Annotated in this window: 43 protein-coding genes and 1 pseudogene; 18 read left to right on the top strand and 26 right to left on the bottom strand. The window is 61.2% G+C overall.

Going from position 1 to position 43,919, the window contains the following annotated elements:
• The 7 genes and pseudogenes from ABJN75_RS19675 to ABJN75_RS19645 form a co-directional block, all read left to right on the top strand.
• Nucleotides 1–338 (top strand): annotated as a pseudogene (locus ABJN75_RS19675) (MFS transporter); the annotation flags it as partial.
• 19 nt (nt 339–357) lie between these two features.
• Nucleotides 358–4,104, top strand: coding sequence for a nitrate reductase subunit alpha (locus ABJN75_RS19670; protein ID WP_348441293.1), 3,747 nt, complete (start codon nt 358–360; stop codon nt 4,102–4,104).
• The gene (narH, locus tag ABJN75_RS19665) at nt 4,101–5,624 is read left to right on the top strand and encodes a nitrate reductase subunit beta (protein ID WP_348441292.1); all 1,524 of its coding nucleotides are present in this window, start codon (nt 4,101–4,103) and stop codon (nt 5,622–5,624) included. The genes ABJN75_RS19670 and narH overlap by 4 nt, the downstream gene beginning before the upstream one ends.
• Entirely contained in the window at nt 5,621–6,313 is a 693-nt protein-coding gene (gene narJ, locus ABJN75_RS19660) for a nitrate reductase molybdenum cofactor assembly chaperone (protein ID WP_348441291.1), read from the top strand. Before narH ends, narJ begins: the two co-directional genes overlap by 4 nt.
• 18 nt (nt 6,314–6,331) lie before the next feature.
• Nucleotides 6,332–7,033: a respiratory nitrate reductase subunit gamma gene (gene narI, locus ABJN75_RS19655; RefSeq protein ID WP_348441290.1), complete on the top strand. Its 702-nt coding sequence runs from the start codon at nt 6,332–6,334 to the stop codon at nt 7,031–7,033.
• Complete coding sequence (locus tag ABJN75_RS19650) at nt 7,030–7,827, top strand: peptidylprolyl isomerase (RefSeq protein WP_348441289.1); 798 nt, start codon at nt 7,030–7,032, stop codon at nt 7,825–7,827. Before narI ends, ABJN75_RS19650 begins: the two co-directional genes overlap by 4 nt.
• A gap of 104 nt (nt 7,828–7,931) precedes the next feature.
• Nucleotides 7,932–8,444 carry a DUF2478 domain-containing protein gene (locus tag ABJN75_RS19645; RefSeq protein WP_348441287.1) on the top strand — a complete coding sequence of 171 codons (513 nt, stop codon included), beginning with the start codon at nt 7,932–7,934 and terminating at the stop codon, nt 8,442–8,444.
• A 27-nt stretch (nt 8,445–8,471) separates the two neighbouring features.
• Here ABJN75_RS19645 and ABJN75_RS19640 read toward each other — a convergent pair whose 3' ends face one another.
• The 10 genes from ABJN75_RS19640 to ABJN75_RS19595 all read right to left on the bottom strand — a co-directional run bounded on the left by ABJN75_RS19640 (nt 8,472) and on the right by ABJN75_RS19595 (nt 19,683).
• Entirely contained in the window at nt 8,472–9,419 is a 948-nt protein-coding gene (locus ABJN75_RS19640; RefSeq protein ID WP_348441285.1) for a hexose kinase, read from the bottom strand.
• Between the two features lie 64 nt (nt 9,420–9,483).
• Nucleotides 9,484–11,871: a phosphoenolpyruvate synthase gene (ppsA, locus tag ABJN75_RS19635; RefSeq protein ID WP_348441284.1), complete on the bottom strand. Its 2,388-nt coding sequence runs from the start codon at nt 11,869–11,871 to the stop codon at nt 9,484–9,486.
• Nucleotides 11,872–12,044: 173 nt separating this feature from the next.
• Nucleotides 12,045–12,968 (bottom strand): HAD hydrolase-like protein, encoded by a 924-nt coding sequence (locus ABJN75_RS19630; RefSeq protein ID WP_348441283.1) that lies wholly within the window; start codon nt 12,966–12,968, stop codon nt 12,045–12,047.
• A complete protein-coding gene (gene phnE / locus ABJN75_RS19625; protein WP_348441282.1) occupies nt 12,965–13,783 on the bottom strand; it encodes a phosphonate ABC transporter, permease protein PhnE in 819 nt (272 codons plus the stop codon). The genes ABJN75_RS19630 and phnE (ABJN75_RS19625) overlap by 4 nt, the downstream gene beginning before the upstream one ends.
• Complete coding sequence (phnE, locus tag ABJN75_RS19620; RefSeq protein ID WP_348441281.1) at nt 13,783–14,598, bottom strand: phosphonate ABC transporter, permease protein PhnE; 816 nt, start codon at nt 14,596–14,598, stop codon at nt 13,783–13,785. Before phnE (ABJN75_RS19620) ends, phnE (ABJN75_RS19625) begins: the two co-directional genes overlap by 1 nt.
• Nucleotides 14,595–15,398, bottom strand: a complete 804-nt coding sequence (gene phnC / locus ABJN75_RS19615; protein WP_348441280.1) for a phosphonate ABC transporter ATP-binding protein — start codon at nt 15,396–15,398, stop codon at nt 14,595–14,597. The genes phnE (ABJN75_RS19620) and phnC overlap by 4 nt, the downstream gene beginning before the upstream one ends.
• A 103-nt stretch (nt 15,399–15,501) precedes the next feature.
• Nucleotides 15,502–16,479, bottom strand: coding sequence for a phosphate/phosphite/phosphonate ABC transporter substrate-binding protein (phnD, locus tag ABJN75_RS19610; RefSeq protein WP_348441279.1), 978 nt, complete (start codon nt 16,477–16,479; stop codon nt 15,502–15,504).
• 266 nt (nt 16,480–16,745) lie between these two features.
• On the bottom strand, nt 16,746–17,504 hold the full coding sequence (locus ABJN75_RS19605; RefSeq protein ID WP_348441296.1) for an ATP-binding cassette domain-containing protein: 759 nt from the start codon (nt 17,502–17,504) through the stop codon (nt 16,746–16,748).
• Between the two features lie 31 nt (nt 17,505–17,535).
• Entirely contained in the window at nt 17,536–18,657 is a 1,122-nt protein-coding gene (locus ABJN75_RS19600; RefSeq protein ID WP_348441278.1) for an ABC transporter permease, read from the bottom strand.
• Nucleotides 18,658–18,735: 78 nt separating this feature from the next.
• Entirely contained in the window at nt 18,736–19,683 is a 948-nt protein-coding gene (locus ABJN75_RS19595) for a sugar ABC transporter substrate-binding protein (protein WP_348441295.1), read from the bottom strand.
• Between the two features lie 194 nt (nt 19,684–19,877).
• On the opposite strand from ABJN75_RS19595, the gene ABJN75_RS19590 reads away from it, so the two are divergent.
• A complete protein-coding gene (locus ABJN75_RS19590; protein ID WP_348441277.1) occupies nt 19,878–20,876 on the top strand; it encodes a LacI family DNA-binding transcriptional regulator in 999 nt (332 codons plus the stop codon).
• A gap of 39 nt (nt 20,877–20,915) precedes the next feature.
• Here the strand turns inward: ABJN75_RS19590 and ABJN75_RS19585 are convergent, their stop codons facing one another.
• A complete protein-coding gene (locus ABJN75_RS19585) occupies nt 20,916–21,671 on the bottom strand; it encodes a hypothetical protein (RefSeq protein ID WP_348441276.1) in 756 nt (251 codons plus the stop codon).
• Between the two features lie 200 nt (nt 21,672–21,871).
• Between ABJN75_RS19585 and ABJN75_RS19580 the strand changes: the two genes are divergently transcribed.
• Nucleotides 21,872–22,780 carry a cation diffusion facilitator family transporter gene (locus ABJN75_RS19580; RefSeq protein ID WP_348441275.1) on the top strand — a complete coding sequence of 303 codons (909 nt, stop codon included), beginning with the start codon at nt 21,872–21,874 and terminating at the stop codon, nt 22,778–22,780.
• Nucleotides 22,781–22,891: 111 nt separating this feature from the next.
• On the opposite strand, the gene ABJN75_RS19575 is transcribed toward ABJN75_RS19580, so the two are convergent.
• The 10 genes from ABJN75_RS19575 to ABJN75_RS19530 all read right to left on the bottom strand — a co-directional run bounded on the left by ABJN75_RS19575 (nt 22,892) and on the right by ABJN75_RS19530 (nt 30,926).
• On the bottom strand, nt 22,892–23,296 hold the full coding sequence (locus tag ABJN75_RS19575) for an OsmC family protein (RefSeq protein WP_348441294.1): 405 nt from the start codon (nt 23,294–23,296) through the stop codon (nt 22,892–22,894).
• Nucleotides 23,296–24,207, bottom strand: coding sequence for an MBL fold metallo-hydrolase (locus ABJN75_RS19570; protein ID WP_348441274.1), 912 nt, complete (start codon nt 24,205–24,207; stop codon nt 23,296–23,298). The genes ABJN75_RS19575 and ABJN75_RS19570 overlap by 1 nt, the downstream gene beginning before the upstream one ends.
• Nucleotides 24,204–24,440 carry a thioredoxin family protein gene (locus ABJN75_RS19565; RefSeq protein WP_348441273.1) on the bottom strand — a complete coding sequence of 79 codons (237 nt, stop codon included), beginning with the start codon at nt 24,438–24,440 and terminating at the stop codon, nt 24,204–24,206. Before ABJN75_RS19565 ends, ABJN75_RS19570 begins: the two co-directional genes overlap by 4 nt.
• Nucleotides 24,441–24,452: 12 nt before the next feature.
• On the bottom strand, nt 24,453–25,511 hold the full coding sequence (locus tag ABJN75_RS19560; RefSeq protein WP_348441272.1) for a permease: 1,059 nt from the start codon (nt 25,509–25,511) through the stop codon (nt 24,453–24,455).
• Nucleotides 25,508–25,795, bottom strand: coding sequence for a metalloregulator ArsR/SmtB family transcription factor (locus ABJN75_RS19555; protein ID WP_348441271.1), 288 nt, complete (start codon nt 25,793–25,795; stop codon nt 25,508–25,510). The genes ABJN75_RS19560 and ABJN75_RS19555 overlap by 4 nt, the downstream gene beginning before the upstream one ends.
• Before the next feature lie 229 nt (nt 25,796–26,024).
• Nucleotides 26,025–26,933, bottom strand: a complete 909-nt coding sequence (locus ABJN75_RS19550; protein WP_348441270.1) for a CHAD domain-containing protein — start codon at nt 26,931–26,933, stop codon at nt 26,025–26,027.
• Nucleotides 26,930–27,406, bottom strand: coding sequence for a CYTH domain-containing protein (locus tag ABJN75_RS19545; protein WP_348441269.1), 477 nt, complete (start codon nt 27,404–27,406; stop codon nt 26,930–26,932). The genes ABJN75_RS19550 and ABJN75_RS19545 overlap by 4 nt, the downstream gene beginning before the upstream one ends.
• Nucleotides 27,407–27,475: 69 nt before the next feature.
• Complete coding sequence (locus tag ABJN75_RS19540; RefSeq protein WP_348441268.1) at nt 27,476–28,633, bottom strand: Gfo/Idh/MocA family oxidoreductase; 1,158 nt, start codon at nt 28,631–28,633, stop codon at nt 27,476–27,478.
• A 278-nt stretch (nt 28,634–28,911) separates the two neighbouring features.
• The gene (locus ABJN75_RS19535; RefSeq protein WP_348441267.1) at nt 28,912–29,802 is read right to left on the bottom strand and encodes a TIM barrel protein; all 891 of its coding nucleotides are present in this window, start codon (nt 29,800–29,802) and stop codon (nt 28,912–28,914) included.
• Nucleotides 29,803–29,813: 11 nt separating this feature from the next.
• Complete coding sequence (locus ABJN75_RS19530; protein ID WP_348441266.1) at nt 29,814–30,926, bottom strand: Gfo/Idh/MocA family oxidoreductase; 1,113 nt, start codon at nt 30,924–30,926, stop codon at nt 29,814–29,816.
• A gap of 137 nt (nt 30,927–31,063) precedes the next feature.
• Here ABJN75_RS19530 and iolD point away from each other — a divergent pair, with 137 nt between their 5' ends.
• From iolD to iolG, 6 genes are read left to right on the top strand one after another with little or no spacing between them, the layout of a single operon-like run.
• Nucleotides 31,064–32,929, top strand: a complete 1,866-nt coding sequence (iolD, locus tag ABJN75_RS19525; protein ID WP_348441265.1) for a 3D-(3,5/4)-trihydroxycyclohexane-1,2-dione acylhydrolase (decyclizing) — start codon at nt 31,064–31,066, stop codon at nt 32,927–32,929.
• Nucleotide 32,930: 1 nt separating this feature from the next.
• The gene (locus tag ABJN75_RS19520; protein ID WP_348441264.1) at nt 32,931–33,770 is read left to right on the top strand and encodes a phytanoyl-CoA dioxygenase family protein; all 840 of its coding nucleotides are present in this window, start codon (nt 32,931–32,933) and stop codon (nt 33,768–33,770) included.
• Nucleotides 33,767–34,747 (top strand): 5-dehydro-2-deoxygluconokinase, encoded by a 981-nt coding sequence (gene iolC / locus ABJN75_RS19515; protein ID WP_348441263.1) that lies wholly within the window; start codon nt 33,767–33,769, stop codon nt 34,745–34,747. The genes ABJN75_RS19520 and iolC overlap by 4 nt, the downstream gene beginning before the upstream one ends.
• A gap of 29 nt (nt 34,748–34,776) precedes the next feature.
• Nucleotides 34,777–35,619, top strand: coding sequence for a 5-deoxy-glucuronate isomerase (locus ABJN75_RS19510; protein WP_348441262.1), 843 nt, complete (start codon nt 34,777–34,779; stop codon nt 35,617–35,619).
• Nucleotides 35,616–36,458, top strand: a complete 843-nt coding sequence (locus tag ABJN75_RS19505; protein WP_348441261.1) for a class II fructose-bisphosphate aldolase — start codon at nt 35,616–35,618, stop codon at nt 36,456–36,458. Before ABJN75_RS19510 ends, ABJN75_RS19505 begins: the two co-directional genes overlap by 4 nt.
• A gap of 3 nt (nt 36,459–36,461) precedes the next feature.
• Nucleotides 36,462–37,451 carry an inositol 2-dehydrogenase gene (gene iolG / locus ABJN75_RS19500; protein WP_348441260.1) on the top strand — a complete coding sequence of 330 codons (990 nt, stop codon included), beginning with the start codon at nt 36,462–36,464 and terminating at the stop codon, nt 37,449–37,451.
• Between the two features lie 101 nt (nt 37,452–37,552).
• Here iolG and ABJN75_RS19495 read toward each other — a convergent pair whose 3' ends face one another.
• The 5 genes from ABJN75_RS19495 to ABJN75_RS19475 all read right to left on the bottom strand — a co-directional run bounded on the left by ABJN75_RS19495 (nt 37,553) and on the right by ABJN75_RS19475 (nt 41,312).
• Nucleotides 37,553–38,113 (bottom strand): hypothetical protein, encoded by a 561-nt coding sequence (locus ABJN75_RS19495; protein ID WP_348441259.1) that lies wholly within the window; start codon nt 38,111–38,113, stop codon nt 37,553–37,555.
• A gap of 324 nt (nt 38,114–38,437) precedes the next feature.
• Entirely contained in the window at nt 38,438–38,650 is a 213-nt protein-coding gene (locus tag ABJN75_RS19490) for a hypothetical protein (RefSeq protein ID WP_348441258.1), read from the bottom strand.
• Nucleotides 38,647–39,309, bottom strand: a complete 663-nt coding sequence (locus ABJN75_RS19485; RefSeq protein WP_348441257.1) for an acyl-homoserine-lactone synthase — start codon at nt 39,307–39,309, stop codon at nt 38,647–38,649. Before ABJN75_RS19485 ends, ABJN75_RS19490 begins: the two co-directional genes overlap by 4 nt.
• 43 nt (nt 39,310–39,352) lie before the next feature.
• A complete protein-coding gene (locus ABJN75_RS19480) occupies nt 39,353–40,108 on the bottom strand; it encodes a LuxR family transcriptional regulator (RefSeq protein ID WP_348441256.1) in 756 nt (251 codons plus the stop codon).
• A gap of 250 nt (nt 40,109–40,358) precedes the next feature.
• Nucleotides 40,359–41,312: a LysR family transcriptional regulator gene (locus tag ABJN75_RS19475; RefSeq protein WP_348441255.1), complete on the bottom strand. Its 954-nt coding sequence runs from the start codon at nt 41,310–41,312 to the stop codon at nt 40,359–40,361.
• Nucleotides 41,313–41,472: 160 nt separating this feature from the next.
• On the opposite strand from ABJN75_RS19475, the gene ABJN75_RS19470 reads away from it, so the two are divergent.
• The 3 genes from ABJN75_RS19470 to ABJN75_RS19460 all read left to right on the top strand — a co-directional run bounded on the left by ABJN75_RS19470 (nt 41,473) and on the right by ABJN75_RS19460 (nt 43,793).
• Entirely contained in the window at nt 41,473–42,249 is a 777-nt protein-coding gene (locus tag ABJN75_RS19470; RefSeq protein WP_348441254.1) for a transporter substrate-binding domain-containing protein, read from the top strand.
• Between the two features lie 87 nt (nt 42,250–42,336).
• Nucleotides 42,337–43,128, top strand: a complete 792-nt coding sequence (locus tag ABJN75_RS19465) for a creatininase family protein (RefSeq protein WP_348441253.1) — start codon at nt 42,337–42,339, stop codon at nt 43,126–43,128.
• A 17-nt stretch (nt 43,129–43,145) separates the two neighbouring features.
• Complete coding sequence (locus tag ABJN75_RS19460; RefSeq protein ID WP_348441252.1) at nt 43,146–43,793, top strand: amino acid ABC transporter permease; 648 nt, start codon at nt 43,146–43,148, stop codon at nt 43,791–43,793.
• Nucleotides 43,794–43,919 lie beyond the last annotated feature (126 nt).

The raw sequence follows: 43,919 nt of genomic DNA, 5'->3' as shown, positions 1-43,919 counted from the left end.
GCAACGCCTCCACCTTCCAGATGATCCCGGTGATCATGACGCGGGAAGTCCCGCGCCTGATGAAGGGGTTGTCGAAAGACGAACTGCTCAAGCAGGCCGGACGCGAAAGTGCGGCAATCATCGCCTTCACCTCGGCGATTGCCGCCTACGGCGCCTTCTTCATTCCTAAGGCCTATGGAACCTCGATTTCCATGACCGGCGGACCGGCTGCCGCATTGTGGGGTTTCCTCGTCTTCTACGTGATCTGTGCGGCGCTGACCTGGGCCTATTACACAAGGCGCGGAGGACTTCTGTACGAAGTTGAGCGCACCGTTGCCACCACTCCCGTGACAGCCTGACCTGAAAGGAAAAAACAAGATGAGCCATTTGCTCGACAGACTGAACTTCTTCGCCAGCAAGCGCGTCGATACATTCTCGGACGGTCATGGTGAAACCACTATGGAAAGTCGCGATTGGGAAGACGTCTACCGCAAGCGCTGGCAGCACGACAAAATCGTCCGCTCCACGCATGGGGTGAACTGCACCGGATCCTGCTCCTGGAAGATTTATGTCAAATCCGGTGTCGTCACCTGGGAAACCCAGCAGACGGACTATCCGCGCACCCGGCCGGACCTGCCCAATCACGAACCGCGCGGCTGTGCCCGCGGCGCCAGTTACAGCTGGTATCTGTACTCGGCCAACCGGGTGAAAACGCCGCTGGTGCGTGCACGGCTGATGAAGATGTGGCGCAAGCTGCGCGAGACCCAGTCGGCAATCCAGGCCTGGACGACGATCCAGTCGGATCCTGCCATGCGCGCCGACTATGTCGCCAAGCGCGGCAAGGGCGGCTTCGTCCGCGCTTCCTGGGACGAGGCGACGGAAATCACCGCTGCGGCCAATGCCTATACCGCCAAGAAATATGGCCCGGACCGGGTCTTCGGCTTCTCGCCGATCCCGGCCATGTCGATGGTGTCCTACGCTGCAGGAACGCGGTATCTGAGCCTGATCGGCGGCACCTGCATGTCGTTTTACGACTGGTATTGCGATCTGCCGCCGGCTTCGCCGCAGACCTGGGGCGAGCAGACCGACGTGCCGGAATCTGCTGACTGGTACAATGCGGGTTTCCTCATCCTGTGGGGCTCGAACGTGCCGCAGACGCGCACGCCCGACGCCCATTTCTACACCGAAGCACGTTATCGCGGCACCAAGTCCGCGGTGATCTGCCCGGATTATTCGGAAGCATCGAAATTCTCCGATATCTGGCTCAATGCCAAACAGGGCACCGACGCGGCGCTCGGCATGGCATTCGGCCACGTCATCCTCAGGGAGTTTCACCTCGACCGGCAGGCAGAATATTTCGAGGACTACTGCCGCAAATATTCCGACATGCCGATGCTGGTGCAACTCGACAAGCGCGGCGGCTCCTATATTCCCGGCCGGCAATTGCGCGCGTCGGATTTTGCCAGGAAACTGGGCGAAGCGAACAATCCGGAATGGAAGACCGTCGGCATCGATGAAGCCACCGGCGACATCGTGGTTCCCAATGGCTCGATCGGCTTCCGCTGGGGCGAGCATGGCAAATGGAACCTTGAGGAAAAGGCCGGCAGCGCGCCCGTCAAGCTGCGCATGAGCCAGATCCTCGATACCGATCATGACGCGGTCGTGGGCGTCGAGTTCCCGTATTTCGGCGGGGCTGCGACCAACGGCTTCGAGGTCTGCGATCACCCCGACGTGCTGACCCGCAACGTGCCGGCCAGAAAGATCAAGCTGGCCAATGGCAAGACCGCCATGGTCGCAACCGTGTTTGACCTGTTCTGCGCCAACTATAGCCTCGACCGGGGTCTGGGCGGCGCCAATGTGGCTACTTCCTACGATGAGGATGTGCCATTCACTCCGGCCTGGGCCGAGAAGATCACCGGCGTTCGCCGCGACAAGATCATCCAAGTGGCGCGCGAATTCGCCGACAATGCCGAGAAAACCAATGGCAAGTCGATGGTCATCATCGGTGCGGCAATGAACCATTGGTACCACATGGACATGAACTACCGCGCTGTCATCAACATGCTGGTGATGTGCGGTTGCATCGGCAAGTCCGGTGGCGGCTGGGCGCATTATGTGGGCCAGGAAAAGCTGCGGCCGCAAACCGGCTGGACACCGCTGGCGTTTGCGCTCGATTGGGCGCGCCCGCCACGGCACATGAACTCCACCTCGGCCTGGTATGCCCATACCAACCAATGGCGTTACGAAACCGTGACGGCGGAAGAAATCCTGTCACCAACAGCGCCAGAAGGCGACTGGAAGACGCTGAGCCTGATCGACTACAACATTCGAGCCGAGCGCATGGGATGGCTGCCATCGGCACCTCAGCTCAAGACCAATCCGCTCGAAGTTGGCCGTGCGATCAAGGCTACCGGCAAGGACGTGTCCTCTTATGTCGCCGAAAAGCTGAAATCGGGCGAACTGGAAATGTCGTGCGAGGATCCGGACGCTCCGGAAAACTGGCCGCGCAACCTGTTTGTCTGGCGCTCCAACCTGCTCGGATCGTCAGGCAAGGGACATGAGTATTTCCTCAAGCACCTGCTCGGCACCGATCATGGCGTCCAGGGCAAGGACCTTGGCGAGGAAGGCCGCCAGAAGCCGATCGAGGCCAAGTGGCATGATCAGGCGCCCGAAGGCAAACTCGACCTGCTTGTGACCATCGACTTCCGCATGTCGACGACCGCGGTCTATGCCGACATCGTTCTGCCGACGGCGAGCTGGTACGAAAAGGACGACATGAACACGTCCGACATGCACCCGTTCATCCATCCGCTGCAGGCGGCGGTCGACCCGGCCTACGAAAGCAAGACGGACTGGGAAATCTTCAAGGCAATCGCCGGGAAGTTCTCGGAAGTCTCGCCTGAAATTCTCGGTGTCGAAACCGATGTGGTGCAACTGGCGCTGCATCACGACACGCCGTCGGAACTGGCGCAGCCCGAGGTTCTCGACTGGAAGCTCGGCGAGTGCGATCTCATTCCGGGCAAGACAGCGCCGGGCTATATCGCTGTGGAACGCGACTATCCCAATGTCTACAAGCGTTTCACCTCGCTTGGACCGCTTATGGACAAGGTCGGTAACGGCGGCAAGGGCATTACCTGGGACACCAAGACCGAGGTGCACCATCTCCAGGCGCTCAATGGCGTGGTCACGGAGGAGGGGGTCAGCAAGGGGCTCGCCAGGATCGACACCGCCATCGACGCCTGCGAAGTCATCCTGATGCTGGCGCCTGAAACCAATGGCGAAGTTGCGGTCAAGGCCTGGGATGCACTGGGCAAGCACACCGGGATCGATCACCGGCATCTGGCCGAAGCCAAGGAAGACGAAAAGATCCGCTTCCGCGACATCGCTGCACAGCCACGCAAGATCATCTCGTCGCCGACCTGGTCGGGGATCGAAAGCGAGGAGGTCTGCTACAATGCAGGCTACACCAATGTGCACGAGCTGATCCCCTGGCGCACGGTGACAGGCCGCCAGCAACTCTATCAGGACCACAAGTGGATGCAGGCGTTCGGCGAGTTCTTCGTCACCTGGCGTCCGCCGGTGGACACCAAGACGGTCGGTGCGGATATCAATATTTCCGAACGCGACGGCCAGCCGCATGTGGTGCTCAACTTCATCACGCCGCACCAGAAATGGGGCATTCACTCGACCTATTCGGACAACCTGATGATGCTGACGCTCAACCGCGGCGGCCCGGTGGTGTGGATTTCCGAGATCGATGCCCGCAAGGCCGGGCTGGTCGATAATGACTGGGTCGAAGTCTACAACTCGAACGGTGTCCTGACCGCGCGTGCGGTGGTCAGCCAGCGCATCAAGGAAGGCACGCTGTTCATGTATCACGCGCAGGAAAAGATCGTGAACACGCCGGGATCGCAGATCACCGGCAAGCGCGGCGGCATCCACAATTCGGTGACCCGCACCACGCTCAAGCCGACCCACATGATCGGCGGCTACGCACAGCTCTCCTACGGCTTCAACTACTACGGAACCGTGGGATCCAATCGCGATGAGTTCGTCATCGTTCGCAAAATGACAAAGGTCGACTGGCTGGATCGCCCGGCCGCCCAAGTGGAGGCAGCAGAATGAAAGTCCGCGCGCAAATCGGCATGGTGCTCAATCTCGATAAATGTATCGGGTGCCACACCTGCTCTGTCACCTGCAAGAATGTCTGGACCAGCCGCGAAGGCGTCGAGTACGCCTGGTTCAACAATGTCGAGACCAAGCCCGGCATCGGCTATCCGAAGGACTGGGAAAACCAGAAGCGCTGGAACGGCGGCTGGACCCGGACCAAATCCGGCAAGCTGCAGCCCAAGCAGGGCGGCAAATGGCGGATCCTGGCCAATATCTTCGCCAATCCGGATCTGCCGGAAATCGACGACTTCTACGAGCCGTTCGATTTCGACCACGACCATCTCAAATCGGCGCCGGAGATGGAGGCATTTCCGACCGCCAGGCCGCGTTCGAAGATCTCCGGCGAGCGCATGGAAAAGATCGAATGGGGTCCGAACTGGGAAGAAATTCTCGGTGGCGAGTTTTCCAAGCGCAGCCAGGACTACAATTTCGAGGGCATCGAGAAGGAAATCTACGGCGAGTACGAAAACACCTTCATGATGTATCTGCCACGGCTGTGCGAGCATTGCCTCAACCCCGCCTGCGTTGCCTCGTGTCCTTCAGGCGCGATCTACAAGCGCGAGGACGACGGCGTCGTGCTGATCGACCAGGAAAAATGCCGCGGCTGGCGCATGTGCGTGTCGGGCTGCCCCTACAAGAAGATCTATTACAACTGGGAAAGCGGAAAATCCGAAAAGTGCACGCTGTGTTACCCGCGTCTGGAATCTGGTCAGCCGACAGTGTGTTCGGAAACCTGCGTCGGCCGTATCCGCTATCTCGGCGTCATGCTTTATGATGCCGACAAGATCGCGGAAGCTGCTGCGACCGAAGACGAGATGGATCTTTATGACGCCCAGCTTGGGGTCTTCCTTGATCCCAATGATCCCGAGGTGATTGCCGCCGCGCGCAAGGAGGGCGTTCCCGAAGACTGGATCAAGGGTGCTCAGAATTCGCCGATCTGGAAAATGGCGATGGAATGGAAGATCGCCTTTCCGCTGCATCCCGAATACCGCACCCTGCCGATGGTTTGGTACGTGCCGCCGCTCTCGCCGATCCAGAATGCGGCGGAAGCCGGCGCCATCGGCACCATCGACAACATGCCGGATGTTCGCTCGCTGAGGATCCCGGTGCGCTATCTCGCCAACATGCTGACGGCCGGCGACGAGCCGCCGGTGGTTGCAGCGCTCGAGCGGATGATGGCGATGCGCGCCTACATGCGCTCGAAGACAGTGGATGGCGTGGTCAATCTCGGCGTTGCCAATCGCGTCGGGCTCACGCCGCTCCAGATCGACGAAATGTACCAGTTGATGGCGATTGCCAATTACGAGGACCGTTTCGTCATCCCGACAACACACCGCGAAATGGTCGAGGATGCCTACGACCTGAAGACCGGTTGCGGCTTCACTGACGGAAACGGCTGCTCGACGGGCATATCCGACGGCAAGCTTTTCGGCGGCGGCAAGAGCTTCCGCTCACCTACGGAGTTCCTCTCATGATCCGGACATTCAAAGCCTTGTCGGCCTTGCTGACGTATCCTTCCACCGAACTGCAGGAGGCCATCCCGGCGATCCGGGATGTGCTTGCGGATGAAGCCATTGTTTCAGTCGCGGCGCTTGAATCCATCGAGCCGTTGCTGCTTGAATTTGAACAGGGTGACATTTTCGACCTGCAGGAGCGTTACGTGCTGTTGTTCGATCGCTCGCGCACGCTGTCGCTCAACCTGTTCGAGCATATTCACGGCGAGGGCCGCGACCGGGGCGGGGCGATGGTCGATCTGCTCGAGACCTACCGCGCCAAGGGCTTCGAGCTCGTGGCCACCGAACTGCCCGACCATCTGCCGGTGCTGCTCGAGTTCATTTCGACGCTCCCGCTAGGTGAGGCGCGGGCGCTGCTCGTTGACGCCGGCCATATCATCGCGGCACTGGCCGAACGGCTGACCCGTCGCGAGACGCCCTATGCAGCGGTGCTCGTCGCGCTATCGGAGATCGCACAGGCCTCGATAGAGACCGAAGAAGCCCAGGCGCTGATCGCCGAGAAGGACGATGATCCTGAAGATCTCGACGCGCTCGACGCGGTCTATGAGGAGGCGATGGTCACCTTCGGACCGGATCCGAACGCCGGCTGCCCGATCAGTCGCGATATTCTTGCCCGTATGGACGCCCCGTTGCGTCCTGCCAACGCCTGACGCGAGAGGACGCTCGTCATGACCTATTTTATTTTTGGAGTTCTTCCGTACATCGCGCTGACCGTGCTTGTCATTGGTTCGATCGCGCGGTATGAGCGCGACCCCTTTACGTGGAAATCCTCGTCAAGCCAGTTGTTGCGCCGCAAACAGCTGGTGTGGGGCTCGATCCTGTTCCATGTTGGAATTTTGATCGTTTTCTTCGGCCATCTGGTCGGCATGCTTACGCCGGTGGAACTTTTCCATGTGCTGGGTATCAGCTATGCCTTCAAGCAGTTGCTGGCGATCGTCGTCGGCGGCATTGCCGGGGCTATGGCGATTGTCGGCGGTGCAATGCTGTTGCACCGGCGGCTGTTTGACGAGCGCGTGCGGGCGCACTCGACATTTGCAGACACCGGCATTCTGGTGCTTCTTTTCGCGCAAATCATCATAGGTATGGGCACCATCCTTGTCTCGATTCAGCATCTGGATGGTGGCGAAATGGTCAAGTTCATGGATTGGGCGCGGGCGATTTTCACGATGCGCAAGGATGCATGGTACATCGTGGCCGATGTGCACTGGATCTACAAGCTGCATATCCTGCTCGGGCTCATGATCTTCATCCTGTTCCCGTTCACCCGTCTGGTGCACATGCTCTCGGTGCCGGTGCGCTATGTCCTGCGTCCGGGCTACCAGATCGTCCGCACCCGCAAGCACAAGGCAAATCTGGGGCAAAGGCCATGAAACAGACCTTCACCAATATCTCCGTCAATGGCGAACCGATCTCGCCGGAACTGATTGCCACGGAAGCGCAGAACCATCCGGCGCCGAAGGGCAAACCGGGCATGGCCTGGATGGCGGCGGCGCGGGCGCTGGCGGTTCGTACAATGATCCTGCAGGAGGCGCAGCGGCGCGGGATCGTGGCCGCGCCAATGGAGCTTGCGCCGGGTCTTTGGGAAACCGAGGATGAAGCCGTGATCCGCCAGATTCTCGACGAGGCGGTAGAGGCCGAGCCACCGACACAGCAGGAAGTCCGTGCGGCCTATGAGTCCAATCCGGAACGCCACCGCGCACCGGCACTCTATGAAGCGGCGCATATCCTGTTCGCCGCCCGGCCTGACGATGTCGTGGCGCGCAAGGTGGCGAAAGACCAGGCCAACGCCGTGCTCGCCAAGATCAAGCTCGAACCAAAAGCATTCGACGCGCTGGCGCGGGACCATTCCGCCTGTTCCTCACGCGCCAATGGCGGCAGGCTGGGGCAGATTTCGGCAGGCGACACCGTGGCCGAATTCGAGGCGGCGCTGGATATGCTCGCCCAGGGCGAAATTGCGCCTGAACCGGTGGAAAGCCGCTACGGCTTTCACATCATCCGGCTCGACGCCAGGGCTGATGGCGAGATCCTGCCGTTCGAGGCGGTGGAGACGGCGTTGCGCTCGGCCTTGGAAAAGGCCGCCTGGGTTCGCGCCAGCCGCGCCTTTGTCGACAAGCTGGCCGAACAGGCCGAGGTGACCGGCATCACGCTCAAGAAGGCGGCGTGATGTCAAACGGCATGTCCCTTCGCGGCGTTCACCCGTCGCGCGGGGACTTTGATTTCCACCGGGGACGGGCATAATCCCCTCCCGGACATGAAGGAGCAATCACCATGGCGTTGGCCTTTGTCAAAACCACCGAGCGCGGCTTGACCGACCGGCTGCTGTGGGAGTTCGCGGATCACCTGCAGGCGGACGGGTTCAACCTTGCCGGTGTGGTGCAAACCAATGCCGACCGGCCCGGCTCGCATCATTGCGACATGGATGTGCGGGTGCTGCCGGGCGGTCCGGTGATCCGCATCAACCAGGTGCTGGGCGAGGAATCGCGCGGGTGCCGGCTCAATCCGGCGGCGCTCGAGGAAGCGGTGGCGCTGGTCGAGACGGCACTTGATCCGGCACCGGACCTTCTGATCATCAACAAGTTCGGCAAGCACGAAACCGAGGGCAGGGGCTTCCGGCCGCTGATCGGCGAGGCGCTGGCGCGCGACATCCCGGTCCTGCTCGGGGTCAATGGCCTCAACAGCCAGGCTTTCGAGGAATTCGCCGGCGGCTACGCCGAGGAACTCGCCGCCGACGCCAATGGTCTTGCAGGCTGGTTTGACCGACTACGCCAACAGGCAGCCTGAGCGGATCAGAAGCGCCATACCTGAACCTTAGATATCGTCGGTCACCACCTTTTCCAAAATCTCATCCGCCGTTGCCTTTGAGCACAGCTCCGTCGCAGGCGTCAGCACAGCCGATCCGGCGGCGGCGACGCCCTGACGGACGGCATCGCGAAAGCTGCCTCCGGTGGAGAGCATCATGGCTATGGCCGCCACCATGCTGTCGCCGGCGCCGATGGCGCTCAAGGTGTCGAGCTTGGGCGGCTGGCAGAAGAACCGCTCGTCGGCGGATACACCGGCGGTTCCTCTGGCGCCCATCGACATCACCAGATGGTCGGCAACGCCATTTAGGATCAGCTGTTGGCCGTAATCGGCCAGTTCCGCCGGGTTTGCGAAGCTTTGGCCGGAAACCTCGGTGGCTTCCGCGCCATCCATGCGGAGCAGTGCGAAGGGCGGACCGGAATTCGTTGCCGCGGCTTCAAGTGCCGGGCCGGAAGTGTCGAGGATCAGTTGCGCGCCGTGCTTCACCGCCAGCCGGTTGATGGTCGAGGCGATGTCTGCCGGAACACCGGGCGGCAGGCTGCCGGACATGACGATGAGGCTGTGTGCGGTCAGATGCGGCCCGATCAGCGCCAGCAAGGCGTCAGTCTGCCCGGGCGGCCAGGCAGGGCTGGGCAGCTGGAAGCGGTACTGCTTGCCGCTGGTTTTTTCAATCACCGCGAAGGATTGCCGGGTGTTGCCGGACACCGCAAAGGCCACGACATCGGTGCCTTCGGCGACCAGCATCGACTGCAAGGTGCTGCCGGTGTCGCCGCCCAGCGCCATAAAGGCTCTTGACCGTCCGCCCAGCCGCAGGATGGCGCGGCTGACATTGACGCCGCCGCCGCCGGGATCATAGCGCGGCGCTTCGCAGCGCAGTTTCGGGCCGGCAACGACGTGGTCAACCGAAGTTGCCACGTCGAGGGCGGGATTGAGTGTGACGGTCAGGATTTCAGACATGGGCAGACCATCTCACAAGGAGCAGGGCGGTTTCAATCCGGTAGGCTCCGGATTTTTGCGGGTGCTACCCGGCTTTTTCCGCCTCCGCCACGTTTTGCTTGACCGCGACGAAACTGTCGGGCGTCACGGAGATGGTGTCGATGCCCGCCTTGACCAGCAGCTTAGCAAAGCCAGGATCGTTGGAGGGTGCCTGGCCGCAAAGCCCGACCTTGGCGCCGGCTTCGTGGGCGCGCGCGATCAGCGTCTCGATCATCCAGATCACCGCCGGATCGGCCTCGCTGAACAGGTCGGCCAGTTCGCCCGAATCGCGGTCGACGCCCAGGGTCAGCTGGGTCAGATCGTTGGAGCCGATGGAGAAGCCGTCGAAGCGCGTGGCAAATTCCGCGGCACGGATGACATTGGACGGAATTTCGCCCATGACATAGACCTGCAAGCCGTTCTCGCCACGGGCCAGGCCATTGTCGGCCATCACCGCCAACACCTTGTCGGCCTCGTCAGGCGAACGGCAGAACGGGATCATGACCACGACATTGTCAAAGCCCATCTCCTCGCGCAGCATCTTGATCGCCTTGCATTCGAGCGCGAAGCCCTCGCGGTAGTTGTCGGAGTAGTAGCGTGACGCGCCGCGAAAGCCGATCATCGGGTTTTCTTCGCTGGGCTCGAAGGCACGACCGCCGAGCAGTTCGGCATATTCATTGGTCTTGAAATCGCTCATCCGCACGATCACCGGCTTGGGGTAGGCGACGGCGGCGATGCGCGACAGGCCGCGCGCCAGGGTCTCGACGAAATAGTCGCCCTTGTTGGTGTAGCGCCGGGTCAGCTCAGCGATTTCGGCCTTGGCGTCCTCATCCTTCAGCGTGTCGAAATTGACCAGCGCCATGGGATGCACCCGCACGGCGGAATTGACCACGAATTCCATCCGCGCCAGACCAACGCCGTCGGCGGGCAGACGCCACCAGCGGAATGCGGCTGACGGATCGGCAAGATTGAGCATGACACGGGTCTTGGTCTTGGGCACATTGTCGAGATGGACATCCTTGACTTCGTACTCGGCGATGCCCTCATAGACCGCACCTTCCTCACCGCCGGCGCAGGAGATCGTCACTTCCTGCTCGTCGTGCAGGATATCGGTGGCGTTGCCGGTGCCGACGATGGCCGGCAGACCAAGCTCGCGGCTGACAATGGCCGCGTGTGAGGTGCGTCCGCCATGGTCGGTGACAATCGCCGTGGCCCGCTTCATGATCGGCACCCAGTCGGGGTCGGTGGTGGACGTCACCAGGATCGAACCGTCGACGAATTTGTCGATGTCCCTGGCGTTCTCGATCAGGCAGACCCGCCCGGCGCGGACGGCGGCGCCAACGCTCAAGCCGGTCAGCAGGGTCTTGCCGGTCTTCTTGATTGTGTAGGTCTTGAGCGCGGTGACATCGATACGCGACTGCACGGTTTCGGGCCGCGCCTGAACAATATAGAGCTTGCCGGTCTCGCCATCCTTGGCCCATTCCATGTCCATGGCCTGGCCGTAGTGCTTTTCGATGGTGGCGGCCTGGCGGGCGAGATTGAGGATTTCCTCGTCGCTCAACACATAGGATCCGCGTTCGGCCTTCGAGGTCGGAACATTCCTGGTCTCGCCACCTTCGGCGCCGGCGTAGATCATCTTGATCTCCTTGGCGCCACAGGTCTTCTCGACAATCGGCTTGAGGCCGGGTTTGTCGAGCAGCGGCTTGAACACCTCGTATTCGTCCGGCGTGACAGCGCCTTGAACGACGTTTTCGCCCAGTCCCCAGGCAGCATTGATCAGCACCACCTTGTCAAAGCCGGATTCGGTGTCGATGGAGAACATCACGCCTGAGCCGCCGATGTCGGAACGCACCATCAATTGCACGCCGATCGACAGCGCCACCTGGTTGTGGTCGAACCCCTGGATCTTGCGGTATGTGATCGCCCGGTCGGTAAACAGCGAAGCGTAGCAACGGCGGCAGGTGGCGAGCAGTGCGGCTTCGCCCCGGACATTGAGGAAGGTTTCCTGCTGACCGGCGAAGCTGGCGTCAGGCAGGTCTTCTGCAGTGGCGCTGGAGCGGACCGCGACCGAAAGCTCGGTGTTGCCGGTGCGCTCGGAGAGCACGCGGTAGGCAGACAGGATAGCTTCGCGGATATCGTCGGGCCAGTCGCCCGCGACGATCGCTGCGCGGACAGCCTTGCCGGTTTCGGCCAGCGTGCGCTTGCCGCTTTCGAGCTTCTCCATCGCCTCGGCGATCACATCATTGAGATTGTTGGCCTTGATGAAGGCGCGGAAAGCGTCCGAGGTGGTGGCGAAACCGGGCGGCACATCAATGCCTTTTTGCCCCAATTGCTGTACCATTTCGCCCAGCGACGAGTTCTTGCCGCCGACCAGAGCGACATCGCCGCGCGACAGATCTTCAAACCAGATGACGTTCTTGGTGGCTGCGGACATGATGCGCTCCCGAAAGGCTGTGTGAGACAAGTCGAAATGAAGTCTCACTGTAAAGCTTGGAGCATCGCTCGCCTTGATGTGCGTCAACATGGCATGCAAACAAACGGCGGGTGCAGCCTGAACCGGGGAGCGAAGGGGGCCGGCCTGACCGTCAGGTTTGGCTTTGTAAGCCCTTAAGGCCGTTCGAGGATGAAATCCGGGACAATTTGCGAGCGTGCGATGGCATCCGCCGGGTCCTCTCCATCGAAGAAGCCGTAGCCCTGGATCAGGGCTGTGCGGAAACCGGCTGCCGCACCGCCGAGAATGTCGGTGTGCAGCGTGTCGCCGACCATCACCACGCGCTCGTCAGGCGTGCCGGGCCGGATACGCTCACGCGCCAGATCGAAGATTGCCGGGAACGGTTTGCCGTAAAACACCGGTTCGATGCCGGTGGCGGTTGCCAGGCGATGGGCATAATGGCCGGGTTCGCGCGACAATCCGGCCTCGACCGGCGCAACCAGATCCGGATTGCCAACCAGGACGTCGCGGGGGTTGTCCTTGAGCGCCTGTTCGAGCAAGGCATGCCGGGATTCGCTCCAGGCTGATGCACCGAACATCAAAAAACCTTCGGCCTCGGCATAGGCGGCGGGATCATCCTCGAGGAAAATCGCGCCTTCGGGAAGTTCCTCGCGGCCGAAGCTGGGAGCTGCGACCATTCCCCATTTGCGGTGCGCATGGTCATCGAGGCCCTTGAGCAATGCCATCCGGCTCGACACAACGTGCTGCGTATCAAAGCTGTAGCCCAACCGTTTGTAGCGGGCATGAAGCACCAAGGAGGGGTATCCCGCCGCATTGGTGACAACCAGCACCTGCTTGCCGCGCTGGCGCAGACCATTGACGCGGTCAACCACGCCCGGGATCGCCGTTTCGCCGATATTGAGCACCCCGAACGCATCAAGCAGGAAGACGTCGAAATGATCGGCGATGGCATCGAGATCGGTGGCACGGGTGAATTGCGCCGGCCCGCGTCCGGCAGGCAGCCGATGCCGCACGGATTGGTATTCCGTGAAGGCAACAGCGGTGTCGGCGCCTTTGAGGATTGCAGAACCGGTGCTCAAATGATCGCTCCACGTACTTTTGCCGAAACCCATTCGCCAACGATCACGGCAGCCAAGATGACGATCAGGATCAGGGCCACCTGCGGCCAGGCCAGTGTGTTGAGCGAGGATTGAAGCTGCAGCCCGATACCGCCCGCGCCGACGAGGCCCAGAACGGTGGATTCGCGGATGTTGATGTCCCAGCGGAAGACGCTGATGCCGGCGAAGGCGGGCATGATCTGCGGCACGATGCCGTAAGCCATCACTTGCCAGCGGCTGGCGCCGGTGGCGGTGATCGCCTCGACCTGTTTCTCGTCGATCTCCTCGATCGCCTCATAGAGCAGCTTGGCGCAGAAACCGATCGAGCGGAAGGCAATCGCCATCAGTCCGGCAAAGACACCGGGGCCGATGATGGCAACCAGCAGGAGGGCCCAGATCAGCGAGTTGATCGAGCGGGTGGCGACGATAATGAACAGCGCCACCGGCCGGATGAACAGGGCGCTCGGAGTGGTGTTGCGCGCCGCCAGAAACGCCACCGGCACAGCCATGAACAGGGCCAGCACCGTGCCAAGCGTCGCCATATTGAGCGTATCCCACAGCGGACCCCACAATTTGTCCATGTAGGACCAGCGTGGCGGCATGGCTCGGGAGCCGATATCGGCGGCGATGCGGGGCGCATCCCAGACGAAGAACCAGGTGGTGGCCTCGGAAATCCGCTGCCAGCACCACATGAAGATGGCAACGGCGGCGAGATAGCCGGCCCAACGGGTGAGTGTCTGGTTGCGATTGCGCAATTGCCAGATCTTGGCGCCTTTTGCGTCAGTTGATACCGGCATTACTGTACCTTTGCCCTGATGATGCCGGAGAGATATTCCAGCCCCATGACGGTGACGATGATGATCAGCAGGATTGCCGCCGCTGTGTCGAATTCATAGCGGTCGAAAGCGGTGTTGAGCGTGGCGCCGATGCCACCGGCGCCGACCAGGCCAAGCACGGCGGATTCGCGGAAATTGATGTCGAGGCGGTACATCGACAGCCCGATCAGCCGCGGCATCACCTGCGGCTGGACGCCGTAGTTGATCCATTGCAGCCAGGACGACCCGGTGGCGCGGATGGCTTCCGCCTGCACCTTGCTCATTTCCTCTATGTCTTCGGCCAGCAGCTTCGAAATGAAGCCGATAGTGGCGAAAGACAGGGTGAGGAATCCGGCCAGCGGACCAAAGCCGAAGATCGCCACCAGCAGGATGGCGACAATGATCTCGTTGAGTGCGCGTGACAGGGCGACGATGCCCCGGCAAACCAGATAGACCGGCAGCGGCGCGATGTTGCGCGCAGCACCCAGGCCGATGGGAATGGAAATCGCAATGCCCACCACCGTCGAGGTGATGGTGATGATGATGCTCTCGATGATGCCGTCCCAGATGTCGCCGCCGCGGGAGACGAAATCGGGATTGAAGAAGGCTGTCACGAAAGCCCAGCCGCGGCTCAGGCCTTCGGCGACGCGCGACCAGTTGACGTCGATCGAACTGACGGCCAGCACGACATAGACCAGGGCACCGATGGCAAGGCCCCAGCGCAGAAGCGGATTGGTGATCAGATGCGGCTTTTGCCAGCTGTGGCCAAGCCGGTCGTCAAGCGTGGCCGTGGTCATAGCGCCGGCTCCACCGTATCGGTGTCTTCCTCGTCGTCGACATCGCGGATGGTGGCGTGCCAGTCTTCTTCGCCATAGATCGTGGTCAGCACCTCGTCACTCATCTCGGTCGGCTTGCCGTCAAAGGCCAGTTCACCGGCTTTCAGGCCGACGATGCGTTCAACGAACATCTGTGCCAGAGCGACATCGTGGATGTTGATGACGGCGGCGAGATCGCGTTCAGCGCACAATTCGCAGATCAGGCGCATGATCTGGCGCGAGGTCTTGGGGTCGAGCGAGGCGGTGGGTTCATCCACCAGCAGCAGCCGCGGGTTCTGGATCAGTGCGCGGGCGATGCCGACGCGCTGCCGTTGGCCGCCGGAGAGTTCGTCGGCGCGCTTGTCGGCCATGGTCAGCAACCCGACGCGGTCGAGCAGTCGGAAGGCTTCATCGACATCCGATTGTGGATATTTGCGCAGGAACGAGCGCCAGAAGCCGACATAGCCGAGCCGTCCCGAAAGCACGTTCTCCATCACGGTGAGCCGCTCGACCAGTGCATATTCCTGAAAAATCATGCCCATCTGGCGGCGCATCTTGCGCAACCCGCTGGAGCTGAGCGCAGTCACGTCGGTGCCGTCGAGGATCACCGAACCCGACGTCGGCTCGACCAGACGATTGATGCAACGGATCAGCGTTGATTTGCCTGCACCGGACGGTCCGATCAGCGCCAGAACCTGACCCTTGGGAATGGACAGGGTGACCTCCTGAAGCGCCTTGTCGCCGGTGCGATAGGTCTTGGTCAGATTATTGAGTTGCAGCATGAGGTTCCGTGATCGGCAAGGGAAGCGCAGCGGTCAGATGTTGCGCAATCGCATGAAAAAGGGCTCCGCCACCCCCGTAAGGACATGGCGGAGCCTGAACGGATCAACCGCAGGTGTATTCTACACCATTGGCGGTATCGATCTTGCGAACGACCTCCCAGAAATCCTTGTAGGTCATTTCGAGGAACTGGCCTTCGCCGGATTTTTCGAATTCGCTCTTCAACGAAGAGCCTTCCCATTCGAAGGTGAAGAAGGCTTGCTTGATCTTCTCCTGAAGCTCCGGCGTCAGGTTGTGCGCCACGCCATAACCGGTGGTCGGAAAGGTCTGCGACTTGTAGATCGACTTGATCTGCTCCGCCTTGATCACATCACGTTCGATCATCCGACCCATTACAGAGTTGGCGATGGCGGCGGCCGGGTAATCCTTGTTGGCGACGCCAAGAATCGAATTGTCATGCTTGCCGGAGAAGGCAGGCTCGAAATCGGTGCCAGCCACCATGCCGTAGTCCGCCTTCAGCAGCGCCGACGGTGCCTTGAAACCGGAATTCGAGGTTTCCGCGGTGAAGGCCAGAACCTTGCCCTTGATATCCTCGACCTTCTCGATGCCGGAACCCGGGTAGGTGATGATCTCCATCTCGTAACCGAAGCTGCCATCTTCCGAGGCCATGATCGTGAAGGGCCGGAAACCGGCGCAATTGACGGCGAGAGGATTGGAGCCGGTGTTGAAGCCGGCAATGTGCAGGCGGCCCGAGCGCATGGCTTCGATCTGGGCAGCGTTGGACTGCACCGGGAAAAACACCGATTTCTTTCCGGTGACCTTGTTGAGGTGGGTCAGGAAATCGTCCCAGGCTTCCTTGTAGACAGCAGGATCTTCAACCGGTGTATAGGCGAAAATCAGCGTGTCCGGATCGGTCAGCTTGGCCGGATCTGTCGGAATGTCGGCGATCAGATCACCGTCGACATCGCAATACAGCGCGTCCAGCGTGCCGCGTTCGCAATCCTGCGCGGACGCGGAAAGCGGTGCCGAAATGGTGAAGGCGACACCGGCGATGGTGCTCAGCAGAATGGATTTCAGGGTCATGGACTTCCTCCGGTTTCACTTCAAGTTTTATTTTGTTTCGTTCCCACGCAGACTATTCTGTGTGAAGCCTCAAATGGCAAGGCCCCATGACACCTGTGTGACACATACATGCAGGCGAGATTCGGTGGAAAATCAGTCTCAGCGCGCAGCGCGCCTCGAAGACGCAGCCAAATGGCTGGGTATTCAAAAATGGGCCCTGATCGACAAGAAAAAGGCGCGCCCTGAAGACGTGCCTCTGAATCCGTGGGCTCTTGGAAGGCAAAAAATCAAACAGTGCCGCCGAGCGAGCCTTCGAGCGCCACCATTTCCTGTCCTCCGGCCATCAGGTCCTGCAATTCATCGGGGGTGATCTGACCGCGCTGGGCGGTGCCGAGCGTTTGGCCGCGGTTGAGCACGGTGAAACGGTCGCCGACGGCCATGGCGTGGCGGACATTGTGGGTGATGAACACCACGGCGATGCCTTGCTTGCGCACCTTGTCGATTGTTGCCAGCACATTGGCGGTCTGGCGCACGCCAAGCGCCGAGGTCGGTTCGTCAAGGATCAGAACCTTGGCGCCGAAATGCACCGCCCGGGCAATCGCCACGGTCTGGCGTTCGCCGCCCGACAGGGTACCGACGGCTTGGTTGGGACCGCGCAGAGAAATGCCCATCTTGTCCATCTCTTCCATGGTCACGCGGTTGGCGTGGTCGTGGTCAAACAGCTTGATCGGACCGAAACTCTTTTCGGGTTCATTGCCCATGAAGAAGTTGCGGCTCACCGACATCAGCGGGATCATGGCCAGATCCTGATAGACGGTGGCGATGCCGGCCGAGATCGCGTCGCGCGGATCGTCGAAATGCATCGGCTTGCCTTCAAACAGGATCTCGCCGCTGGTCGGCTTGTGTACGCCCGACATTGTCTTGATGAAGGTGGACTTGCCCGCGCCGTTGTCGCCGAGCAGGCAATGGCATTCGCCGGGATATATTTCCAGCGACACGCCGGCGAGTGCGATGACCGAGCCGAAGTGCTTCTCGATGTTCTTCATCTCGATAAGCGGGGCATGTTCGATTTGCATCTTATCTCTCCCCTGTGATCATGCGCCGGATGTAGGTGTTGAGCACCACGGCGAACAGCAGGATGACGCCGAGGAAGACGCGGAACAGCGAACTCTCGACATTGGCGAAGAACAGGCCCTGCTGCACCACGCCGAAGATCAGCGCACCCAGTGCGGCGCCGATGACCGAGCCGTAGCCGCCGGTGAGCAGCGCGCCGCCGATCACCACTGCGATGATGGCCTCGAATTCCTTGAGCAGGCCACGGTCGGCACCGGCAGAGCCGAATTCCATCACCTGGCAGGTGGCGAAGACGGTGGCGCAGAACGCGGTGAACATGAACATCAGGATCTTGACCCGGTTGACCGGCACGCCGACATAACGCGCGGCCTGGGCATCGCCGCCCGCGGCGAAGATCCAGTTGCCGAATTTTGTGCGGGTCAGCAGGAAGTGGCCGAACGCCACCAGCACCAGCGCCCAGACGATCAGCATCGGAATGCCGTCGACCACCGGCTCACCGGCGCGATTTCCCCGCTCGAACACCGCGATGATGCCGGCATCGCCGAGCCAGGCGAACAGGCCCTTGAGGATCTTGCCGCCGAACAGGGCTGCCAGCCAGTCGCCTTCGGCAGCCTTGTCGATGCCGCCGATGATGGTTTTGCGCTCGATCAGTTGCGGCAGGTAGATGGTGAACCCGCGCAGGATGAACAGAAACGCCAGCGTGACAATAAAGCTCGGCAGTCCGGTGCGCACCACAATGATGCCGTTGAGCGCGCCGATGGCTATGCACAGCGCGAAAGTAATGAGGATCGCCTGCCACACCGGCCAGCCAAGGGTGATGGAAAAGATCGCGATCATCATGCCGGCAAAGCCGATCATCGAGCCGACGGAGAGATCGAATTCGCCGGCGATCATCAGCAGACAGGCGCCGACGGCGATGATCATGAACTGGGCCGAGACGACTGACCAGTTGAGCACGCCCTGGGAACTGAACATTCCACTGTCACCGGCGAAAAGCGCGAAGAGCGTAAACACGATCACGGTTCCGCAAATGCCGCCGAGTTCGGGACGAATCAGCGCCTTGCGCAGGGCCGATGTTTGCTTGACGCGTTCGTCGTTTGCAGGTGCTGCAGCCGTATCGGACATGAGACCTCACAGAATGGTGTCATTGGGAAAGACAAGAGAGGCAGCGGCGCAGTTGCGCGCCACTGCCCGGGAGGAAACCTAGCGGTATTCGCCCGCGTATTTCTCCACCAGCTCAAGGCCGTCGGCGGTGACGAAGCCGGGGCCGGAGTTGATGTTGTTGCCCGGCAACACGCCGTAACGGTGGTAGTTGGTCATCACCACCACCGGCAGATAGGCCTGCAGGAACGGTTGCTGGTCGATGCCCCAGTTGATGGTGCCGGCCTTGATGCCTTCAACGATGTTGGCGCCCAGATCGAAGGTGCCGAAATAGATGTCGCCGGCCATGCCGTTTTCATCCAGTGCCAGCAATGTCGGATCGGCGCTGGTGGGGCCGAGTGTCAGCACCGCGTCGGTGTCCGGATTGGAGTTGAGATAGGCCAGCACGCGGTTCTTGATTTCCGCCGGATCCTGTCCGGAATCGATCATCTGGTTGCCGAGATCGACACCCAGGCCGTCGGCGAATCCCTGGCATCGTTCGGTTGAGGCTGGCGACGAAATGTAATGGTTGACACACAGGAACGAGCCGATGCCATCGCCCTTGGCGCGCAGTCCGGCGGCGTATCCGGCGTCATATTCGGGCTGGCCGACATACATCAGCGCGCCCAGTTCACGTGCCTGTTCAGGCGTTCCGGAATTGATGATGATGACGTCGATGCCGCTGTCAACTGCCGCCTTGATCGGACCCGACAGCACATCATAATCGGCCAGCGTGGTGATGATGCCATCGGGGCCGGAGGCCGCAGCCTGATCGATGATGCGGGCCATGTCGGCCAGATCGCCGGTCGGCGGATTGCGATACTCAACCTCGACATTCATCTGCTTGCCGGCCAGCGCGATGCCGTTCTTGATGGTATTCCACCAGCTGTCGCTGTCAGGCGCATGGCTGACGAGAACGTAACGTTCGCCATCGGCGGACGCAGTGGTGGCGCTCAAAACCGGCGCTGCGAATACCGCAACGGCCAATGCGAGCTTCTTGCTCAGTGACATCATGATCTCCTCCCAGAGTTTATGTCGAGTCCACGGAAAGGCCGGCCTCCCGCCGTCTCTCTCGATCCTGAGAAAACCACAAATCATTGAATTTTGCAACCGGTTGCAAAACGATTTCGATATTCTTGCTTTCATCCGGTTTTGTGGGCAGTAATGAAATTGATTGATAGCCGATGGACAGGAGCCGCCGATCCATGCCGCCAACTTTGAAGGATGTCGCCGAACGGGCGGGCGTGTCGCGCGCCGCAGTGTCACGCACGTTCACCAATGGTGCGTCGGTATCGCTGAAAATGCGCCGAAAGGTCGAAAAGGCGGCGGCAGAGCTCGGTTACAGTCCCAATGCGCTGGCCTCGAGCCTGACGACGGGCCGCACCAAGCTGATCGGCCTGGTCTCGAACAACTTCCACAACCCGATATTTCTCGAGGTGTTCGACCTGTTCACCCGCGGCCTGCAGGATCGCGGGCTGCGGCCTTTGCTGGTCAATCTGTCGGATGAAACCGATCCCGCCAATTCGATCCGTATGCTGCGTCAGTATTCGGTCGACGGCGTGGTGGTGGCATCCTCGACACTGCCGCCCGGGTTCGCCAAATCCTTCCGCGACGCGGGCGTGCCGGTGGTGCACAGTTTCGGCCGCTACGCCAGTTCGCCGGAGGTGCATGTGGTCGGCATCGACAACGCCGAATGCGGGCGCATGGCGGCACGGGAACTGGTCAGGCGCGGCTACACTGATGTGGGGTTTCTGGGCGGGCCGGAGCAGGCCACCTCGACCCAGGACCGTTTCCGTGGCTTCATGGAGGAACTGGCGCTTCATCAGGACCTGGCCGTGCGGCACTCCTTCGCCGAGGCCTATTCGTTCGATGCAGGCCGCAAGGAAATGCTGGAGCGGCTCAAGGGCAGGCCGGCCGAGGCCTATTTCTGCGGCGATGACGTGTTGTCGATCGGCGCGCTCAGCGCGATTGCCGATTCAGGGCTCAAGGTGCCCGATGATATCGGCCTGATCGGGCTCAACGACATGGAGATGGCCGGCTGGGAGAACATCAATCTCACCACCATCCGCCAGCCGATCAGCCAGATCATCGATTCCTCGATTGAACTGATCGTGTCGATGCTGGAAAAACCCGACCGCTACCCGGAAGCCCGGCTGTTTCCCTGCCGGGTGATCGAGCGGGGAACGCTCAGAGCAGTCAGATGATCAGGGCAGGGCATGCCTGTGTCCGGATGCTGCGGCCGATCACAGCATTTGCGCCTTGTTCACCAGGTCCTGCTTTGTCGGATAGAGCGAGGTGTCTACGCCAAGCCCGGCGAGCGCCTGTCTGAGATCATCGTGTGACAACGACTCGATGGCCTCGGTGGTCATGTTCATGAAATTGAGCTTGCGCCTGAGCGGCGGATTGAGTTCGCCGAACACGCTTTTGTTTTCAAATCCAAACTCTTGGGCGTATTTTCCCATAAAATGAGTCAGGAAGGTGTTGAGAGCGGGCCTCACCCTCGGATCGTCCGTCATATGCTGTCCACAGGCATCCAGTGTCTCCACCATCAGTCTGGTCCAGAGCTCGGCGCCCCTGGCCGTCATCACCTGAATGGCGTTGTGGGTGTGGTGAAAGTTCAACCTGAAATCACCGCCGTGGTAGGCCGGGCCGCCGCCCATGACGTCGATCCACATCGCCGACTGTGTCATGACGTGATGCTCCACGCCGCCGATGCGGGCGAAAGCCGAGGCGAACCATTCCTCGGCGGCGAACACGCGCCCGTAGAAATTCCGCACAATGGCGACGATCCGGTCAGGCCCGAGCACCGAATAGAGTTGCCAGAACTGTATCGGTTTGCTCACATCGTTGGAGGCGGTAAGCGAGATGATCGGCGCAATCCGGTGTGCGTCAGCCGGCAGCATCTTTCGCGCAACAGCCGCCATGATGTAGTCCCGCTGGATGTCTTCCGACATGTAACCGTGCCCGGTGGGATAGCTGGGATAGTTGAATGTGCTCACGCGTCACGCCCTTCACCCGGTCGGGGTTTCGTTGGTCTTGTGCGGCATATCTAGGAAACGGGTTTGGGCAATGCAAACGCAGTCCGATGGCCCTGTCTTAAGTGAGTGGCCAGCGGCCGGCTTTTTTGCTTGTATCTATAGCTGCTAGAGGGGTTACAACGCTCAATACCCGACTTCACCTCGCACGCAGGACCCCACGCATGGCAGGCCATCATCACCACAATCACATCGACCCCGATGCCGGCGACGCGCGCGTCTTTTGGGCGGTCATCGTCAATCTCGGGCTGACCGTGGCGCAAATCATTGGCGGCATTCTCTCGGGCAGCCTGGCAATGATCGCCGACGCAATTCACAACCTGTCGGACGCGCTGTCGCTGATCATTGCGTTTCTCGCACGCAAAATCGCCAGGCGGCCCGCTGACGGGACCATGACCTTCGGCTATGGCCGCGCCGAAGTGGTCGCCGCGCTGATCAACTACACCACGCTGATCGTGATCGGGCTATACCTCATCTATGAGGCGGTGATGCGCTTCATCGAGCCGCAGAGCGTTGACGGCTGGCTGGTGGTCATCATCGCCGGCGTCGCTCTGGCCGTTGATGTGGTAACCGCGATGCTGACCTATTCGCTATCCAAGGACAGCGTCAACATCCGTGCCGCCTTCCTGCACAATGTCGCCGATGCGCTGGGATCGATTGCCGTTATTGTCGCGGGAACCCTGATCATTGTCTATGACTGGCACTGGATCGACCCGGCTGTGACACTGCTGATCGCCGGTTACATCCTGTGGATGTCGTTCAGTGAAATTGGCGAGGTCATCCGGATTCTGATGCTGGGCGCACCGGTGGAACTGAACGCCAACGACGTGATCGTGGCCATCGAGGCGGTCGACGGCGTGTCAGGCGTGCATCACCTGCATTTGTGGCAAATGCAGGAACATGCGGCAGCGCTCGACGCGCATCTGGTAATCGAAGCGGGTCGGTGGGACGACGCCGATGCAATCAAGCAGGCGGTAAAAGACAAGCTCAGCCAGAGTTTTGGGCTGGGCCATACGACGCTGGAGATCGAATGCGCCAGGCACGCCTGTGTCGGCGCGCAGATGATCGGGTGAGCGGGTAAGGTATCCCGGGCAACATTTTCCCGGGGATGTTTGCTTTGGCACTTCAGGTCCGCAACCAGCTTGCGGCGGTCGGTCTCCGGCTGACGGCTTCCCGGATGCGGCTCAGGCCTTGCGCCGGATTGTTCCGACAAGCTCTGTGGCTTCGGCCAGTGTGTTGGAGATGGTGCCGTATTTGCGCAGATTACGGTGAAAAAGGTCCAGTCGCTGGTCGGTCTCAGCGGTATCGACCACTATCTCATAGTCGATGCGGACCATCTTCGGCGGATTGTCCTGGCGCTGGCCATGCAGGCTGACCTCGATGGCGCGCAGATCGAATTCCAGTAACGGCGCGATGCGTTCGGCACCTTTCAGCAAGCAGGCGGCAAGGCTTGCCAGCAGCATCTCCGCTGGATTGAACGCATCATTACGGCCCGCCATGTCTGTGTCGAGCACGATTCTTGCGTCTTTGGTGGTGGCTTCCGACCCATGGGCGTCGATGCGGCGGGCGCTGACTCGATATTCGAGCATCATTCCCACTCCATCTGTTCATAGGTTGCCTGCGCATTGCTGCCCGAGAGACTGTCGAACTGTTTGAGATAGGACCAGTCGGACTGGTCAATCGTGGGTGCGTCCATGATGTCGCCACCCGCTTCGATCAGTTCGCCGGTCTGGGTGCGCAGGTTGACAAGATAGTCGTAGGTCTGGCGTCGTGCCTTGTTCAGGTCGGTGGCATTGCCATGGCCCGGCACGATATGGCGCGGATCGAACGCCGCCATGGCTTCGAACACCCCGATCCAGCTCTTGACGTTGTGCGCTGGTCCGGTTCCCAGAATACGGTCGACATAGACGATGTCGCCGGTGAACATCACGTTGCGTTCGTCCAGCCAGACAAATGCATCGCCCGGCGTGTGCGCGGAGCCGCGATGCATGATCTCGAAGCTGAGACCGCCGAAGTCGAGGATATGGTCGGTCACGAAGGTTATGTCGGCATGCGACGGGTCGGTTCCCTCCAAGCCGTCACCCAGAAGCTGGGCAAGCGTGCTCAATTGCATCGATCCGCGGGCCAGCTGATCAGCCACGGCCGCCTCGGACGCGATCACTTTTGCGCCTGTCTCCTGCCAGTAGCTGTTGCCCAGCCAGCGGTGATCCTGCCCGCCGGTATTGATTACATAAGTCACCGGCTGGTCGGTAATTCCGCGGATTGCCTCATGCAGGATTTTGGCGCCCTTGTAGGACCCGCCGGGATCAATCAGCACCGCGCCCTCGTCGGTCACAACGAGCCCGAACGTGGCGTTGTTGGCAAGGTTTGCCGGACTGCGCTGCTCGGTTTCGCCGACGATGGCCCAGACATTGTCGGTGACCGGTTGAATCTCGAGCGTCTGGGCCAGGGCGAGCGTGGGAACAGTCATCAAAGTGGCGGCGGCAATTGTCCGGATCATGCCGTGAGCCAGCCTTCGAGCTTGCCGGCATCGGGCAGCCCCCCGGCATGGACCAGCTTGCCATCGACCGAGATGCCGGGCGTCGACATGACGCCTGCCATGGCGATGGATTTCGCATCGGTGACCTTTTCGACCTCCACCATGATCCCGAGCCGCGACGCGGTGTCCTTGACCATGGTTTCCGTGGTTTCGCAGCGGTTGCAGCCGGGGCCGTAGATCTTGACGGTTTTCATGAGGGAACCCTTTCAGAGAATGGCATTGAACAGAAAGCCGGTGGCGAGAATGCCGCTCGCGACGACAGCGATGAAGATCGTGATCAACCGAAGTGTCAGCACCTGTTTGAGAATGATCATCTCGGGCAACGAGAGCGCGATCACCGACATCATGAACGCCATTGTCGTGCCCAGTGCGGCGCCTTTGCCCAAGAGCGCCTCGACGATCGGGATGACGCCGGCGGCATTGGTGTACATCGGTATGCCGACGACGACTGCCGCCGGGACCGACCACCAGGCCTCTCCGCCCATGATTCGCAGCATAATCGCTTCAGGGACATAGCCGTGGATCACCGCGCCGATAGCGATGCCGACGAGCACCCAGATCCAGACCTTGCCAACGATCTCGCGTACCTGTTCGACACCGATCTTCAGTCGGTCCACCAGCGTCAGTCGTTCCTCGGGCAGATCGCCGACCGGGCCGGCATTCAGTTCGCGCACCCAGTCCTGCAGGTACCGCTCCAGCCCCATCCGGCCCAGGACGAATCCGGCGACGGTGGCGATGGTGAAGCCGAAGACGAGGTAAATCGTCGCGATCTTCCAGCCGACGAGGCCGTAGAGCAGTCCCAGTCCCACCGGTCCCACCATCGGACCCGCGATCAGAAACGAGAAGGTCACACCGAGCGGGATCCCCGCCGAGACGAAACCGATGAAGAGCGGCACCGAGGAGCAGGAACAGAACGGCGTCAGCACGCCCAGCAGGGCCGCCAGCGGATAGCCCCATATTTCCCGCTTGCCAGCCAGCAGAGTCCGGGTTTTTTCAGGGCTGAACCAGCTGCGCGCCACACCGGTGACAAAGACGATGCCGGTCAGAAGCAAAAGCACTTTTGGCACGTCGTAGGCAAAGAAGGCGATGGCCTCGCCGGTATGGCTGTCACTTGCAACCGGAAACAGCGATGTGACCCATTCGGAAAACGGGATCAGCTGACCGTAGACAAGATAGAGCAGCACAGCCGCGACGGGGATGCCTGTATACCAGAGCCAGTCCTGCGTCCTGCGATCGGGAGCGGGATGGTGTGCCTCAACGGTCATGCGACCTTCCTTTCAGATTTCGCCTCGGCGGCCAGCACCGCGTCGACCACGGTTGCCAGTTCTGGCGCGAGATGCGGGTTGCGGCGATAACGCACCCACTGTGCATCGCGCCGGTCGCGAACAAGACCGGCCTCGCGCAGCACCTTCATGTGGCGCGACATGCGGCTCTGGCTGGCGCCGAGGCGGGCCATCAATTCGCAGACGCAATGCTCATCGCCGTCCCAAAGGAGGGCGAGTGCAGTGCGGCGGGTCGGATCGGAAAGCGCTGTCAAAATTTCCTGCATGCCGAACCTCATATGCGGCCTGGAGCATATGCGCTTTGATCCATATCAATGGATCAACCGGTTCCGGTCGCTTTGTGGGGGATGGTCATGCCACCCAAAACACGATCATGCGGTCGGCGGCATTGCCGCCGTCACGCGGGACAAGAAGCGGGAGGTTGCGATGTGGGAGCCAGGCTGGTCGCGGAGTTACATTTTCGGACATAGGCAACACTCCTTCCAGGCGCTGCATTCACCCCGCCGCATCATGCCACAGCGCCGCAATCCGGCTTTCGATCACCCGCTTGTCATCCTTGAGCAGGTTTGTGACGATGGCGTGGACCTGATCGTGCAGTCTGGCAGAGCGTGCCGCCATACATCTGCGCAGGATGGCAATCTCGTCATCAGTGCCGATCGCTGCCGGGTCCGCCGCGATCAGGGCATCGAGGCTGGTCAGATCGTGATCGTCGCCCAGAGCCTCGCCGGCCAGATCGGCGATTTCGGCGCGCAGGCCCATTTCGCCGGGCCAGGCGGTGCTGAGCAATTGCACATGCATCCGGTGATACTTGATGCGCTTGCGCAGGTCGTGCCAGTCGTCCGGGTTGCTGCTCGCACCGGCTCTGGCAAGCGCACTGACGGTGCGGCCGTAGTTTTTGGCGGCGCCCCGGGCGAGCACCGCGGTGGCCTTGCGACGCTTACCTGGTAGGCGGAGCTGGTGAAGCGCTTTGATACCGTCCTCGCAGCCTGTGATGGCCGCCGCGATCCTGTCCTCGATACCGGTTTCCTCTGCCGCGATGCGGTCGCGGCGTTCGGCCAGGCGGGCGTGGATGGCGAAAAGCGAGTCATGATTGGCCGCGGTTGCCTCGCTCACGATGAGCCGGTCGAGCGCTTCGACCAGCGCCGTGGCGTCGCGCGCGGATGCAAGTGTGCGGGCGATATCGCGCACCCGGGCGTTTTCATTGTCGCGGAATTCCGGGGCCGCGTCACCGACCAGCCGGACCAGCCCACGCAGCCGCTTGAAACATTTTCGGGCGTCGTGGATGGCTTCGTCAGGGCCGTCCGGCTGATGTGTGAGGATGTCGATCGCCATGGTGTACTGATGCCGGGCAACGCGGCGGAATTCGCGGCTCAGGGGTTTGCCGGGCCTGATCCGGTAGCTCATGGGTGTGTTTCCGGAGGCCGGCCGCTGATGGCCAGCATGGCGTTGGTCCAGGCCGGATCGCCGGTTACCTCGCGACCCAGCCATGGCGGCAAGGCCGGATCGTCGCTCTCCGAGCCCATTTCGACTTCGGCGGTAACCAGCCCGGCGAGCCGGCCTTCATAAACATCGACTTCCCAGACGAAGCCCTCGACGTGGACGATATGACGGGTCTTTTCGATCAGCCGCCCGCGGCTGGTTTCAGCCATGGCGCGCGCATCGGCAAGAGGGATGGAATACTCGTATTCGTGCCGGGTCATCTCCGATACGCCGACCTTCACCGTCAGCCGGGCACTTGTATCGTCATAGATGCGCACCCGCAGGGAGGTGCCGCCATCGACGGCGACATAGGCCTGGACGATGGCTTTCGATGTCTCGACAACGCCGCGCCAGGCGTCGTTGTCAACGAGGAATTTGCGTTCGATTTCCAAAGCCATGCCGCATCTTTGACCGGATGGACCGGATTTGCAATCAGCGCGGCAAGCCGGATTGCCGCAGCTGTTGTGCTAGCGGAACATCGGCGGCCGTGCATCCACCCATGTGCCGTCGGCCTTGCCCGATTGAGCCACCGCAAAGACGGCTGCCATCGAGCGCAATCCGTCCTCGGCGCGGGGATAGAGGTCGGCGGCGGGATCGATTGCGCGCCCCTGCTTCTCGGCGCGGATGGCCTCACTGAGATCGTGATAGATGTTGGCAAAGGCCAGCGGCATGCCCTCGGCGTGGCCGATGGTGACGCGGGATGTGCGGTCGGCCTCCGGCGAGAGGTTCGCCTCACCACGCTCGATGGTTTCGAGCCGTCCGCCAAGCGGCATCCAGTAAAGCTGGTTGGGCTGTTCCTGGGCCCATCTGAGCCCGCCGTTTTCGCCAAACACCTGCAACGTCAGACCGTGCTGGCGGCCGATGGCGATGGATGAGGTCCACAGCCTGCCGATTGTGCCGCCTGACAAACGGAAATTGACCATGGCGTCGTCTTCGAGTTTGCGGCTTTGAATGCAAGACACGGTGTCGGCGGAGAGCGTTGTCACTTCCTGGCCGGTGACGAAGCTTGCCATGTGCAGCGCGTGGATGCCGCAATCGGCGAATTGCGCCGAGACGCCTGCCTGCGCCGGGTCATAACGCCAGCGCACCCGCGGATTGTCGGCGTCGGCGGCATCGGCATGGTGGCCGTGGGCGAACTCGGCCTTGACCAGCCGGATCTTGCCAAGATCGCCGCGCGCCACCATCGCCTTCATGTGGCGCACCAGCGAATAGCCGGAATAGCCGTAATTGACGGCGCAGATCCTGCCGGTTGCGCGAGCGGTGCGAACAATGTCCTCGCCTTGTTCCACCGTCATGGTCATCGGCTTTTCGCACAGCACGTGAAATCCGGCCTCGAGATAAGCCTTGGTGATCTCGTAATGGGTGGCGTTGGGCGTTGCGACGGTGACCAGATCGATCCGGTCGTCGCGATTGCGTTCGCCCTCGAGCATTTCGCGCCAGTCGCCATAGGCGCGGGTCTCGTCAAGCCCAAGCCGCTGGCCGTAGTCGCGGCCTGCATCCGGGCGGTGGTCGAGAGCGCCGGCGGTGAATTCGAATTCGCCGTCAAGTCCGGCTCCTAGCCGGTGTGCCGGACCGATCTGGCTGCCTTCGCCGCCGCCGATCATTCCCCATTTGAGCTTTGTCATGATGATATGCCTCCCAATTGATGTGAAACAGCGTCGTGCCGGAAATCCCAGTCCCGGGTAGATACCAACACTGCCAAACCGGTCTATGTAGCTTCATTCTCCGTCATGCCGGACTTGATCCGGCATCCAGCGACCCGGCGTCTGCCGGGTCAAAAGAGCCCCTCAGCCCAAGGACTTGGGCTGACTGGATACCGGATCAAGTCCGGTATGACGGTGCAAGGAACTTGGTCCCATCGTGAACTAAATCGAGCATGTTCTGGTCCAACTACCGGATGTGTCTAAAATCCGATGGATTGCAGATAGGCGCGGTTGGCTTTTGCATCGCCCACCGGATCGGGATCGAGCAGCGGATCGCAATCCTGCTCGACCGTACACCAGCCCTCAAAACCTGCATCGAGCAGGATCTGCCGCACCGCCGGAAAATCCACATCGCCATCGCCGAGATTGCAGAAGATGCCTTTGCCGCAGGCATCATAGAAACCGGTGCGGTTGTCGAGCACGTCGGCTTTAACGACAGGATCTATATCCTTGAAATGCATGTAGGAAATGCGGTCGATGTGGCGCTTCATGAAGGCCACCGGGTCAAAGCCGGCATAGGAATGATGGCCGGTGTCGAAGCAGATCTTGAGAATTTTCTCATCCACTTCGTCAAGCAGCCGTTCGAGCTCGGGTTCGAAATCGATGAAACCCGCCGCATGGGCGTGGATGCCTACCGTCAGCCCATATTCCTCGGTGCCGAGTTTGGCCACAGTGGCGATGCGGTCGCGGAAGGTAGTCCATTCGGCCTTGTCCATCTGTTCGGCCTCATCGGCGCGTCCGGCAGTGGGCGCGCGGCGCGGCGAGATCGAATCGATCAGCACAAGGTGCTGTGCGCCATGGGCGGTGAGCGCCTTGCAAGTCCTGACCGCGCCATCCATCACATCGTCCCACTGGCTGGCATCGTGGAAGGCGCGAAACACCACGCCGCCGATCAGCTCCAGACCGTTTTCATCGAGTGCCTCGGCAAGGATCGCCGGATCTTCCGGCATGAAGCCGACGGGACCAAGCTCGATGCCGGTGTAGCCGGCTTCTGCGCATTGCTTCAGCACCGTCTGCCAGGCCGGGTTGCGCGGATCGTTTGCAAATTCCACGCCCCAGGAGCAGGGCGCATTGCCGATTTGGATTGTCATGTCTGGTTGCCCTAAGCTTGCTCTAACGTAGTGATGGATTGCCATGATTTGGTGTGTGACGAGGCGAACGCTGCCGCGACGATTTCATTGACCGCGAGCCCGTCGCGAAATGTCGGCCACACTGGTTTGCCGGTCTCGATGGCATAAAGGAAATCCCGCGCCTCGATGATGATCTGGTCCTGATAGCCGGTGCCGTGGCCGGGTCCCTGGCAGAATGGCAGATAGTCGGGATGCGCCGGGCCGGTGAGGATCTTGGTAAAGCCGCGCGTCGCTTCCGGCTCATCCATGCGGTAGAGCCACAGCGCATTCTGGTCTTCCTGGTCAAACCGGATCGCGCCCTTGGTGCCGGTGATCTCGTAGGCATAGCCCATCTTGCGGCCGGTCGCGATGCGGCTGAAATGCATCTGCCCCATGGCGCCATTTTCAAAACGGCACATCATCTGGCCCTGATCGTCATTGCTCACGTCTCCGCCGGGGCGGGTTGCGTGAACGGTCTCGATCTCGGCCATCAGCGACCGGATCGGCCCGACCAGCGCCAGGGCGGCGTTGATCATGTGCGGAGCCAGATCTCCCATGGTGCCGTTGGCCTCGCCCGTGGTGCGCCAGTTGGCAGGCGTCTGCGGGTCGGCCAGAAAATCTTCCGTGTGCTCGCCGCGAAACCAGGTGATCTTGCCGATCTCGCCGTCGGCAATCAATTGTCTGGCGAACTGGCTCGCAGGCGTGCGTATATAGTTGAAGCCGACCATGTTGGCCGCGCCGCTCTTCTCCGCAGCCTCGACCATGGCGCGGCTGTCCTCCAGCGTTGCGCCCATCGGTTTTTCGCACAGTACCGGCTTGCCCAACGCGAATGCTGCCTCGGCAATGGCGCGGTGGGTGGATTGCGGTGAGGCGATGACAATGGCCTCGACCCTCGGGTCGGCAACCAGTTCGCGCCAGTCGGATGCTGCGCGGTTGAAGCCGTAGGCTGCGCGATAACGCTCGGCGGATTGGGGGGAGCCGGCCGAGACCATTTCCAGCCGGGGGCGCACTGCGGTGTTAAACACCGCGCCGACGCTCGCCATGGCAACCGCATGGGCCTTGCCCATGTAGCCGCCGCCAACAATGCCAACGCCAATTTCACGCATAATCGGGTCCATATTGAAATTCAGTTTGCAACCGGTTGCAAATTTTGTATCTTCGGAATTCAAGTTTCGCAAGCGGCATTTTCGGGTCCGGTCAAAACCGCCCGGTGATGCCGGCCAAGAGGGAGGTCTCGGCGCGCATGACTGAGGACACTGTACGCCTGACAACGGCACAAGCCATTATCCGCTATCTGGCCAACCAGTTCATCGAGATCGATGGCGTGGAGATGCGGCTGTGCGGCGGCGGCTTCGGCATATTCGGCCATGGCAACGTCACCTGCCTGGGTGAGGCGCTGTATGATGCGCGCGACAAACTGCCGCTGTACCGGGGCCAGAACGAGCAGAGCATGGGCTTTGCTGCCGCGGGCTATGCCAAGCAATGGCTGAGACAGCGGTTCATGTTCTGCACCGCGTCAGCGGGTCCGGGGACTGCCAACCTCCTGACTGCGGCGGCGCTGGCGCATGCCAACCGGTTGCCGATGCTGATGCTGTGCGGTGACATTTTCCTGACACGGTTGCCCGATCCGGTGCTGCAGCAGCTTGAGCACTACGGCAATCCGGCGCTCGGGCTGAATGATGCCTTCAAGGCGGTGAGCCGCTACTGGGACAGGATCACCCATCCGGCGCAGATCATCCAGTCGTTGCCGGCGGCGATTGCCACCCTGCTTGATCCGGCCGATTGCGGTCCGGCGTTTATGGGCCTGCCGCAGGATGTTCAGGGCTGGGCCTATGATTATCCTGTCGCGCTGTTTGCCAAAAAGCTGCACCGTATCCGCCGCCAGGCACCCGATACGCGGGAGATCGCCGATGCGGCGGCGCTGCTGGCATCGGCGCATCGCCCGGTGATCATCGCGGGCGGCGGAGTGCAGTATTCCGGCGCGGTGGCCGAACTGACGGCGTTCGCCGAAACACGCCAGATCCCGGTGATCGAAACCATCGCCGGGCGCGCCAATCTGCTCAACGAGCATCCGCTCAATATCGGCCCTGTCGGGGTGACCGGTTCGGACAGCGCCAATACGATTGCCGCAAAGGCGGATGTGATCCTCGCCATTGGCACGCGGCTTCAGGATTTCACCACCGGATCCTGGACCGCCTTCGATCCCGGCGCGAAACTGATCTCGGTCAACGCGGCGCGGCATGATGCGGCCAAGCATCTGTCGCTGCCGGTGGTGGGCGACGCCAGGATTGCCATTGCGGCGCTTGACGCGGCGCTGGGGCGCTATCTCGCGCCAACCGGATGGACCACGCTTGCGCAGGCCGAACGCACGGATTGGGACAGATATGTCGCGGACAATGTAGCCCATGGCAACCGGCCCAATTCCTACGCCCAGGCCATCGGCGTGGTCAATGCGCTGTGCGACAGCCGCGACCGTGTGGTCACCGCCTCGGGCGGGTTGCCCGCCGAAATCACCGCCAACTGGCGCACACTCGATATTGGCACGGTCGATGTCGAATTCGGGTTTTCCTGCATGGGTTACGAGATCGCCGGCGGCTGGGGCGCGCGCATCGCGCAGGCCGAGCGTGAACCCGACAAGGACACCATCGTGTTTGTCGGCGACGGCGCCTACATGCTGATGAATTCCGACATCTACTCCTCGGTTCTGTCGGGCAAGAAGCTGATCATCCTGGTGCTCGACAATGGCGGCTTTGCCGTCATCAACAAGTTGCAGAACAACACCGGCAACGAAAGCTTCAACAATCTGCTGACCGATTGCCCGACGATTGACGAACCGTTTGCGGTGGATTTCGAAGCCCATGCGGCAGCGATGGGCGCGATTGCGGAGACCGTGTCCAGTCCGGCTCAACTGGGCGAAGCGTTCAAGCGCGCCAAGGCGAGCAAAAAAACCCATGTGATCGTGATGAAGGTCGATGCCTATGACGGCTGGACCACGCAAGGTCACACCTGGTGGGAAGTCGGCACCCCGCATGTGAGCGACAATCCCAAGGTCAAGGCCGCGCATGAAGACTGGGAATCCACCCGCTCCAAGCAGCGCAAGGGCGTTTGAGATGAAGCGCTTCACAGCCGAAAACGCCGATCCCGGCATCATCATCGAAGAACTGCTGCATGGCGGCGGCGCGGTGGCGATTTCCGGCTTGTTCACGCCCGAAGACATTACTGAAGCCCGCGCCATCGTCATGGCGCATTCGGAAAGCGAATCCGAGAGGGTCACGCATTTCCAGGGGGCCGCCGCGGAGGACGGCAAGATCACGCTGCAACGCCGGGTCTGGAACCTGCTGGCCAAGGGCGAGGTGTTTTCGCGCATGGCGGCACACCCGGTCTTGATGGATATCCTGCGCAAGTTCCTGGGCACCGAATTCATTATGGGCTCGATTGCCGCCAACCGGATCTTGCCGGGCGGGCCGGGGCAGGAGCCGCATGTCGATTATCCCTATTGGGACTTTCACAAGCAGGAAACCCATCCGGTCGGGTTCAACGGTTCGTTCCCGATGAACGCCCAGGTCTCGGTGCTGCTGGATCCGTTCACTGCCGAGAGCGGTGCCACCGGTTATGTGCCGGGCAGTCAGAAACAGCTGCGCTATCCGACAGCCGAGGACCGGTTTTACGATCGTTGCGAGCAGATGCTTGGTGAACCGGGCGATGTGGCGCTGTTTTACGGCGTCACCTGGCATTGCGCCATGCCCAACAGGTCCGATCACGACCGCAGCGCCATCCTGATCCAGTATCTGCCCAAATGGGTCAAGCCGATGGAAGACATGCCGGCGGCGTTGCCGCAATCCTTCCTGGATGCGGCAAACCCTGACATGCGGCAATTGCTGGGGCTGAATTATCCCTATCCCGAAGTTCTCGACGCCGCGCGCGCCGGCAATGCCGAGGGCAGGGCATGAACGTGCTTGATGGTATCAAGGCCCGCAATTTTCTGGTGATCGGCCGCGTCGGCATGGATCTGTCGCCCGAGCCTGCCGGTGTGCGCACACGCGATGCGGTATCGATGGTTACCGGCATGGGCGGGTCAAGCGCCAACATCGCCGCAGGTCTGGTCAAGCTTGGCTGCAAGGCGGCACTGGTGACGAAAGTCTCCGATGATGCCGTCGGTTGGTATTGCCTGAACCAGCTCGATCATTACGGCGTCGACAAAAGCCACGTCAAAGCGATCACCGGCGAATACCGCACCTCGCTGGCGGTCTACGAAACCCGGCTCGAAGAACACCAGAGCGTGATCTACCGCAACAACGCCGCCGATTTCCAGATGGACATCGCCGATGTCGAGGCGGTGGATTTCGGAAGCTATGGCGCGCTGATCACCGCCGGGACCGTGTTTGCCGCCGAGCCGTCGCGTTCCGCCACGTTCCGGGCATTCGAATTGGCCCGGGCGGCTGGTCTGCCGATCATCTTCGATGTCGATTACCGGCCCTATTCCTGGCCGTCGCCAGAGGTGGCCGAAGAGGTTTTGTCACGCGCGGGGGCGATAGCCGATGTTATTGTCGGCAATGACGAGGAGTTCGGCTTCATGGCCGGCGGTCTCGACAAGGGGCTGGACAAGGCCCGCGAACTGGCCCGGACCAGCGCCGCCATTGTCATCTACAAGATGGGGCCTGACGGCGCGGTGGCGTTTGCCGGCAGTGAAGAGCTGCGCACCGGGATTTATCCGGCCGCCGCGATCAAGCCCACCGGAGCGGGCGACAGTTTCCTGGCCGGCCTGCTCGCCGGAGTTTCCGAAGGCCGGGAGCTGAAAGACGCCGTTCTGCGCGGCTCGGCCTGCGCCTCCATTGTGGTGTCGCGGCCCGGTTGTGCGCCCGCCATGCCAACGACTGACGAGCTTGAGGCTTTTCTCTCGACCCATCCCGGCCCGACCAAGGTCTGAGCCCCCGTATCCCGAAAGGATCCGACACCATGCACATCGCGCCCTATGACAATCAGAACAAACCGATCGTCGATGCGGGAGACGCCTGCGTTCCGCTGAACTACTTCAACATCGTCAAACTGAAAAAAGGCGAGGCTTTCGCCTATCAGGTGCCCGGCTACGAGACCTGCATCGTGCCCGCCACCGGCACGGTCGATGTCGACGTCGAGGGCGTGGGCTTCGTGGCCCTTGGAAATCGCGGCGTCGATGTCTGGGACGGCGAACCGGAAGGGGTTTATGCGCCGGTCGGCGCCAAGGTGACGATCGTCGGCGTTTCCGACCGGACCGAGGTCTTTATTGCCGGTGCCAAATACGACAAGGTGCTGGACCCGTTCGATGTCCGCGCCAATGGGCTCGATCAGGTGCAGTACGGCTCCGACGACACCAAGACCCACCGCAAGATCAAGCACATTCTCGGCCAGAAACATCACGGCAAGGTCGGCCGGCTGCTGGTCAGCGAATTGTTCACGGTCGGGCAGGGCGGCTGGTCGGGGTTCCCTAGCCACAAGCATGACACCGACCGGCTGCCCGACGAGACCCGGCACGACGAGACCTACAATTTTCGCTTCCGGCCCAATCATGGCTCCGGCATGCAGATGCTGCAGCGTGAGGACAACAAGCCCGGCGACGCCTATCATATCGTCGACGGCTCGACGATCTGCATCGACAAGGGCTATCATCCCTGCTGTGTGCTGCCGGGCTACGAGATGTATTATTTCACCATCCTCGGTGGCTTGAGCCAGCGCTCGCTGGTGCAGTATTTCCAGCCGACCCATGCCTACCAGATCGAAACCATTCCGGGCATCAAGGACATGGTGGCGAAGTTCAAATGAGCATCGCCACGCTCGCCGAAGTGCTTCAGCCGGCGCTCAAACATGGCTATGCCGTCGCAGGCCTGGTCACACTCGGCTGGGAGGACATGCGCGCCTATGTCGCCGCCGCCGAGGCCGAAGGCGCCCCGGTGATCCTGCAGGCCGGGCCATCCTGCCGGGCGCACACGCCGTTGCCGGTGCTGGGCAAGATGTTCCGCTATCTGGCTGAAAACGCCAGCGTCCCGGTGGTCGCCCATCTCGATCACGGCTACACATTCGAGGACTGCAGGCAGGCGCTCGACAGCGGCTTCACCTCGCTGATGTTCGACGGCTCGCGCAAGCAGCTTTCGCAGAACATCGCCGAGACCGCGGCAATCGCCGAAATGGCGCACAAGGCGGGCATTTCCTGCGAGGGCGAGATCGGCTTTGTCGGCTATTCCGGTGGCGAGAATTCGGCCGGCACCGATCCGGATGAGGCGGCGCGGTTTGCCCGCGAGACCGGTGTTGACGCCATGGCGATTTCGGTTGGCAATGTGCATCTGCAACAAGACAGGGAAGGCGGGCTCGACGAGCAGCGGATCCGGGCCATCGAGGCGCTGACGAGCGTGCCGCTGGTCATTCACGGCGGCTCCGGGGTTCCGGTGGCGCAACGCAGCGCCCTTGCCACCGGCTCCAGCATCTGCAAATTCAATATCGGCACCGAGCTCAGAATGGCGTTTGGCGCGGCATTGCGCGAGGCGGTGAACCGCGATCCGGAATGCTTCGACCGGGTCGCGATCCTGAGGCAAACCCATGAGCCGGTGATGGCCGCCGCCCGCACCGTCATCCGCGCGTTTGGCGCGCCAGCAAGGAAAGCCTGAACCATGCTCAATATCGGTATTCTGGGTTGCGGCCGCATCGGTCAGGTTCACGCCGGCAGCCTGCAGCACATCGACACCGCCGGTGTCGCAGCCGTCGCCGACGCGTTTGAGGATGCCGCCAATGCGCTGGCCGCCAAGACCGGCGCGCGGGTGATGACGACAGACCAGATCATCGCCGATCCGTCGATCCATGCGGTGGTCATCGGCACGCCGACAAACACGCATTTCGATCTGATCCGGGCGAGCGCGAAGGCCGGCAAGGCGATCTTCTGCGAAAAACCGGTCGACATGTCGGCGGCGAGAATCCGTGAACTGATCACGTTAGTCGAGGGCGCTGGCGTGCCGTTCCTCACCGGTTTCAACCGCCGTTTCGATCCCGGTTTTGCCACACTGCAAGCCCGTATAGCTGCCGGAGATATCGGTGATGTGGAACTGGTCACCATCCTGTCGCGCGATCCGAGCCCGCCGCCGGTCAGCTATATCAAAAGTTCGGGCGGGCTGTTCCGCGACATGATGATCCATGATTTTGACATGGCGCGGTTTCTTCTGGATGAGGAAGTGGTGCGGGTGTTTGCCACCGGTTCGGCGCTGGTCGACCCGGCGATCGGCGAGGCGGGCGATGTCGATACCGCGGTCGCCGTTCTGACCACCGCTTCGGGCCGCATCTGCCAGATTTCCAATTCGCGCCGCGCCACCTACGGCTATGACCAGCGCGCCGAGGTGCACGGCTCGCTTGGCCTAATCAAGGCCAACAATGTGCCCGAGAACAATGTCGAGTTCGCCAGCGGCGCGGGCTTTCGCTCGGCGCCGGCGCAGCACTTCTTTCTCGAACGCTATGCGGCGGCATACCGCGCCGAGATGATGCACTTCATCGCCTGCCTGGGGGCCGGCATCGCCCCGTCACCGGGAATCCGCGACGGCCTCGCCGCGCAAATGATCGCTGACGCCGCGGCACAATCGCTGGCGACCGGAATGCCGGTTGATCTGGACTGACGCCCGCAAAACAAAAACGCCCCCGGCTTGCAGAGCGCGAACCGGAGGCGTGAGGTGCTGAAAACACCCTGGAACTTTATCTCTTGTCGGCTGGGTGAGCGTCAGGCTGCTTTCATGGGATGTGGCTGTTCGCCCTTGACGGTCTTGCCGACCGTGTCGAAAGCCCATGCCTTGATCTGCGCCTCGAGCTCCTCGTTGCGCTGACGCAGCGCTTCGATCTGGCCGTCCACCTTGTCGCGCTCGGCCTGATGAATGGCGTCGAGTTCGTCCTGCAGTTCCTTGTTGCGGGCCTTCAGCGCCGCATTGTCCTGACTGCTGAGCGAATCAATCTGGTTCTGCAGTGTCAGAATCTGGGCGGTCGCCTTGGACTGGAATTCGAGCAGGTCGGCGATTTGCGACGTATGGGTGATCGCGGCTGCGTCCGCTTCGGATTTGGGCGTCAGAAACATTGCAGCGACGGCGAGGACGGCGAACAGCGGCACAAGCACGCTGCCCATGCCCGCCAGCGTGCTCAGCAGGTTGAGGTGTCCGACATCGAACATCGCAGCGAAAAACAGGGTTCCGAGAAGCGTCGCGACGGTCGCGCACACCTTCGACACGATTCCCATCGCGCTGCCGGATCGGCTCTCTACCTTGGTTTTGTTGGATTTTGAGGCTGCCACATCGAACTCCTTGCGCGAAAACCAAACGAGTGCTGGTCGAGATCGGCGTCCTGATGATCCTCGCCCGCGCCAACAGGCGGATGTCGGGATGCGCCGTCTGAATTGGAATTTGAACAATGCCGGGATCACAACCGATCCGACCGGCGTCGCGGGCCCGCATCATGCTTTCCCCGGAAGGGATGCCCGCAGCGGAAACATTAACCGCACGGTTTTAAGGAAAGGTGAAAACCGCCATACGATTGTTCATCGGCATGGCGGTTTTGTCATTTGCTGTCCGACCCATTCGGCGCAGGCTCGCTTGCAAGCCTGCCGACCGCCCTGTCTTTAGAGACGATCAAGCTTGTCCGGGTTGTCAGTTTCGTCGAACTCGGAGCACGGAGCATTCAACCGGGTCCGGATCTCCATTCGCGCCATCTTGATGAGATAGGAGAGAAACTTGTTGTCCGTGTGCCGCGCCACATCATAGGCGGCGGCCAGCAAACCCTGGATTTTCAGGAGCGCGACCGTCCTCTCGCTGCCGGATGGCCTGTCGCTCATGTGCTTACCCCGGCAAGTGGGAGTTGCGAGGGTTCGATGAACGGCATCTGCGCGCCCCTGCGCACAACCAGAGACCTGTCGACGGAAGCGTGACTGCGACCTGTAACAAGCGCTTTTTCGTTGACCTCGATATAGGCCACCAGGCACCAGTCGCCCGAAAGGATGCGCGGGATTCCGGCGGGGATGACATTCCAGCCCATGTCGAGCCAGCGCTTGAGCAGGTATTGCTGCAACACCCCGCCGATATGGGTGATGCCTTCCTCAAGGCAATATTCCATCACCGCGCAGAACATCTGCCCGAGAATTCCGGTCGATCCGACGCCGCGGTATTCGGGAAGCACATAGGTCCGGGTCCAGTCGGCCCAGTCCTCGCGGCGGGGGAGCCCGATATTTTCGCACATGTGCGGAAATTCTTCCGACACCAGGTTGGGAAGGCTTGTCGGCATCAGCCGTGCCGAGGTGACAACCCTGTCCTCGAGCATGCCCAGCATGTAGGTGGACTGCGGCGTATCGAACGGATCGAGTTCCAGCCCGTCATCGCTGATCGGCACCCAGCGGTTGGTTACGGCGTAATACTCATGCCGGCGACGGAGGAATTCCTCGAATTCGCGTTCGTAGAGATGCTTGTTCTGCGTGTTGACGACGTGTGCTTCAATCATCCTTTTCCCCTTTGTTCTGAGGGGAAAAGGATAGGCAGCCGGATTAGTGGATGTCGCCTAGCGAATCCGCCAGTTGACCCAGGGTGATTTCACCTTGTTGAAGTGCACGCACCACAGCATGCGTGGTGTTGGAGGCGTTGAGCTTGGCCCGGATCTGCGCGGTGTGAAACCGTACCGTCTGCTCACTGACGTTCAGGATGACGGAAATTTCCCAGCAGGATTTGCCGGCCGAGGTCCACAACAGCACTTCGCGTTCGCGCGCCGACAGTCTGGCACGTCCAGGCTGCTTTCGCTGACGGCGTTCGATCATGGATGAGGTGTAGATCGCCATCAGGTTGATGGCGCCGCGGTCCCTCGGGTTCAGCAACAGCTTGTCCGCACCGCCAAAAGACATCACCGACAGCCATTCATCACGCGAGAAAAGCGGCACGACATAGCCGTCCGCCAATCCGTGTTCAGCGGCTTCGCCGGCCACGCGGGCAGCGCCGTCAATCGCGGTGAAGCGTTCATCGACTTCACTCCAGACCAGCGGCTCCACCCTTGAAAAGACCTGCTGGCAAACCGCGTCGGACTTGGCGTAGTCGCTTTCGACATAGCGATCCCACCAAGCCTGGGGAAACCTGTTGGATTTGACCAGCGGAGCTATCGAACTGTCGCCGGCGGGGAGGCCGGTATAGATCATGTGTTGAAAGCCGTAACCGGCAACGACCTGCAGGAGATCGTCCAGAAGTCCGTCAATCGACACATGGTTGTCGACCCGCTCGATGAACTCAAAAACGCCAGCGTCTTGTGCACTCATTGGTGACCCTGAGATGGAAAAAGCCCGTATTTGGTCAAAAAACCCCCATATAGCGGCATTATAACCCACAAAATTATATGGCGCAAACACCATGTGTATGGGCGCGGACCCCGACAGCGCACCGGTTCCATCGCAACATCAGGCTAAGTTGTTTCACTGTGAAAAACGAGGGGGCATCCTGAAATTTCAGGGGTTATTACCACAAATTTCTGAAGGACCGGGCGCTGCCACATGCAACCGCCATGCCGGATCAGGGATATGTGCGTTCCGTTATCGCGGTCGTTTCAATCAGGTTTTCGATCGCCGAGACAAGCACGGTTTCGGCCGGATTCATGCTCCTGCGCGGGTTCTTGACAAAAAAGATATCGGCAACCGGCAGCGCTGAATAGGGAGGCAACGGCCACAACAGGCCGGCATCGACATCGCGCTGGGCGACGTGGACGGGCAGGGCGCCGACACCGATGCCGGCAACGATCATGCGGCGGACTTCCGGTAGGTTGGCGGAAATGCCCTTGATGTCGGGATTGAGCAACGCCCTTTCGCGCAACTGGGCCAGCAGAAACAGCGGTCCGCTCTCGACCTCGGTTTGAAACGAGACCGAGTTTTCGCCCTTGAGTTCGGACAGCTTGATCTGGGTCTTGCCGAACAACCGGTGCCGCGGGCCGCAATAAAGCGCGAAGCGTTCGCGGTACAACGGTGTGGCGGTCAGCAGCGGATCGGGATCGCGCATCAGGCACACGCCTATGGTCGCCCGGTTCTGACGCAGCCGGTTGAGCACTTCCGAGCTTTCGGCGACCGAAATCGAATAGGTCACATCCGGATTTTCGGAATTGAATTCGTGCAGCACCCGGTCAAGGTGCGGGGAGATGACATGGCTGGTCATGACAATGTTGATGTGTCCGCTGACATGGCGCTGGGCCTTGTTCAACAATCCGGGGATCTGGGAGACCGCGCCGAACATGGCGTTGCATTCCTGATACAGAATCTGGCCGGCTTCGGTCACCGCGAAATTCCCCGGGCGGCGATCCACCAGCGAGACGCCAACCGTTGCCTCCAGCCGCTTGAGCGCGCTTGAGATGGTGGGCTGCGTCACCCCCAGATAGTCCGCGGCGCGGGTCAGGCCCTTCTGGTCGACGACGATCATGAAGGTGCGCAGCAAATTCCAGTCGAGGTTCCAGGGGAAGCGCTGTTCGTAGGGTTGCATCATAAATCCTGTCTATAGTTGAGATAGATATTATTTGTTTGATCCATAGTAAACCGCCATGCGACATAATCGTTCAGGACTGAAACGGCGCGGGCCATCCCGGCGCAGCAACACAGTCCGGCAGTTCATTAATCAGAGATGGAACAGAAAAGGGCGTCACATGAACGCGTTTACCAAGATCATAGGGACCGTGCTCGCTGCAGGGTCGCTTGCATTCATGTCGGCCGGCATTGTCGCCGCCGACGAGCTGGACACCATCAAGGAAAAAGGCGTCATGCGCATCGCCATGAGCGGCGCATACCCTCCCTTCAACTTCGTCAACGAGAAGAACGAAGTCGTTGGCTTTGATGCCGCCATCGGCACCGAAATCGCCAAGCGCATGGGCCTCGAGACCGAGATCATCACCACCGCCTGGGACGGCATCATCGGCGGGCTTCTGGCCAACAAGTACGACGCCATCGTCGGTTCGATGTCGATCACCGAGGAACGCGCCAAGGTCGTCGATTTCGTCGGTCCCTACTACACCACCAAACGGGCGATCTTCACCATGGCCGGCTCCGACATCACAAGCGTCAGCCAGCTCGGCGATGTCACCATCGGCGTGACACTGGGTGAAACCCATGAACAATGGGCCCGCGAACAGGGCTACACCGTCAAGACCTACAAGGGTCTTCCGGAACTGCTGCTCGAACTTGAAAACGACCGCGTTGACGCCATCATTGCCGATTCGGTCGCTGTGATCCTTGCAGCCAAGGAAAGCGGCCGCGACCTGGTTGCCATCAACGATCTGGAAACCGAAGCTGTCGGCGCGGGTATCGCGATCCGCCAGGGCAATCCGGAGCTTGCAAAGGCAATGCAGGCGGCGCTCGATGCCATGCAGGAAGACGGCACTTATGTCGAAATCGCCAACCAGTGGGTCGGCGGCGACATTCGCTGAACCTGACACATTCGCCTCGCGTCCGGGCCGGTGCCCGGGTGCGAGGACAAGACCTGACTTCGGCATGTCAAACGGGGACATTGTTTCATGAAGACCAATTACGGCCAGCTTACCGTCGATGAGGTCCGCGAGGCGGACAAGGATCGGGTTGTTATCCTGTCGGTGTCGGCGACCGAGGATCACGGCTCGCACATGCCGCTCGACACCGATACGGTGCTGGGCATGGCGGTGGCCGAAGGCGCTGCAAAGCTGGCGCCGGAAGAGATTCTGGTGATGCCGCCGATTCCTTATGGCTTCAACGAGCATCACAAGGACTTCCCGGGCGTGATCTGGATCGAGCCCGAAACGCTGATCTCGTTCATCACCGATGTCACCAAATCGCTGGCTCATCACGGGTTTCGCCGCATCTTGCTGCTGAACTCGCATGGCTCGAACCATCCGGTTCTCGATCTGGCCGCGCGCAAGACCGTGATTCAGTCCGAAGTGCTGTGCGTGTCGTGCTCCTACTGGAACCTGATCTCCAGGCAGATCAACGCCATCCGCAAATCCGAAATCGGCGGGATCGCCCATGCCGGCGAATTCGAGGCGGCGATCTACATGCATCTGCATCCCGATCTGGTCGACCTGTCGAAAGCAACCAGGCAGGTTGCGCACAATCCGGGCAGCAAGTTCTTCAATCTCGATCTGGCCGGCGGCGGCGGCTCGGCGATGCTAATGCGCTGGTGGTCCTCGGTTTCCGAAGACGGAACCATGGGCGACCCGACTGTCGCCACGGCGGACAACGGCAAGCTGTTTCTGGATGCCGCGATCAACGCCACGGTCGATCTGGTTCGCGAAATTCGCGCCTTGCCGCTGCTTGATCGCAAAGATCACCACTGAGCGGGAGGGCTTGCGTTTTGGATACCGAGCTGATCGTCCGGGTTTTCCCGTACTTCATCGAAGCGGCTTGGATCACGGTCCAGCTCTCGGTGCTGTCGATGCTGCTCGGGCTGACCTGCGGCGCGCTGGGAGCGGCGGCGCGGCTGTCGCGCTCGCCGGTGCTGCGGTTCATCGGCGCCACCTATGTCAGTGTCATCCGCGGCACCCCGGCGCTGATCCAGATCTTCATTCTGTATTTCGGCGGACCGCAGGTCGGCATCCAGCTTGACGCGTTCGAGGCCGGCGTGCTGGCGCTCGGCTTCAACATCGGCGCCTACATGACCGAGACCATGCGCGGCGCGATCATCTCGGTCGACAAGGGGCAGAACGAGGCGGCGCGCACGCTGGGGATGAGCCGGTTTCAGACCTTCCGCTCGGTGACCCTGCCGCAGGCGATGCGGCTGATGATCCGGCCGCTCGGCGTCAACATCAACGCGCTGATCAAGGGCACGGCGCTTGTGGCGGCGATCTCGGTCGTCGAACTGACCTACACCGCTCAGCGCTACATCGGCTCCACCTACAAACCGTTCGAAATGTTCTTTCTCGCAGGCTCGATCTACATGGTGATCATCTATGTGACGGGGCTGGGCGTATCCTGGCTCGACCGGCGCGCGGCGCTGAAATGACGGCGCTGTTGCCCAATTCCGGAGGCCGTCATGGGTCTTGATTTTTCCGTGGTCCCGGCCTTCGCCGGAGCGTTGATCACCGGCGCGCTGTGGACCATCGCGATTACGCTGTCGGCGGCGGTACTG

The sequence above is a fragment of the Hoeflea sp. genome, assembly GCF_039975035.1.
In the GTDB taxonomy this organism is placed as follows: Bacteria; Pseudomonadota; Alphaproteobacteria; order Rhizobiales; family Rhizobiaceae; genus Hoeflea.
The sequence above is the reverse complement of the archived record's forward strand: the minus strand, read 5'-3'. Positions and strand labels throughout refer to the sequence as shown.

Bases quoted from the DNA above. Each gene is read 5' to 3' on its own strand.
- ABJN75_RS19670 (WP_348441293.1), top strand. From the start codon at position 358: ATGAGCCATTTGCTCGACAGACTGAACTTCTTCGCCAGCAAGCGCGTC.
- narH (WP_348441292.1), top strand. From the start codon at position 4,101: ATGAAAGTCCGCGCGCAAATCGGCATGGTGCTCAATCTCGATAAATGT.
- narJ (WP_348441291.1), top strand. From the start codon at position 5,621: ATGATCCGGACATTCAAAGCCTTGTCGGCCTTGCTGACGTATCCTTCC.
- narI (WP_348441290.1), top strand. From the start codon at position 6,332: ATGACCTATTTTATTTTTGGAGTTCTTCCGTACATCGCGCTGACCGTG.
- ABJN75_RS19650 (WP_348441289.1), top strand. From the start codon at position 7,030: ATGAAACAGACCTTCACCAATATCTCCGTCAATGGCGAACCGATCTCG.
- ABJN75_RS19645 (WP_348441287.1), top strand. From the start codon at position 7,932: ATGGCGTTGGCCTTTGTCAAAACCACCGAGCGCGGCTTGACCGACCGG.
- ABJN75_RS19640 (WP_348441285.1), bottom strand. From the start codon at position 9,419: ATGTCTGAAATCCTGACCGTCACACTCAATCCCGCCCTCGACGTGGCA.
- ppsA (WP_348441284.1), bottom strand. From the start codon at position 11,871: ATGTCCGCAGCCACCAAGAACGTCATCTGGTTTGAAGATCTGTCGCGC.
- phnE (WP_348441282.1), bottom strand. From the start codon at position 13,783: ATGCCGGTATCAACTGACGCAAAAGGCGCCAAGATCTGGCAATTGCGC.
- phnE (WP_348441281.1), bottom strand. From the start codon at position 14,598: ATGACCACGGCCACGCTTGACGACCGGCTTGGCCACAGCTGGCAAAAG.
- phnC (WP_348441280.1), bottom strand. From the start codon at position 15,398: ATGCTGCAACTCAATAATCTGACCAAGACCTATCGCACCGGCGACAAG.
- phnD (WP_348441279.1), bottom strand. From the start codon at position 16,479: ATGACCCTGAAATCCATTCTGCTGAGCACCATCGCCGGTGTCGCCTTC.
- ABJN75_RS19605 (WP_348441296.1), bottom strand. From the start codon at position 17,504: ATGAAGAACATCGAGAAGCACTTCGGCTCGGTCATCGCACTCGCCGGC.
- ABJN75_RS19600 (WP_348441278.1), bottom strand. From the start codon at position 18,657: ATGTCCGATACGGCTGCAGCACCTGCAAACGACGAACGCGTCAAGCAA.
- ABJN75_RS19595 (WP_348441295.1), bottom strand. From the start codon at position 19,683: ATGTCACTGAGCAAGAAGCTCGCATTGGCCGTTGCGGTATTCGCAGCG.
- ABJN75_RS19590 (WP_348441277.1), top strand. From the start codon at position 19,878: ATGCCGCCAACTTTGAAGGATGTCGCCGAACGGGCGGGCGTGTCGCGC.
- ABJN75_RS19580 (WP_348441275.1), top strand. From the start codon at position 21,872: ATGGCAGGCCATCATCACCACAATCACATCGACCCCGATGCCGGCGAC.
- ABJN75_RS19575 (WP_348441294.1), bottom strand. From the start codon at position 23,296: ATGCTCGAATATCGAGTCAGCGCCCGCCGCATCGACGCCCATGGGTCG.
- ABJN75_RS19570 (WP_348441274.1), bottom strand. From the start codon at position 24,207: ATGATCCGGACAATTGCCGCCGCCACTTTGATGACTGTTCCCACGCTC.
- ABJN75_RS19565 (WP_348441273.1), bottom strand. From the start codon at position 24,440: ATGAAAACCGTCAAGATCTACGGCCCCGGCTGCAACCGCTGCGAAACC.
- ABJN75_RS19560 (WP_348441272.1), bottom strand. From the start codon at position 25,511: ATGACCGTTGAGGCACACCATCCCGCTCCCGATCGCAGGACGCAGGAC.
- ABJN75_RS19555 (WP_348441271.1), bottom strand. From the start codon at position 25,795: ATGCAGGAAATTTTGACAGCGCTTTCCGATCCGACCCGCCGCACTGCA.
- ABJN75_RS19550 (WP_348441270.1), bottom strand. From the start codon at position 26,933: ATGAGCTACCGGATCAGGCCCGGCAAACCCCTGAGCCGCGAATTCCGC.
- ABJN75_RS19545 (WP_348441269.1), bottom strand. From the start codon at position 27,406: ATGGCTTTGGAAATCGAACGCAAATTCCTCGTTGACAACGACGCCTGG.
- ABJN75_RS19540 (WP_348441268.1), bottom strand. From the start codon at position 28,633: ATGACAAAGCTCAAATGGGGAATGATCGGCGGCGGCGAAGGCAGCCAG.
- ABJN75_RS19535 (WP_348441267.1), bottom strand. From the start codon at position 29,802: ATGACAATCCAAATCGGCAATGCGCCCTGCTCCTGGGGCGTGGAATTT.
- ABJN75_RS19530 (WP_348441266.1), bottom strand. From the start codon at position 30,926: ATGCGTGAAATTGGCGTTGGCATTGTTGGCGGCGGCTACATGGGCAAG.
- iolD (WP_348441265.1), top strand. From the start codon at position 31,064: ATGACTGAGGACACTGTACGCCTGACAACGGCACAAGCCATTATCCGC.
- ABJN75_RS19520 (WP_348441264.1), top strand. From the start codon at position 32,931: ATGAAGCGCTTCACAGCCGAAAACGCCGATCCCGGCATCATCATCGAA.
- iolC (WP_348441263.1), top strand. From the start codon at position 33,767: ATGAACGTGCTTGATGGTATCAAGGCCCGCAATTTTCTGGTGATCGGC.
- ABJN75_RS19510 (WP_348441262.1), top strand. From the start codon at position 34,777: ATGCACATCGCGCCCTATGACAATCAGAACAAACCGATCGTCGATGCG.
- ABJN75_RS19505 (WP_348441261.1), top strand. From the start codon at position 35,616: ATGAGCATCGCCACGCTCGCCGAAGTGCTTCAGCCGGCGCTCAAACAT.
- iolG (WP_348441260.1), top strand. From the start codon at position 36,462: ATGCTCAATATCGGTATTCTGGGTTGCGGCCGCATCGGTCAGGTTCAC.
- ABJN75_RS19490 (WP_348441258.1), bottom strand. From the start codon at position 38,650: ATGAGCGACAGGCCATCCGGCAGCGAGAGGACGGTCGCGCTCCTGAAA.
- ABJN75_RS19485 (WP_348441257.1), bottom strand. From the start codon at position 39,309: ATGATTGAAGCACACGTCGTCAACACGCAGAACAAGCATCTCTACGAA.
- ABJN75_RS19480 (WP_348441256.1), bottom strand. From the start codon at position 40,108: ATGAGTGCACAAGACGCTGGCGTTTTTGAGTTCATCGAGCGGGTCGAC.
- ABJN75_RS19475 (WP_348441255.1), bottom strand. From the start codon at position 41,312: ATGCAACCCTACGAACAGCGCTTCCCCTGGAACCTCGACTGGAATTTG.
- ABJN75_RS19470 (WP_348441254.1), top strand. From the start codon at position 41,473: ATGAACGCGTTTACCAAGATCATAGGGACCGTGCTCGCTGCAGGGTCG.
- ABJN75_RS19465 (WP_348441253.1), top strand. From the start codon at position 42,337: ATGAAGACCAATTACGGCCAGCTTACCGTCGATGAGGTCCGCGAGGCG.